Genomic DNA, 48,243 nt, shown 5'->3' with positions numbered 1-48,243 from the left:
CCGCGGGTAATGAAACGCCTTTTCTTTTACCTTTTTCAGCAAAACTCCACTCTCGCGGGTAATGAAACACCTTTTCTTTTACCTTTTTCAACAAATTTCCACTCCCGCGGGCAATGAAACGCCTTTTCTTTTACCTTTTTCAACAAATTTCCACTCTCGGGGGTAATGAAACGCCTTTTCTTTTACCTTTTTCAACAAAGTTCCACTACCGCGGGTAATGAAACGCTCTTTCTTTTACCTTTTTCAACAAAGTTCCACTCCCGCGGGTAATGAAACGCCTTTTCTTTTACCTTTTTCAGCAAAACTCCACTCCCGCGGGTAATGAAACGCCTTTTCTTTTACCTTTTTCAACAAAGTTCCACTCCCGCGGGTAATGAAACGCCTTTTCTTTTACCTTTTTCAGCAAAACTCCACTCTCGCGGGTAATGAAACACCTTTTCTTTTACCTTTTTCAACAAAGTTCCACTCCCGTGGGTAATGAAAGCCAAAAATCCCTTAAAAACGAACAAAAAAACACCTTCCAAGGACATCTTGGAAGGCATTTTTGACATCAATTATTTCGTTAATGAATGCTTAAACGCATAAATAACTGCTTGTGTGCGGTCTTGGACACGAAGCTTGCTTAAGATATTACTCACATGGGTTTTTACGGTTTTTAAGGCAATGAATAATTCATCGGCAATGTCCTGATTGGTTTTCCCCTCGGCCATTAATAGCAGGATCTCGAGTTCGCGGGTTGTAAGTTCTTCATGGGGTAAATGTTGATTTTTCTGGCGCATTTTTACCATCATTTTTCCGGTTACTTCCGGCTCAAGGACCGATTGTCCGTGATATGTAGCTCGAACAGCATCCGCAATTTCACTGGCTTTAGAGGTCTTCAGCATATAGCTGGTTGCCCCTGCCTCTAATGCAGGATAAACTTTTTCATCATCCAAAAAGCTTGTGACAATAATTACCTTCGCTTCGGGCCATTGTTCGATAATCTGTCTGGTTGCCTCAATTCCATCCATTTCCTTCATCACAAGATCCATTAAAATGATATCAGGCCGAAGTTCCAGAGCAAGCTCTACCCCTCTTTTTCCATTATCCGCTTCCCCGACCACATCAATATCAGGCTGGGCAGATAAATAAGCAGAAACACCGATCCTTACCATTTCATGGTCATCTACAAATAATACTCTAATCACTTGTACCATCCCCATTCTCCATCACTGGAACCTTCACTTCCAGACGTGTCCCTTTATGTTTCATACTAATCACCTTTAATGTCCCTCCCACTTCTAAGGCGCGTTCATGCATATTCTGCATCCCATAGGAGCCTGCCTTTGTTTCATCGTCTACCTCAAAACCAATCCCATCATCAACAACTCTCATAATAACGAGATCATCACGCTTAATCAGCAGTACCTCAAGTTTCCCTGCTTTTGCATGCCTGAGTGTATTGGATACAGACTCTTGTAAAATCCGAAATAGATGATCCTCTACCCCTTTATCAAGCGGAAAGGATTCAACCTTCCATTTAATATCCATCGTTACCTTCATAGATAATTCAAGCAGGAGTTCTTCGATTCCCTCTTGAAGCGATTTGTTCTTTAGGGCAACAGGCCGCAAATGAAGCAGCAGCGCCCGCATTTCTAACTGGGACTGATGAATCATTTCCTCGACCATTTTTAATTGCTTCGCTTCCCGGTAATCTTCAGAAAATTGTTTCGTTTCATTTATCGCAGACATCATCATTGAAGCAGCAAATAGCTGTTGACTAACGGAGTCATGCAATTCCCTTGCTAGACGATTTCGTTCCTGCTCGATAATCTCCTGAATCCTTGATTCCTGGTCCTCCACCTTTTCCGTCGCGAGCCGCTGCGAAAGCTTAGCCTGTTCCGACATTTGTTTGCCGATTTTCTCAATCCTGCTGGCAATCGTTTGTACTTCTGTAATCGAAGGCTTTACTTTTACCTCTGCCTGCCTTCCTTCTTCTAATTGATGCAGAGAGTGATCAACGGATAGAAGCTGCCTCCTCCAGAAAAATCCGGAAACGGCCCCAATCAGGACCCCTAAAGCAATACTAAAAACCGGTATAAAAATCACAATCGGAATATCCATAAAATGCCGGTCCCATAGCTCCGACCAATTAGACAACGGGAATACAGTAATAAACACAGCCGAAACAATGATCGCGGTCAAAAAAGAAAAGCCGACACTCCATACAATTTGACGCCCAGATGTACTCATATTCGGCTCACCTCTAAATTCCCGACCACTAGCGAAGTAAAGATCTTTACCTTTTGCTCGGCACTTTCATAACCAGGTGTTTTTAAATGAATCACTTGGTTAATCACTTTTGGTTCGTGATGTTCCAAAATGGTAGTTGAACCTGCCATACAGGAATGGTGAATACTTACTTCGATTTCATAAGGAACGAGGATTTGCATATTACCAATTATATTACGGATAAAAATGACGGTTTCTCCTTTTGGAAGCATCGTATAACTTAAATCGATAACGGTGTCCCCAATCCCGGACTGGATATTAATATCCTCCCATTCGTAAACACCTTGGGGGGTTTTTTGTTGTCCAAAAAAAATATTTTCAAAGAGCGGCTTACTCTTGTACATTGTCTCTTCCTGGTTAACCTGCTTAGGTTCGGCAATATCGACTGTAATTTTCTTTGGGTTCTTTTTCGAAGTGATAAATTGAATAAAAAAGTGCAGTAAAACAGCCATTAATAAAAATTTGAAGGTCATCATATTGATGACACTAATGACAAAGAAAACAATCCCTGCGAAGAATAGCAGCCTTCCGCTCTTTCTTCCGGCCCTTTTACGGCCTAAATACATCATTCCGCCTGATAAAAAAAGAGAGAAAATAAGCCCTCTGTTAAAAAATAAAATTTCCAGCCCCAGGACGAGGGCACCAATCATGACCAGCCAGCCAATATAATCGTTTTTCCTATTTTTAAACATTGGCTTATCCCTCCCCTTTGTTGTATGTTGCACCTCTTGTTAGATTCAAGATATGGTCAAAAGGCGTAGAGATTCTACGCCCTTTTAGAATACCATGATTTGGTTATAAAGTGGACTTGCTTTCTTCAACTTTCATTTCATTTTCCAATTGAGCAATTCTCGCATCGATGGTACTGCGGTAAAAGGATTGATTCACTTGATTTTCTAAACGATCTAAGTAATTTTCAATCTCTTTGAAACGAGAATAAGCTTTATCAGAGTTTGGATTTGAATCTAGGACTAAGTTCATCCGGTGGTTTGCCCGTGTCATATTTTCGCGCCCCATTAATTCCATCCGGCGGATTTGCATATCCTTTAGCTTGTGGTTCATCTCCTGATATTTTCTTTCTAATTCTTCAAGCTGCCCCTTGATTTGCTCAAGAGATTGGCTGAGTCGATTGGCACGTTCCGCATATTGTTGATGCTCGGCTGAAGCAAATTGATATAGCTCGTTTTCACCTGCCTGGGAAGCAATCTCCGCTTGGCGCTTTCTTTTTTCTGCCAGTTCCACGGCTTTCACATGTTCCTTCATAAATTCCTCTTTAAGGGCATATTGACGCTCGACTAACTTGCGGACCTTTTCTGTTTCCTGCTCACATTCACGTAAGTATTGATTCAGCAGGACAATCGGATTTTTCTTCTCCTTATGGTCTAGGGCCTCATGTAAATCAGCTGTAATCGTGTTTTTAATTCTTGTAAATAAGTTCGTCATTTTCCATCTCTCCTCATGGGTTTAATAATTTTTTAAATCGTTCCATTGTTTTTCAAAATTCACAAATGGGTCGTCTGAGTCCTTTTTCATTTTTGAATGTTTGTTCCCATTCCATTTTTTATAAACAAGATAGAGTACATAGGCTGCGCCGACACCGATAATCGCTGGTGCGTTATGAATCGATGCCATTAGGACAATGAAGCCGATAATCCCAAGGCCGATTTTGGCACCTATTGACTCGCTCTTTATAAACTGTTTAAAGATAAAATATAGAAGCACGAGGCTGACAAGTAAACCAATCATCGGACCAATCGTTGAAAGCAGTATAACAGCTGCAATCCCTCCCGCTACTAATAAACCGAATTTTTTCATTTCGTTTTCCTCCTTTCGTGATCTTGATATCATCTTACCTTTTTTCTTTTATTTCCATAATTGCGCTAGAGCTTGATTTTCATCTCGGCCCTAAGACGTAGAAAGGGTCAGCCCCTTATGGGAACTGACCCTTTGATTATCATTTCGAAATGAACATTTGCACCCAGTAATACCGTTGCGTTCCACCCTTTGCGTAGCCTACTCCAATGCGAGTGGTACTTGTGCTTAAAATATTGGCCCGATGCCCTGGACTGTTCATCCAGGCATTAACCACTTCCTGTGGTGTCGTTTGTCCTGCGGCGATATTCTCAGCTGCTGAGCGGTAGGAAATCCCAAAGTTCTTCATCATCGTAAATGGGTCCCCGTAGGTTGGACTTGTATGGGAGAAGTAATTCTTATCTCTCATATCCATTGCCTTATAGCGTGCAACCCTTGAAAGCTCCCAATCCGGTGTGAACGCTTTTAAACCGTATTTCGCCCTCTGTTGGTTCGTTAATTGAATGACCTGATTTTCGATACTTTTAGTAGCGCCTAAATCAGGTATCGTCACCTTTTGTCCAGGATAAATTAAGGCTGGATTTTTAAATTGCGGGTTCGCTGAAATAATTTCCGATAATCCAACCTGAAACCGGACAGCAATTTTCCAAAGCGAGTCCCCCGGCTGTATTGTATAGACCTGCTGGGCAAATGAAACGCTTGGAATACAAAATAAAGATAGGAAAAACAAAATACTAAACCAGAATGATTTTTTCAATTTTTTCGCCTCCTCCGAATATATATTTTTGATTTAAGGCTCAAAATATACAGGGACTGATAAATATTTCGTTTTATGTTGGAGGCTAAAAAGGTGAGAGACATTTCATGGATTACTTACATTATGTTAATTTTGGCAAGCTATCGTTTAACCCATTTAATTGTTTTCGATAAAATAACGGAATTTATTCGGAGGCCCTTTGTTAAAAAGGTGGAGGTCCAAACGGAAGATGGAACGAAATCGAAGGAAGTACCGACCTCTATGTTTGGGTATCTATTGAAATGTTATTGGTGTGCCGGGGTGTGGAGCGCAATCCTTCTTGGCGGTGCCTATTTACTTTTTCCAAAAGTAACGTTTGTGTTTATTTTCATTTTCTCCATTGCCGGCGGCCAGTCGATTATTGAAACCTTTGTGGGAGTAAATATCAAAAAGGTCAATTATTATGGAGGGCATGAGAAGAAAGAATAAGGCATTATCACTATAAATACTATGGAAAAAATGTTCCCCCCTTGGCATATAGTGTTAAAAAGGGGGGATTTTTCATGGCTTTATGGTGGGCTACAGCAATTGGCTTTATCATATGTCTTGGATTTATCTTAGGATCATTTATCCTTGCTATGCGAAAAGCACTGGACACGGAAGACTCAAGTCGGATTGACCCCATTCCATCAAAACCTGAAGATACGCATCAGTCTCCATCATAATGAATTAATAAAAAAATCACCCTGGACACGATTTCAGGGTGATTTTCACTATTACAGTGATTTCTCAATTGCCTGTTCGAATTGAGCGATAATATCTTCAGCATGTTCAATTCCGACTGAAATTCTCACGACCTCTTTTGTAATTCCTAAGGCTTCCGCAACCTCCTGCGGTAATTCTCGGTGGGAGGTCATTAAGGGGTGAGAAACGGTCGTTTCAACTCCGGCAAGTGTTGGAGCAATTTTGATCCAGCCCAAAGAACGGAAAAATTGCTGAATGTCTACCTTTTTGGAAAGCTGAATGGTAACCATTGCACCGTAACCTTTAGCATCTTTTTCAAATGGGTAATATACTTTTTCAATAAACTTGTTCTGGGACAAGGCTTCTGCTAATTTTCTCGCATTGGAAGATTGTGCTTTCATCCGCAATGCAAGAGTTTTTAATCCCCGGCAGGTCAGCCATGCTTCAAACGGGCTGACATTTGTCCCGAGATTGACCACCTTTGTTTTCGCCTGCGCAACTAAATCCTCTCTGCCAGTTAATACGCCGGAGATGACATCACTGTGTCCACCGATATATTTGGTCGCACTATGGACAACTAAATCAACGCCCATTAAATATGGACGGCAATGATAGGGTGTTGCGAACGTATTGTCCACCAAAGTAATCAACCCATGCTTCTTAGCAATCTGTACGACCCCTTCAATATCCTCTACGCGTAATAATGGATTCGAAATCGACTCCGTATATAAAAGCTTTGTGTTTTCTTTCATGGAGTTTTCCACAAGAGATTTGTCGGCAAAGGAAACAAAGCTTGTCTCAATCCCAAAGTCATTTAGTTCTTTTTCAAGCATATGATAGCTGCCGCCATATAGGTCATCAGCCGCCACGATATGGTCGCCATTTTTCACGACTGCCAGAATTCCTGCTAGGATAGCCGCTAATCCAGAAGATGCGGCCACACCGGCCGGTGCCCCTTCAAGTCTTGCGACTGCTTCCCCTAATTCATCTGTGTTTGGATTGCCTGTACGTGAATAAAGATAACTGCCATTACCTTGATAAAAACCTTCAAGTTCGTCCAGATCCTTAAACGTAAAGGCAGATGTTTGATAAATAGGTGTTACTTTACTCGAAATCTTTCTATCCTGTTTCTTTTCCTCATGTAAAATCTCTGTTTCAAAATGTGTTCCCAAACTCTTCACCCACTTTTAATATGTATTTTTCTTATTCATTTTTGGGGCGAAAACTGCTCAAGCATTCACTTTTAGCAGTTAAGGCGCCAGAATTTATTGAATATTCTTATATAAAAATATCAATCCAATAATCCCTCGTCAATCTAAACGTCTTAAAAAATTATGCAATAACATCAGATTATTTTTATCAGTTTAGGAAAAATTAAACATAAGCAAATTTTTGTAACTGGAGGATATAATATGAGCTCTTCTGAAAAAACCAATAAGTTTCCGAAAACATATTGGCGGGAAATAGAATTACCCACTTTTGAAGCATTAAAGGAAGATTTATCAGTTGATGTAGCGATTGTTGGTGCAGGGATTACCGGTATTACCGCAGCCTATTTGCTGTCTAAAGAAGGATTAAAGGTGGCACTGCTTGAGGCAGGCGGGGTCTTGAATGGAACGACCGGGCATACGACAGCAAAGGTTACCGCCCAGCATGGCATATTATATGATGAATTAATCAATCATTTTGGCGAGGAAAACGCAAAACTCTACTATAAATCCCATTCTGATGCGATTCAGTTTGTTGAAAAAATGGTAAACGAAAAAGGAATTGACTGCGATTTCAGTAAACAGGATGCCTTTATTTATGCCACAACGGAGCAATATAAACAGCAGCTTGAAACTGAAATGGCCGCCTACGAGCGATTAGGGATTGATGGTGCCCTTAAGGATACAATTCCATTTAAGATTCAAACGACCGGTGCACTAATGATGCGAAATCAGGCCCAATTTCATCCGCTTAAATTTTTAAAAGCGCTATTGGATGAGGCAGTAAGTGCCGGTTGTAAAGTGTTCGAGAACACAACCGCCATTGATTTGGAAGAGGAGGAAACCTCTCATCCAAAGGTGGTGACGAAGGAAGGCCATATCGTTACATGTAAAAAGGTAGTGATTGCTTCCCATTTTCCTTTTTATGATAAACCGGGTCTTTATTTTGCCAGAATGTACGCTTCACGATCGTATGCGATTGGAATTAGAATGGCGGAGGAATATCCGGGAGGCATGTATATCAATGCCGAGAACCCGCCTCGTTCGATTCGCTACACTCCTTTAAACGGAGAAAACTTGTTAATCATTGGCGGAGAAAATCACAAGACAGGTCAAGGAATTGACACACTTTCCCATTTCAAGGCACTTGAAGACTTTGCGAAGGAAGTATTCGGTATCTCTGAATATACATACCGTTGGTCCGCACAGGATTTAGTCACATTGGACCGAGTCCCTTATATTGGTCAGATTACTGAAAATAAGGAAAATGTTTTAGTGGCAACGGGTTATAAAAAATGGGGAATGACCACCGGGATTTTTGCCGGTCATTTACTGGCGGATTATGTTCTTGAACGGGACAACCCGTATAAGGAACTTTATTCCCCATCACGGTTCCAAGCGGATCCGGATTTAAAGCAAGTGATTTCTACCAATGCAGATGTGGCGAAGCATCTCTTAAAAGGTAAATTGGAGTTTGTGCCGAAAGATCCGGGAGATTTGCGGCCGGGTGAAGGGTCTATTGTGATGCATAAGGGAAAAAGAGCGGGAGCTTATAAAGATGAAAATGGCAAACTCTATATTGTTGATACCACATGCACCCATCTTGGCTGTGAAACGGAGTGGAATCATGCCGAAAAAAGCTGGGATTGTCCGTGCCACGGATCGCGATTCTCATATTCAGGTGATGTGATTGAGGGTCCCGCGTTGAAGCCGTTGAAAAATGTTGGGGATGAGTATTATTCATAGTGTGTTCTAAGGGTCTTGTGTCGGATATCGACACAAATTTGGGAGATATCAACACTTTTTAAACGGATATCAACACTCTTTCGAAGGATATTAACACAAATTCAGCGGATATCAACACTTTTTGAACGGATATCAACACTTTTTGAGCGGATATCAACACTTTTTGAACGGGTATCAACAATTTGCGTAGATATCTACAAATATCGCCCCCACAGCAAGAAGCGAAACCATACAAAAACGCCTCCTATCAACAAGGAGGCGTTCCTAATTATTTACTATTCGGACGGTTCCGTTTTAAATCTTCACCGGTTGTAAACTCAACAAGCTCTGAACTGGTTTTCATCGGTTTTTTGCGATTATTATTTCGTTGGGCATTCGCATTGCCAAGCTTCGTTCTTCCCACACTTACCATCTCCTTTTTCAAGAAAGTCAATGATAGTATGAGTAAAATGAGGCAAACTTATTCTAACACAGGCGGCCTGCGAACCAGCGTCAATTGTTCAAAACCATAGGCGGCTTCAATGAGAACAGGCTCACTATAAGCTGTTCCGGCAAAAGTAATTCCTACCGGTTCCCCGTCAGCGGTATAGCCCACCGGGACTGCAATCGTCGGATAACCGGCTTTCGCGCTAATATGCGATCCTTCCTCTCTCGGAAAAACAATTGAATCTAATTGATATGTTTTCAATGCATAATCGATTCCTTTTACAGTAGCATGGTAATGGTCAAATTCTAATGCTTTGAAATAGGCCTCTTCTGTTAAGGAACCGTTCGTCGCTTCTGACTCAAGCAAGACCGCCTGGCCGTATTTCAGCATTGATTCCTCATGGTTCTGATTAAACTTAATCAAATCTGCCAGTGTACGAATTGGAACGGATGAGTGAAGTCCATTCAAATAAGCGTTTAAATCCGGTTTAAATTCATAGATCAGGACATCGTACTTCCACTTAACTTTTGCGGATGGAATGACAATATTCTCCACCACCTCGGCACCGGAGGATTTTATTACATCTAAAGCAGCAAGAATCACCTTACGCTGATCCTCCCGAATCGAGTCAATAAAGCCTTCCCAAGCGATCCCAATTCTTTTTCCTTTAAGTCCTTCCCCTAAAAGATGCTTTGTAAAATCACAATGTTCAAATGGATTTGTTCCAGTAATCGGGTCTTCTTCATCTCTTCCGTTTAACACATTTAAAAGGGTTACTGCATCTTCTACAGTTCTTGCCATTGGTCCTGCGGTGTCCTGCGTATGGGCAATCGGAATAATTCCCCTGCGGCTAATCAGCCCCACAGTCGGTTTCATACCAACCAGCGAATTTAAGCAGGATGGATAAAGAATGGAACCGGATGTCTCGGTACCAACAGCTGCAGCAGCAAAATTGGCGGCAATCGCTGCACCAGAACCGGAACTAGAACCACCAACATCGAATTTACCTGGTCCATATGGATTTAATACCTGACCGCCGCGCGAGCTGTAACCATTTTTCATTCCAAGCGCCATGAAATTGGCCCATTCCGTCATATTGGTTTTACCGAGAATAACCGCTCCTGCCTTGCGTAACTGTTCCGCAACATAAGAATCCCTTAACGCAATCGAATCCTTTAATACTAAAGACCCCGCACTTGTGTGCATTTTGTCCTTTGTATCAATATTATCCTTTATTAAAATTGGAATTCCGTGCAGTGGGCTGCGGAGGCCCGTCTCTTCCCGTTCGGTATCAAGGGCAGCAGCAATCTGCAAAGCATCTGGATTGATTTCTAATACGGAATTAATCTCTTTATCATAGGTGGAAATTCTATGTAAATACAGCAGAACCAGTTCTTTTGAAGTCAGCTCACCACTGGACAATTTTTCTTGCATTTCTTGAATCGTTGCTTCCTCCAGCCATTCATCATGTAATTTTTTCAGCCTCGAATTTTCCATTTCGACCACCTCGTTAATACTATTCAAGAATAATCGTAGAAAATCCTTCCATGAAAAAAGACAGCGGAATTCCACTGTCTAGCGTCGTACTTTTTCTTCCGATTCAGCAATTTGCCCTTTATAAAAAATTCGTTTATGAAGCGGAACTTTTAACTCACGGCAAAAACGTTTCAGTTCCCTTTCTTCCCTTTCCGTAACCAGCGAGATAACGGTGCCGCTTGCACCCATGCGCCCTGTTCTTCCAGATCGATGTACATATTGATCAAGATCCCTTGGGAAATCAATATGGACAACATGAGTAACACCTTGGATGTCGAGACCTCTTGCCGCTATGTCTGTCGCAATTAGCATCGCCATTTTTCCATCGCGGAAAGCCTTTAGCGTGGACTGACGCTCTAACTTTTTCATATCACTATGTAAAATCCCGACTGATAGGTCTTTAAAATGTAATTTCTCTTTAAACACTTGAATCTCGCCAATATCATTGATGAATGCCAAAGCTTTAATTCCTTCTAACCGGGCGATTTTTTCAAGAAGTTTAATTTTATCACGCGGTTCAGCAAGAAAGTAAATATGCTCCACTTCTCCCGATGTTGCCGCCTCATCCTTCTTAATTCGTAAAACTTCTGGCTCTTTTGTTAAACCAGCTGCAAGCTTTTCTGTTTCGGCTTTCATCGTTGCCGAAAATAAAACCACTTGTCGGTCTGCCATCGTTGATTTGACGATATTTTGGACGGTCCCAAGATGTTCCGGAATCAGCAATTGATCTCCTTCATCCAAAACGACCATTTTTACTTCATGCATTTTTACTTTTTTTTGTTTAATGAGTTCATATAACCGGCCGGGTGTGGCAAAAATGACATGCGGGCGCTTCTTTAATTTTTCCAGCTGTCTTTTTACGTTTGCCCCGCCAATGATAGAGGCACCGCGAACTCCGCTGCCTTCCGACCATTTTTGAAACTCTTGGTAAACCTGCATTACGAGTTCCTGCGAAGATGCAAGCACTACGGTCTGCAACGACGGCAAACTTGAGTCAACTTTATTTAAAAGCGGCAGTAAGTAGGCAAGCGTCTTGCCTGTACCTGTTGGTGATTCTGCGATGAGATCTTTTCCTTCTAAGACGCGCGGGATGGCTTCTGTTTGGATGGCAGTCGGCACCAAGAAGCCTGATTTCTGCCATGCTTCCTGTAAGAAAGGCTTTAATGTGTTTAGCATAGGGTACTCCTTTTTCTATTACGTTCTTCTTATTATATTCGTCTTTGATACTATCTTATTCAAAAGGCGGTGTCTAGCTAATTAGCTGGCGATATTTAAATAATGGAGAATCCAAATAAGATGATAGGCAAGGACGGAAAAATAGAGTACGCCGGCGGCTGTGAGCAGTGTTCTAATTCTGCCTTTAAGCGGCTGGAGGTAAAACAAGCCAATTAAGATGAGGGGAAAAATAATTTTAATCATATAAAAATATACCCAGCCTATTTCAATCACCTGCTTCATAATTGGATTTCCTTCTTTGATCATTCCATTCGCAATTCCAAGATTCGTCAAGACCGCGTCTAATAAACCAGCTAAAAGCAGGAATACACAGATTTTCATCCTTTCCCCCTCAACAGAAACAAAATCGTTCTTAATAAAGAATGTTATAATAGTTCAATTCTTTCTATTAAGAGGAAATTCCTGCGAAGAAAAAGCACGATTATTGTCGAGGTTCCAGAAAGATGAAAAATAATAAAAAGGGCTGCTTGAAACAGCAGTCCTAAAACAATACGTAAAAGCCTAACAACCTCTTCTAATTCACGTAATGGCTTCTTTTTTCTTAGTATTTAACTGAGAGGAAATATTATTACTATACGTTTAGTCGAATATTCTTAATGCCAATTTATGAATCGTGCTCTGAATTTCATCTTGGTGAATGATGGTTTCATTATAAATGACCTGAATCGTTCCACTTCCCGGGACAACTGTCACTTTTTCAACCCCATGGTATTTTTTCATCTTTTTTTTGATCTTTCCAATACAACCTGTGCATGCCACATCATTTAATGCCAATTGGATAGTACTCATGTTCACGAAACACCCCTCATATGATTTTTTACAAAATACTCACCAAACTGAGTGCATTGTTCTATTTCTGAATCTGTTGGTGCCAGGTCGATTTTCAAACCATCTGCAACTACATCCGCACCCAATTCCAATAATTTATCGGATAAAATATCGACCGCTCTGCCCCTGTGTTCGTAAGTAGAGTCACATGATCCAAATGCCGCAGCGATTTTTCCGGTTAAATCCAATCCATCCATTTCTTCATAAAAATCGAGAAACTCATCAGCAAGGTCCCCGTCTCCCCATGTATAGGAGCCTAAAAGAATTCCATCATAGTTCTTCAGGTCTTTAACATCAGCTTCTAATATATCTTTTATTTCAACTGTTCCGCCCGCCTGGCAAATTCCCTTACCAATAGACTGGGCCAGCTCCTCTGTATTTCCTGTCATACTTGCATAAACAATTAAACAAGCTGCATTCATAAGAAATCACCTCTTGTTTTTCTTTCAGTTTATCTTAGGATGGGCAAGATAACCTTGATGTGCATCAAGAATTTGATTTATATCACACCAAAGAAAAAGGAGCCACAGTAAAATAAAAGGTAATATCTGCAGTTGGGAGTGATGTTGCATGTGCTGTGATCATTGCTGCTCTCATGAAGTTTCATGCGTACTGTCCGTTCCTGTTTTTCAAGGAATGAAGGTAGACGATCTCCACGTATTACAAAAGGTAACACGGAGCCGTAAATTTCAAAAAGGAGAGTTTATTTTTCAAGAAGGTGAGCGTTCCGAGACCCTGTTTGTGGTAAACGAAGGATTAATTAAGTTGACCAAAATGTCGGCGGAAGGAAAAGAACAAATTGTCCGCTTATTGTTTCCAAAGGATTTTTTCGGATTATATTCCCTGCTTAGAGATGAAAAACATTATGTAAATGCCCAAGCCGTTCAAGAAACGGTCATTTGTTATATCGATAAAAAGGATTTTCTAAAAACAATGGAGGGAAATGCTGGTCTGTCCTACCGGTTTTTAATCGCTGTGAACGACCGCCTTTATGAAGCGGATGAATCTGTAGGTCTTCTTGGTTTATTAGAGGTTGAGCAAAGACTGGCACGGGCACTCGTTCTTTTTTATCAAAAAATGAACCCGCAAAACGGAATTTTCACCTTACCCATCTCAAAGAAGGATTTGGCAAGCTATATTGGAACAACTCCAGAATCAGTTAGCAGGAAACTGTTAACCTTTATCTCCCAAAAGCTAATTAAAATGGACGGAAGGAGAAAGATTCAGATTCTAGAGTTGGACCAATTAAAAGAAATTGCCGGTCTGGATTAGCTGGTAAGAAAGTATAAGTGCAACTACTCCTCTGTCTTCGCCCTTAGGGGCTCGCCAATCGGAGAGTTTTCTTTAAAACTCATTCAATTTTACGGCCATGAGTCTAAAGTGCATCGGTTCAAGTTCATTAACGATGACATTCATGCCTAAACCCTGTAAATTTGCAATTAGCGGTTCCGCACGATGGGGTAAATGAATTTCAAAAATCGTTCCTACTGGTGATTCTTTCACAAAATTTAAGATTTCGCGGCGTGGATGTTCCCCCTTTAAAATTCTTTCTCGAACATCCATGACTGCTCTTTTATCTTTAATTTGAAATGGCATGATTCTCAGGACTCCCTTGGATTTTTATATCCAAAGTCTATCAGTAAACAGCAAAAAACAAATTGATTTATATCAAGTTGGGCTGCCTTCTTTTTGAAACCTTTGTGAACAATGCTGTCCAAACGATATTGCGAGCCATGAATGATGATAGAATGAATACAGCAGGAAAACCATATTTCGGAGTTGAAAATAATGTTTAAAAAAATCTCCCAAATTGCATTGCTGTTATTTTTTCTTCTAGGATTAAACGTATTTTCACAGTCACATATAGAGGCCTCAACACATAAAACATCTGAAAAAACCGAACAGGCATCCTTCTCGCAAAAAACAGAGTCCGAATTAAAATCATATATTGTCCCTGGTACAGTAGGTATCCTCATTGTCATAGGGATCGGAAGTTATTGGTTGCTTTATCGAAGAAAGCATGCCTGACCGTTTTTCAAACAGCGTGAATCCACTGTATTCACGCTGCTTTTTATTAATGAAACGACTTCCAAAAATCTCCGTTCTGATTAATGATTCCGCTTAATTCTTCAAATGGAAAAGTAAAGGTGGGCATACCAGCCGCATATGCGGCAATTTCATACTGGGCATAATAAATATTCAAGCCACCCTCGCTGATAAAAAACGACTGATTTGGTTGAATATCTTTATATTCATTGACATTTAAGTAGGAATAGTTTTTATTATTCTTAATCTGGTCCCTGATAAGTTCACTGATTATTTTTACATAGGCTGCTTCCGGCTTAAATAAGTCTTTCAGCTGATAAAAAGCTCCCGTTTTCAAATTGATATGAGCATATTTTTTAATCGATATCCCATGTGCCGATCCAAATGGATAATCATAACCGTTTATTTCAATAACTAAGAGATTTTTCTTGAAAAAACTCACTTCAAAATCTCCAATATAACTAGAATCGAGCTGCGTATGTGGGGGAATTTCCTTTACACCTGAGAGATCTTTCAGAGTTTGATTTACATGTTCCAATGCCCCACCTTGAATTTGCGGGAAATAAACTAAATAATCCTTATTTGGCTTGTATTTGTGTTCTATTACTGCATAATGCTTTTTTAAGGGAATCACAGTATTCTGCTCCCAAACCAGTTCACCTTTTTTATAAAAATAAAGAAGACGATAATCAACATCCGCCATAATTAAGGTTTTATCTTTTTCCAAAGTCCCTCTGCCCGAAACCTGAGGCATCCGATGCACCCGATTTCCGTTTCGATCAATAAAAAAAGTGGATTGATCATTCGTTACGGAAACAATCCCATCCTTATATTTCGTGATATCAGAATAAATAAAACCGGTTATAAGATGGCCCTCCACATCTGCAACTGCGTATTTCGTTCCAAGATAGGGCTGTTCCGGATTGATCGCCTTTCCAATCTGATATCTTTCTTCCCCTAAATAGAATATTTGATCATGCTCAGGTTTAATAAGAAACTGTCCTTTTCGATTCATGACACCATAATGGTTGGAGTAATCATCAGAAACATTGACAATCGCCCGTCCTTGGCTAAATGCCTCGGCTTCGGAAAATTGTGGCTTAATCACCACATTCCCTTGCTCATCCAAATAACCAAATTTCCCATCCTTGTTCTTTTTAAAGGCAAGCAAACCTTCCCCATAATTTCCGACAAACGCATACATATAGGAGTGAAGCACTTTCCCGGTAAGATCGATCAACGCATAGCTGCCGTTTTTTATTTTTACAATGGCTTTTCCCTCTGAAAAATCACTTGCATCTTCATAGGATGCGGGAATGATCTCTTTTCCCTTTCGATTGAGATAACCATGTAAATATTCTCCCTGCTGATTTTTATCCGCAAATCGTGCGCGACCTTCCTTAAACTCGCTAATTGAGTAGTGAGCCATAGCGGTAATTTCCTTTCCCCTTTCATCGATTACCTTGAAGCCCTGAAGATCATTGGCAATCGCCCGTCCATCTGAATAGGAAGTAATATCATCATATTTTGGCTGGACAATAAAATGACCATCGGTATCAATGATTCCTGCATGATCTGTCAATCGGACAATGGCCAGACCATTTTCCTGAAAATCTTCGGCCTGATCATAGATAGGTGGGAGGAGGAATTTTCCTTTTGAATTGATATACCCCCATTTGCTGCCGCCTATTTCTTTTATCGAGGCAGGAAAAAGTGGAATGGCTCTTGATTCAGTGAAATCGAAAGATCGTTGAGAAGCTTTTTTTTCAGCTTCTTCTAGATACGGATAATAAAATAAATAATCAGGATGTTCCTTAATTTTTTGTTGATAGTACTTTACTACTTTTTGAAAGTAATAGGGCTCAACATCTTTCGCGGAAACAAGCCGATCTTTTTCCCAACGGTAAACCCGTACACGGTAGGCTTCTCCCGTGTCATGAGACCACAGAGCAATTTCTGCCAGTCCGTCCTTGCCGTTTCGCCCCGGCATGTCTTCTATTTCTATTTTACTAAAGGAGAAGTCCCCTTTAAGATCCAGTTCTTTTAAGCCGTTATTTTGCCATTCGTAAATGGACAAGCTGGACCAAATCGACCCAACCTGCCAGCCGACCACCAAATTAAGACGATTACGGCTTGTTATATGGGCAGTTCCCAGATAGCTAACCTGGTACCCTTTCCCCTTGATTAAAGAGATCAGATGCCAGTGACCATGAAAGTTATTTAAGACAAAGAGGTACAGCTCTTGATTTAAGCGGTAAACTCCAATGACTTCCTTAAACTCATCCTGATCTAAATTTATAAATTGCAGATGTGCCTGCTTTGGTTGAGACTCTGCATGCAATAATTCTGCGCCATAAGGGAGAAATGGCAGCATCCAATGTTGACCTCCAGACATCGTAGTCCCCCAGTTTATTTTTTATTTATCAATATATGGAGGGGTTATCTTGATGTGTCTAATCTCTTATTCTAGTAAATTATCTAAATTTAATGCCCGATCGTATTCACTTCCGGAATCAACTGTTTCCATTCCTCATAAGAAATAATGGTATTCCAGTGACCTGTGATTTTTGCCATTCCAACGACCAAAATAAAGAGAACAAGGAAAGTAACAGGAACAAACCATTTGTTTACTTTTTTATTAACAACCGTCATATTTAACGTATCCTTAATTGGACATGCCTCAACACATTGCATACAGGCGGTACAATTTGGAGTCACAACAGCCTTTTTTGTATGAACCTTTATTCTTTGCGGACAAACCTTTGTACACATTTCACAATTGGTACACGTATCCTCATTTCGGCGAACCTTTGTAATTCGTAAAATCGAACCAAGTCCAATCATCGCGCCATACGGACAAAGGAAACGGCACCAAAAGTTTTTAATAAATAACGAAAGGACAAACATAACCAAAATAAATTTCAAAGTGAAGCCGCCGATATTTAAGAAAAACAGCAACATTTTCACATCAGAGACTTTGTTATAGGGATCCTCTAAAAAGCCTTTCGCCACGAATGTCGGCATATCAAAGATGATCATTTTTAAAAAGAATAAGAGCAATAAATATTTAAGAGGAGTTAATAGCCAAACAAGCGGCTGCGGAAGGTCAAAATTCTTTTTAAATAGTTTTTTCCCCAGCATCCCTGTCCATTCACTCACCGTTCCAACCGGGCAAAACCAGCTGCAAAAGGATTTCCGAAAAAGAATTCCCGAACCAACAAAAAAGCTAAATAGTACAAGTCCTGCTGGATGAATTTTGTCAAAATCACCGCTTGTTAGCCATACCTTCAATGCGACGAGGGCACTGATTGGCAGGAACCCTTCCACAGCAGATGGCCGTTCCGTAAATGGCTCTTTTCCCATCGTTGCAAAATGCAGATAAAATTGGTAAAAACAGAGACCTACATAGAGTAAGAATAATAGGAACAAGGCTTGAACAATATGTCTTGTTATTTGAACTGGCTTCCGTTTCAGCTTTTTCATATACCAGGCCTTTGATTTCATCACGATTTCCTCCAAAACTCTCGATACCCTTACTATAGGGAATGGATAAAACAGAGAGTGTGATAAAAATCAATCCAGTTATTGATTTCATAAAGAGTTCACAAAAGCATTCTAAACATTGAAACAAAAATCACTCGGAGGTTTTTTTACTCCTCGTTCATGTTCTCTTTCAAGATGAATTTCAATATTTTAGCACTTAATAATTATCATTGTTTGAACACCTTTTTGACGACTTTTGTCGAAATCCATCTATTTACATAGTATTAATTGCCCATTAAAATGAAAAATGTGCAAAAAAAGGAAAAAAAACAAAAATATGGGGAGAGAATTAAAATGTTTAAAAAACTAAGTGCCTTGGTAGTTACTCTAGTATTAGTGGGCAATGTTAGCTTGTTTTCCACAAAAGCATTTGCAGAAGAGAATGAAGTAACTCAAACTCAAGAAATGATTAGCACGCTCGATAAATACATATCAGCTGATGATAATCAATTTAATGTAAGTAACATTCCAGATAACGTTTATAATGAATTTGGAACTGAGAACGTTAACAATTTGTTAGACGGAGTCAAAGACTTAAATGAATTGGCTAAAGATGGAGAAGTCATCATAACTGATAATGAGACTGTTTATGATACGGACGATACTAGCTTCGATGTCCAAGGTGGAGTTAATAAGATCGTTTGGCGTTGGTATGGAAGACAAAGTTTTATGAGTACATCACGAGCTAATAGCTTCGCATATGATTGTAGACAAGTTTCATACGGTGCTATGGGAGTTGGTGCTGTGGCAGCTTATTTTAGTTTCGGAACAACAGCTCTTTTTGGTGGTTTAACGGGAATATATTTTACTAAATTGGCAGATGATGTTGCAATGCGAAATTCTGGTCATACTCGTGGTATAATCGTAAATATGACATGGTCAGCAGCTTATTGGACAGAACGACAATAGAGGTGGAATAATGAAAACCCCAGCTATATTAGTTTTAATTATCATTTCAATATTAATTTTTAAGGGAGTACAAAATGGGAGCATCCAATTCACTGCTAAAAAGTTTATATTGGGATTAATAATCACTGTCGTAATCATTAATGTGATATTAGTTTTTATTATGTAAAAAAATGAGCTAAAGCACATGATGTCATGTGCTTTTGCTTTTAGGTGGTTAAAATGAAAAAACTTATATTGGTATTATTTATGATAATATTGGTTTGTAGTGGCTGTAGTTCTTCCATAAATGATAAAGAATATTATTTTAAACAAATGAATTTAAAACATCTGTGGGAGTATTCGAAAGGCGAATCGCAGACTATTGCCTTTATCGATACTGGAATATCAAATGAAGTAAAAGAGCTTTATCAAAATAGAATAATTGATACATATAATAGTATTAAATATAATAATAATGTAGTAGATAAGCATGGTCACGGAACGCAGATGATTAGTATTGCAGCTGGAAGTGGTGAAAAAGATATTTGGGGGATTGCACCAAAATCTAAAATTATTGTTATTAAAGCAATTGGTGAAGAAGGTCAAGAAAATCCCGCTAGTATACTAAAAGCTATTGATTATGCGATATCTAAAAAAGTCGATATAATCAATATGAGTTTTGGTTCATTTGTATCTAATTCTGAGATAAAAAATAAAATCAAATTAGCTCTAACAAATAACATTACAGTAGTCGCTTCAACAGGGGACTATGGTAATAAAGACTCTCTTTTTCCAGCAAATATGGAAGGAGTAGTTTCAGTACAAGCTAAAGATGAAAACGGCTCTAAATGGCAGTATTCTAACACATCAAAAAATGATGTTGCTGCATTTCCTGGAGTAGAAATAAATAGTTTAACACTAGATAATAAAAAAGTTAAAATGGACGGGACTTCGGAAGCCACAGCAATTGCAAGTGGGTATATTGCTTTACTTAGGGATTACTATACAGAAAATAATATTAATTTTAATAACAATAAGATTATTAAAGATTTGAAATCATTACAATTAACTCAAAAGAAAAAAGTTAATTATATAAGACTTTTTAAGAAATAATTAGTTCTCATACTCTATTCCTAACTAAGTTGATAAAAATTGTACACTATAGATTAAGAAAAACCGGGCAAAAACCGTAACGGGTTCTGATACCTGTCACAAAATGTGAATATGTAAATGAAATAGGGCAATATGGTGCTAACAATGACCATATTTGTAGTGTAATTTGCTTATGAAAAAACATACTTACAGAGATTTCTGTAACCCTTCAAATTATTTTACATTTTTATATACAAAATATCATACAATTTTAGCTCCGTGCTTTGCCTTGAATGCTTCCCAATGTTGATGTGTATCAAAAAAAATCTTTCTAAGAATATTAATTTCCATAAAACGGAAATACCACAGCCCAAAAGACTGTGGTAGACCCATAATTTCTTTCTTATCTTTAAAAAAAGGCCGGGATATCCCCGACCTTCTGCTATTTTTCAACTTCAAAAATAATATGATTTTGTCTTCTCGCTTCTTCGGTTATCTCAAGGACCACCTTACTCCAATTCTTTAATTCTTCATATCGATCTTGATGATCGTTTTCAATGATATCTGCAATATTGATACATTCGTACACCATATCCTTTTCATACTGCTCCACACTCAGGATTTGGCTTTTCTTCGTGTGGCTGTCCAAAAATTGGATCTTTGAAATGGGTGCTGCATCCTCAAGAACAAAGGTTCCTTGCTCCCCATGGATTTCACATGGAATCTCGGAATGAGATATTTTAGAGCAAAGGATCGTACAAACAAAACCATCATAGGTTAATACCAGCGTACCGCTTCCGTCCACCCCGCTATGTAACACTACCGGATGATAGGCTACTTTTTCAGGTTTTCCGAATAATCCAACCGCTAAATAAAGAGAATATACGCCTAAATCGACAAGTGCCCCGCCGGAAAATTCTGCCGAGAATATATTTGGCACTTCTCCTTGTAAAAACGCATCATATCGGGAGGAATATTGAATATAAGGTAAAACAGTGCTTCTGATTTTTCCTGCTAAATGGAGATTTTCTTTTAAGATTGCAAAATTAGGAGTATGGATATTGCGGATTGCTTCGAATAAAAACACACCATTCTCTTCAGCTGTTCGATACGCCTCTTCTAATTGGGCTGTAGTAGAAAAAATAGGTTTTTCACAAATCACGTGTTTTTTATTTTTTAAAAATAAAAGAGCTTGTTCAAAATGGACGGAATTGGGTGATGCAATATAGACAGCATCAATCGCCATGCTGCCAGCCATTTCATTTAAATCTGTAAAAAAATGAGCGGCATTATATGTATCTGCCAGTACTTTTGCTTTTTCCTCCGTTCTTGAGTAAACGGCGGTTACTTTAAGTTTTCCACTATGTTTTGCCGCTTCAATAAAACTTGCGGTAATCCATCCTGTGCCTATTGTTCCAAGATTAAGCATAAACCTTCTCCTCTCATTTACCTATATATCCATTGATTGTAGCTTTTATTTAGTTACTTTTGCAATTTTAAAATTTATTTCCCTTCTGTTATGCTTATGAATGGACGGGAATAATGGAAAAATATCAGTATTTATGGTATTTATAGTAGTAGAGACAATGAAAGAGGTTGAAAATAATGGATCATAATTCCAATTTTATAAAAGATATCATGATAAAGGATTTAGAATCGGGAAAGCATTCAACGGTCGTAACTCGCTTTCCTCCTGAGCCAAACGGATATTTGCATATTGGTCACGCAAAATCGATTATTATCAACTTTGGCTTAGCGGATGACTTTAACGGAAAGACAAACTTACGATTTGACGACACAAATCCGTTAAAAGAGGATGTTGAATTCGTTAACTCCATTAAAGAAGACGTAAAGTGGCTTGGTTTTGAATGGGATGACTTATTTTTCGCCTCCAATTATTTTGAAGAAATGTACAGCCGTGCCGTTCTTTTAATTAAGAAAGGTTTAGCATATGTTGATGATCTCTCAGCAGAGGAGATTCGCGAATACCGCGGTACTCTGACAGAACCTGGGAAGGATAGTCCTTACCGAAACCGTTCAATTGAAGAAAACCTTGAATTATTTGAGAAGATGCGTGCAGGAGAATTCGGAAATGGTGAGAAGGTCCTTCGTGCAAAAATTGATATGTCATCACCAAACATTAACCTGCGTGACCCTGTAATCTATCGGATTGCCCATGCCACCCACCATAACACAGGTGATAAATGGTGCATTTATCCAATGTATGCTTTTGCCCACCCTCTTGAGGATGCGATTGAAGGCGTTACACACTCCATTTGTACGATTGAATTTGAGGATCAACGCCCACTCTATAACTGGGTTGTGGAGCAATGTGAAATGGAGAGCACACCGCAGCAAATTGAATTTGGTCGTTTAAATATTACCAATACTGTTATGAGTAAACGCAAGCTAAAGCAGCTTGTTGAGGAAGAATATGTCGATGGCTGGGACGACCCGCGGATGCCGACAATTTCTGGGATGAGAAGAAAAGGTTTCACCCCGGAATCCATTCGCAATTTTGTGCGTGAAACAGGAGTTTCCAAAGGTTCGGGTGCGGTAGACTCCCAAATGCTTGAGCACTTTGTCCGTGAAGATTTAAAATTAAAAGCCCCACGGACAATGGGTGTAATTAATCCGTTAAAAGTTGTGATTACGAACTATCCGGAAGGGCAAATTGAATTACTAGATGCCGAAATTAACCCAGAGAATCCTGAAATGGGAATGCGAAAAATTCCATTCTCTCGTGAAATTTATATCGAGCAGGACGATTTTATGGAGGATCCACCGAAAAAATATTTCCGGTTGTTCCCAGGTAATGAGGTTCGCTTAAAGCATGCTTATTTCATCAAATGTGAAGAAGTCATTAAGGATGAGAACGGCAAAGTGGTTGAGCTGCACTGTACTTATGATCCTGAGACGAAGAGCGGTACCGGTTTTACTGGTCGGAAGGTGAAGGGAACGATTCACTGGGTGGAAGCTGCCCATGCCGTCCCAGCAGAGTTCCGTTTATATGAGCCGTTAATTTTGGATGAAACGGAAAAAGATGATAATGGTGAAGAAAAAACATTTTTAGATAAGGTGAATCCAAATTCATTAGAGGTCTTCCAAGGTTTTGTTGAGCCAAATATGAAAGAAAGTATGCCGCACGACAAATTCCAATTTTTTAGACACGGGTATTTCAATGTAGATCCTAAGGATTCCATTGCAGAAAAGTTAGTGTTTAACCGCATTGTTTCGTTGAAGAGTTCGTTTAAGATTTAGGGATTTACGATAGAAGGCAAAACACACGATTTCGCATATGAAATCGTGTGTTTTTTATTGGGTTCCGATGGTTATACAAGAATGGATTTTTCCAATTTAAAATTTCACGTTAAAACTACTAGCTTACTTAAATCCAACAGGTATTAGTAGTGAAAAAGCAACTGTTCTTATTAAACAATCACCCTATTTCTACATAGTAGCTAAAATTTCTTGTATTTTATTTCTTACAAGAGGATAAAAACCATTTTTTGCATCGGTTGTGTTATTCCCCCCGAAAAATCCGGTACCTGGGCAAGTTTTAACAGCATGTCCTTTACTGTTATCTAAAACTCTTTCACCAGTATTCATATCCCACCAATGATGGTATTGGACGCTGTCTATAGAAGGGGTCAATCCAAATTTAATGCAACACAAAGCTGCAACCGTAATGATGGTTTCTCTTTGTTCCGGGGTCATTTGGTCGTTTCCGATATCAAAATTCCCAAGATTTTCAATTGCGACTGCATTTGCTTCAATTGCTGGCGTTACAGATTTATTTAGCAGCCCATACGAACCTTGTGGTGGTGTGTTAAACGGTCTTCCCACTACTACTTTTCCGTCAGGGAATGTCGTCAATTGTTGGCTTATATCTGACCACCCCATCTGTTTTACATGAAGATCCTTCATTTGATACATCAATGAGAAATGATCGGAATTGTTAAAATCCTTATACGATGGCCACCATGTGTGATGTTCCTGGAACCAGGTAATTTTCCTAGTTATTTTTTGATTAAATAACCAATCCCTAAATTGTCCCCTCGTCATTAATATAAACTGTCCATTCATTGTTAATTTTGTGGGAATAACCTTTAATTTTTGCCCCACGAATAAGATATCAGAGGTAAGTCCATTGGCCGATTTTATTAATGCAACTGACGAATTAAACGCTTGAGAGAGTTTCCACAGTGTATCCCCTGCTACAACTTAAACTAAAGCACTCTGTATTGAAATTTTCAAAAATTAAATGGAACAAAATAAAGCATCCAAAAGCCATGAGAACCGTCCCCATGGCCTTTAGAACCGTCCCCATGGCCTTTTTGACTAATTAGCTTCCTTAAGATATTCGCTATTGTTCTTCCCTTTGCCGCGGCTCTTAATTTTATAGGCTACCATTAGAATTCCCAGCCAAGCTGGCGCAAGGTAGAGGGATATGCGGAAATCAGGCAGGAACCACATTAATACGATCAGCATTCCCAGATAAGCCAATGTTACATAATTGGAAATCGGGTAGAGAGGCATTTTAAACTTTAACATCCCCGCTTCACTAGGACCAATGATTCTTCTAAACTTATTATGAGTGATTAAAATCATAATCCAGTTAATAATAATGGCGAGAACGGCAACGGACATGACAATCCCAAATACCTGCCCCGGCAAATATGCGTTTAGAATAACTGCTATACCGACAATACCTGATGAGAATAATACACAATAAGCAGGAACACCTGTTTTTCCGACCTTTTTCAAGAATTTCGGTGCGTTGCCTTGATTTGCAAGTCCGAAAAGCATGCGGGCATTACTGTACAAGCAGCTATTATAAGCAGAGAATGTTGCAGTAAGTACGATAATATTTAGAATGGATGCAGCAGCCGGAATTCCCAACTGGTCAAAAATCATGACGAAAGGACTTCCCTTTAAGCCTACTTTATCCCAAGGGAATAAAGTGACCAATACCAGCATCGAACCAACGTAGAAAATAAGGATTCGGTAAAGTACCTGATTGATGGCTTTCGGAATCGTTTTGTCAGGGTTTTCCGCTTCACCGGCGGTAATACCAATCAGCTCGACACCGCCAAACGCAAAGGTTACGACTACTAAGGACAACATTAATCCCTTAAATCCTTTTGGCAGGAATCCGCCGTGTTCCCATAGATTCGAAAACCCAATCGCTTCGCCGCCATGTCCAAAGCCGAAGAAAACGATCGCAAGACCGAATAGAATCATCATAATAACGGCTAAAACCTTAATAATGGCTCCCCAAAATTCGATTTCCCCAAATGCTTTTACCCCAATCAGGTTTATGCCGGTAATAATCAAGAACATGACAAGTCCGGACACCCACTGCGGAATATTAGGGAACCAATAGTTGACATAAATCCCCACCGCGGTTATTTCAGCCATCGATACAGCCACATAACAGAACCAATAGTTCCAGCCGGAAATAAATCCAGCCATGTCTCCCCAATACTTATAAGCAAACGTACTGAACGCACCCGAAACAGGTATATGTACAGTCATTTCCCCCATGCATCGCATAACAAGGAAAATAAAAAAACCACCGAGTGCGTATGATAACATGACTGCCGGTCCCACAAGCCCGATTGTGGATGCCGAACCATAAAACAAGCCTGTCCCGATTGCTCCTCCAAGAGCAATCAACTGGATATGCCTGTTTTTGAGGCCTCTATTCAATTCTTGGTTTTCCCCCATATTTCCCACTCTCCAATTTGTTTTGCATGGTTTCAAACAAATGATTCATAAAGCAAATTTGGATCTGAAATAAAAGAAAATCAGGTAAGACGGACTGAAAGAGGGTCCTAAAGATAGACTTCCCCAAAGGCGGATTGACAGAGGTGCAGGCTGGCTACCTATTTTTTTCAACCACTTTCATTTTTAAAAGACAAACTTTTCAAAAAATTAACCTTGCTATTTTACAGCGATTGCTTCTATTTCACACAATACCCCCTTAGGAAGCTCCCTTACAGCCACACAGCTGCGCGCAGGTTTTGACACAAAATACTTGGCATAGACTTCGTTAAAAGCTGCGAAATCATTCATATCAGCTAAAAAGCATGTCGTTTTTAAAACGCTTTCAAAATTAACCCCGGCTGCTTCTAAAATCGCACCGACGTTTTTGCAGGATTGTTCTGTTTGTGCACTAATGCCTTCGGGAATTTCCCCATTTTCAGGATTAACCGGGATCTGGCCTGAAGTATAAACCATTCTGTTAACCTCATAGCCTTGTGAGTATGGTCCAATTGCCCCAGGAGCATTGGCTGTTTCAATCTGTTTCATGTTTTTTATCCTCCTCTTAAAAGTATATATCGACATTTTTTTGCAATTTACTTAAAAACAAGGCAGTGGCTTTCCGTTTTGGAAAGCCACTGCCTGCCTTGTACGAAAATACGAGAGACCGGCATCATCCAGCACGAATGATGGATTGCTATTCTATTAGATGGAAACGAGTTCTTCATTTTTTTTAGCAGTTTCTTCAGCTGGTTTTGTGATGGGTTCTAAGCTCGCCTGGAAGTGGCGAAGAATTGGCGGCTCCCAAGTAATTTTATATCCACGCTTGATTTCATGTGCTCTTTCTTTAATGTTAATCAATGCATCTACTACAACATCTAGATGTGCTTGTGTATATACCCTTCTTGGAATAGCCAAGCGGGTAAATTCGAAGTCAGCCTTCAATTGCTCTTTCGTGTCAGGGTCATTTCCGAGCATATATGAGCCGATATCACAGGTACGAATCCCAGCTTCTTTATATAATTCAATCGCTAACACTTGTCCAGGATATTCATTGTAAGGAATGTGAGGGAACATAGCCTGCGCATCAACAAACACTCCATGTCCGCCAACAGGTGCCTGGTACTGGATTCCTGCTTCATCTAAACGGGCTGCGATATACTCGCTTTGGCCAATCCGGTAGGCAAGGTAAGATTCGTCAATACCTTCATACATACCGATTGCAAGTGCTTCCATGTCACGACCGGATAAACCGCCATAAGTATAGAAGCCTTCATAAGAAATACAGTTAGCTTTAATCTTCAGGATTAATGGAGAGTTGCCATCCTTAACCCCAATTAAACCGCCCATGTTAACGATGGTATCTTTCTTGGCAGACATGGTGAACATATCGCCATAGCTGAACATTTGCCGGATAATTTCCTTAATAGAGAGTTCCTTACATTCTTCTTCTCTTTGCTTCACAAAGTATGCATTCTCTGCATAACGGGCAGCATCAATATCAAGAGGAATATTATATTTTTTACAAATCTCGGATACTTCTCTCATATTTTTCATAGAAACCGGCTGGCCGCCTGCTGAGTTGTTGGTGATGGTCATAACCACAAGACCGATATTTTCCGGGCCGTATTCATTGATTAATATTTCTAGCTTTTCAACATCCATATTTCCTTTAAAAGGACTGCGAATGGATGGATCTTTTGCTTCTTCCACGACACAGTCAATGGCCCTTGCACCGGCAAGTTCTACGTGTGCGCGGGTAGTATCAAAGAACATATTGGAGATTGCATATTTTCCTTCCGTTAAAAAGGTCGGGAACAATACCTTCTCGGCCGCACGGCCTTGGTGAACAGGCTGTATGTACTCATAGCCGAAGATATCGATACCTGCATCGCGAAGCTTAAAGAAACTGGAAGCCCCTGCATATGCCTCGTCACCTTTCATAATGCCGGCCCACTGATCAATACTCATAGCATTCGTTCCGCTGTCTGTTAAAAGGTCAATATAAACATCTTCGCCTTTTAATCCAAACAAATTGAATTTTGCATCTTTAATTTTCTCTTCTCTTTCTTCCTGGGATAAAATTTTGATCGGTTCTACAGATTTAATTCTGAATGGTTCTGCAACATATTTAATAGCCATATTCAAATTCCTCCTGAAAGATAAATAGATTTATGTCACTAAATTGCTGAAATTAGCTTTACACTAATTATTAATGCAATTTCTATGCCAATATGAAAATGCTTTAACAGCCCCAATTTTCACAGAATTCTGAAGGAGTGATAAAAAAAAGTGACAATATTATTTGTCACTGATAAAAAAACTTGTCACTTATCTGTATTTGTAATACCCAGGACGTTCATTTTATTTAATATGGTCGTGTTGGATACACCTAAAACCTTCCCGGCTTTTCTCGACGAATTATGTTCTTTTAATACATGTAATAGAACTTGATATTCAACCTGAGCAACGATTTCCTTTAAGCGAGGAAATGGCTGATGGACGGGGACCCTTACGGTAAATTCTTCGCCGCCATGATTTTCAGACTTGGGAACTGATGTTGAAAGATCAGTCCAATCATAAAAATGCTGCGGCGTTATGGCCTGTCCCTCCATCATATTCATCACCCTTTCCAGTACATTTTCCAACTGCCGTACGTTTCCCGGCCACGCCTGCATTTTCAGAAGATGGATACTTTCCGTTGTTAACCAAACTTCTTTTTTTCCCAGCTTCTTTGCAATTTTTCTTAAAAGGTATTCCGCTATCGGTTGAATATCTTCAGCCCGTTCTCGCAAAGGAGGTATGGTTAACGGAATGACATTTAAGCGATAATAGAGATCCTCTCTAAAAAACTCCTTTTTGATCATTTCTTCCAAGTTACGATGCGTAGCAGTGATAATGCGGACATCTACCGGAATTTCCTTCATCCCTCCTACCCTCCGGATGGTTCCCTCTTGAAGCACCCTTAATAAACGTACTTGAACCGACGGGGATATTTCTCCAATCTCATCCAAAAAAATGGTCCCATCGCTGGCTTGTTCAAATATCCCCTTTTTTCCACCCTTTAAGGCACCCGTAAAGGCACCCTCTTCATAACCAAATAATTCACTTTCCAATAATGAATCGGGCAAAGCAGCACAGTTGATTGCAATAAAAGGGGCAATTGCCCGATTTCCTTCCATATGGATGGCTCTTGCAAATAGCTCCTTGCCGGTGCCGCTTTCCCCCCTAAGCATAATGGTTGAATTCCCGCGTGCTACCGTTTTAGCCATCTCAATTAAGTATTTCATTTTTGAACCTTGATAAATAATATCGTCGAAAGTGGTTAAACCATTCTTTAAATCTACCTTTGAAATAATTTCCTCCACATCTTTAAAATCTTTTATGGTTGCCACAGCACCAATCACATTTCCTTTTGAGTCAAGAATGGGGTCGCTGCTAGTCAGAATCCGAATGAACTTTTGATTTCTTCTTATTTTCCTCTCGATCAATCGAAAAGAACGTCCGGTTCGGAGTGTTTCGAGAATCGGCGGATTTTTACCAAATAGCTCGTCGGCACCTCGGCCTAATGCATCGTCACTTGCACATTCAAAAATTTTACAGGCTAGCTTATTTATATGTTTGATTTCCCCGTTTTCGCTTACAGCAACGACCCCCTCACTAATCGCATTAAGAATCGTGTTTAATTGATGTTCACGAGATTCATAGGGCATATAATTTCGAAATGAAATATCATTTACACCCTTTATTTCCCTTAAATCCTGCAGAAATATTGATTTATTTTCCTCAAGAGCCCGCATTTTGATAAACATTCCCTGATCAGGAATGACCTCCATGCTGATTTTATCAATCCCATTTTTCTCACAAACTTCGAATATCTCATATCCTAATCCTGTTCTGTCCTCAAAATCGATATTGATAATGATTTCATCTAGATTCATATGACTCTCCCGTTTACGTTTAATTTGATACTTTAATTATACAAAGAACACCGTAAACGTAAAATAGTCCCCGCCTTCCTAAAGGAGATGCACATGAAGTATTATTTATAGATAGGAAAAAGGCTGACAATAACGATTGTCAGCCTTGCTATTTTGGTTGTTCAACAAGTTTTTCACGGTCAACGGCATGCGGCGGTTCCTCCAGCCAGCCGTTAAGCCGCAGGACCGTCCCCCATTGTCTTTAAGCCGCAAGAACCGTCCCCATGGTCTACATGGTCTACACTTCAAAGATAATTTTGGTTCCTTTACCTGGGTTTGAAAGAATCGATAGGTCGCCGTTAACAGCCCTGGATCGCTCGTCCATGCTGAAAAGACCCACACCACGCTGCGCCGTTTCTACATTAAATCCGCTGCCTTTATCTTCAATCATCACCCTGATGGCCCCATCCATTTCCCTGATGGTAACAGTAGCTTCAGAAACATGGGCATATTTGCGGATATTGGTTAATGCCTCTTGAATAATCCGATAGATCGTTAATTCAATACTGATCGGCAGCCTTTTGTTCAAGCCACATTCAAAAAAGACATCGATATTATAATGGTCCGAATATCGGGAAAGAAATGAACGAATCGCCGGCACCAAACCAAGATCATCCAATACAGATGGGCGAAGCTCCCAGGAGATTTCACGAATCTCCTCAATTAACTGTGTTGCCTCCTGCTGCATTTGCTGAAGCAAAGGGTGGTCATGCTCGTTAAGCAAACGATTAATCGTAATCAAATGACTGTACAGATTTTGACCAATCCCATCATGTAAATTTCTCGATAAGCGCTTCCGTTCTTCCTCTTGGACATCAATAATCGTTGTCATCATTTTTTGCAGTTCCTGCTCAACCCGCTTTCGTTCCGTGATTTCATGGCGGATCGCAACATATTGATATGGCCTGCCCTTTTCATTTAAAAACGGAACAATCGTTGTATCCATCCAGTAATAGGCTCCGTCCTTTGCCTTGTTTTGAAATTCCCCTTTCCAGACCTCACCGGAGCCAATGGTTCTCCACATATTTTTAAAAAATTCCTGTGAATGATATCCGGAGTTAATAATCCGATGGTCCTGACCCAACAATTCTTCCCTCGTGTATTTTGATATTAGACAGAATTGATCATTCACATATGTAATGATTCCGCGAGAATCCGTTATCGCCACAATTGACGATGCATCAAGAGCAAATTTATAATCTAAAAGTTCATTTTTAATCTGCTGAATTTCTCTATCCATTTCTGATCCCCCCGCTTAAAGTAATGTATGCCCTTTTAAAATCTGCTCCAGAGCTTCAGCAGCATCCTTTACCGATTCTTGATCCTGTTCAGTAAAAAGATGTGCTGCCCTATTGCCAATCAGCAATACCCCTTTAGGGACAGAATGGAAAAATAGCGGAACCGCATAAGCGGATACAAGTTTTTCAGCCAGCATAATCGGATAATCTGTTACCTTCCCGATGATATCCTTTGGAAATTCCCGAAGCATCATCGCACTTCCACTCGAAATAATTTTGCCGGCGATTCCCTTTCCAAAACGAACAGTAATTCTTTCATATTTATCATTCAAATTGCCTGAAACATAATGCCAACGAACATCCGGACCATGCTCATTTTGAAAGGCAAGCCCCACAAACTCACAATTTACTGCAGCTTTCAATTGATTACAAACGTCAACGACTGCCTGTAATTCTCTTAATTTTGTCATCTGTGGCGCTTCTCCTTAAAAACCATACCCTAATAACCCCTTTTTAACCGCATATTCTACCAGCTCCGGCCGGGTTTTCATTTGCAGCTTTTCCATCAGGTTCCCCTTATGCGTCTCAACCGTTTTTACACTAATCACCAGCTGCTCGGCAATTTCTTTGTTTGAGTACCCTTTTGCAATGAGGGTGAGGACTTCCTTTTCGCGTTCGGATAAAAGATTATAGATATCTGAGCTGTCATGTTTCATTCCTGTTAAATATTCTTCCATCAACCGTTTTGTAGCTGCCGGGTGAAGATAGGCATCTCCTGCAGCAACTGATTCGATTGCAGACATTAATTCATCATGGGGAGCACTTTTTAGAATACACCCGGATGCCCCCGCCTGAATCGCCCGAAATAGGTATTCCTCATCATCGTGCATCGTTAAAATCAAAATATTAATCGCAGGCATTTGCTTCTTGAGCTCGGTGGTGGCGGTAAGCCCATCTTTGCCATGGGGCATGCTTAAGTCCATCACCACCACATCCGGCTTTAGCTTCAAAGCTTTTTTAATCCCTTCGTCGCCTTCCGAAGCTTCCCCGATTACTTCCATCATCGGATTGGTATTCAGGAGCATCTTCAAACCCATTCTTACAACAGCATGATCATCAACCAATAGGATTTTAATCAACCTTAACTCCCCTTTAATCCCCTTTTGATTAGAAAAGCGTAAGCGCCTTGGTCAGCCTCAGGCATAGCATAAGACGAGCCGGCAGGAAGGTTGCTTTTTAACCTTCATGACGGATTGGCTGTAGACCATCGAGGGGCTAGGCGCTGGAGCTGGACAATTCTCGAAGTCAGAATTTATACTTTCTTATCATATAAAGGAAGTGATATTTCAATCGAAGTTCCTTCTCCTATTTTAGAGGAAATCGAACACTGTCCGCCAGTGAGAAGCATTCTTTCTTTCATCGCTGCGAGCCCGGATAATGGACTCGTTATTTCATGTTCCTCCGGTTGAAATCCCTTACCGAAATCGTGAATCGAAATAGTTAATTCCGTTTCACTCCAAATAAAATTCATCTTCACATTGGAAGTATCGGCATATTTCGCAATATTCGCGAGAGCTTCCTGGCAAACCCGGAAAACGGCGATATTTTGCCGTTCGGGAATTTGTTTTTCTTCTCCTGTTGATTCCAAATCAACAAGAATGCCAAATGTCGAAGTATATAACTTAATATAGCTCTTAATAGCGGGAAGTAAACCAAGGGTTGTTAAGGTAGGAGGGTGCAATTCGACCGAAAGCAGTCTGATTTCTTGAATGGTTTTTTCGATTAACTGGGACATTTCTCGAAGATAATGTTTCATGGCCGGCTGCTCTGTGCCGGATTCAATAAACTGTATACCTGTTAAAATACTATATAGATTTTGGCCGACACCCTCATGAAGCTCTAACGCAATTCGTTTAATTTCCTCCTCCTGGGAGTGAATAATGTAGGAGCTAATCCCCTCTTTTGACGGTAAAATTGTCATTCATCAACCCTCCTAAACCCCTTTTTAATTAGTAAAAAAGCCAGACACTTTACAGAGTCTGAACTTTTTTTACTATATAATGAAGTCCGCTTTCCGGATCAAAGGCAGACCATTCTGTTTCTGTTTCAATTACATCGCTCGCAAGTGGTACGGCCAAAAAATAATAATCATCAAAATAAAAGCGGATATGTGTGCCATCAGGGCATAGCTGCACTTTTTTAATCGTTTTGTTAACAGTTGGTGCCTGGTCGCCGCCCTCCGCATCACGGATCGCAATTTCAACCGACCCGCCGGTAAATCGGTTAAGCTCCGCCAAACTAATGGACTCCACAGCTATTACATCCTCTCTTTACCGGATAGATGAACATCTTATAGCCTTGCAGATACTCCCAAAATTTCTCCCCGGCATTCTCCTCCAGAAACTCAATCGTTTCTTCTTCAGAGCTCCAATCACTCATGCCTTTTATTTCAGCGACAACCATCTCTGCACCTTCGATTGTTTTTTCCTCAAGGAACCAATTTAAGCGTTTGCCTGTAAAGGTTTCTTCTAACAACTGATCAATTTCGTTAGAGAAACTGCCTGATTGCTGCCGCATAAAACAAAAATCAATATAAGTTTCACTAGTCATTAACCTTCACACCTTTTTTATAAATAATGAGGGCTATTGGAAATAAAATAATATTGATAACCGCAGCAATGATAGTATTAGTGTATTTTTCATAAAAATATTGATGGACCATGTATTGAGTAAAGATAATGTTTAACATTAATATAGCTAGAAGGAGTACAACCGGTACGTAACTACGCTTCATAACGTTTCACCCCCACGGCATAGACAGCGCCGTTCTCCACTTTCACATGAATTTCAGGAAGCGGGCGTCTCGGTGGTCCAGCAATTGGCTCACCTGTTTTTACATCAAATTTCCCATGGTGGCAAGGGCAAATCATTTCTCCCTCATCCTTTTTCCAAAAAACAGGGCAGCGTAAATGCGTACAGGCATTTTGGTAGGCTACAAATTTATTTTCTGAAAGCCTGATTAAGATCGCGCTATCGTGCTCGCCCGGGAAGGCAAAGTCTACTGCATCCCCTACCTGTAATTTCTGTAAATCAGCAATTTTATGCTTTGGATATTTTTTGTCACTTAATCCGGTTAATTCCTTCGCTGCTAAGGCACCCCATGGAAGGGAGGAAACAGCGAATACCCCTGCTGCCCCTGCCAGCATTTTCATGAAACCCCTTCGGTCAAGTTTTCTCTCATTATTACGATTAATATTATGAGTATAATTATCTTCATTAAACGGGATTTTATTATTTTTATTATTCACGTTAATCCCTCCTAAAACAGTTTTGTGACACCCTGCAGGATACCAGGGAGGTTCACTCTTACATTTGTTTCGCCTTCTAAATAAGGCATGCTTGTTACCCATTTACCGTTATCTAAGTTGAATTGCTTTTGTTTTGCTTCAATTTCTTCATCTGTCAGCCATTGTAATGTATTCGATGGGCAGACACTTGCACACATTGGCGGAATTCCATCCTTCGTCCGGTCGATACATAGATCGCATTTATACATTAAGTTCTGCTCTGTATCGAACTTTGGTATTCCATACGGGCAAGCAATGGTACAGTTCTGGCAGCCTATACATTTTTCCACAAGTGCCGAAAGCACGGCACCTGTTTCATGAATTTGTATCGCCTGTGCCGGACAGCTTCTTGCACATGCCGGATTTACACAGTGAAGGCACATAAGAGGCATTGTTTGTCGGTTGACCAGCGGGTTTACATCATACACATAGTTTCGGTTGCGCTGTTCATGCCCGCCGCACTGTGTACAAGCCGCCAAACAAGAGCGGCAGCCGATACAGTTTTCAAGTTCTAAATATAACCTCTTTTTCATTTACTGCACCTTCTTTATTTCTAGTTTTTCAATCTGTGCTGCACATGCTTTAAATTCCGGCATGCGGGAAATCGGATCGAGAGCATCAATGGTCAATAGATTAATAGATTTATCGTGTCCGAAATGGTAAGGAACAAACACCGTATCTTTTCGAATGGCTTCCGTAATTTTCACTTTGTATTCCGCTTCGCCTCTTCTGGTAAATAGGCGGACATATTCTTCATGCTCAATGTTATACTTTGCTGCTGTTTCAGGGTGTACTTCTACAAATGGTTCAGGACACATATCGCGTAAAAATTGAATTCTTCTTGTTTGATTTCCTGATAGGTAATGGAAAACGACACGCCCTGTTGTTAAGCGTAACGGATATGTTTCATCTGGCTCTTCAGCAGGTGGACGGTATGGAAGGGCACAAATTTTCGCCTTTCCATCAGGATGATAAAACTTTTTATCTAAGAACATATGTGGCATACCAGGATCGTTTTCATCTCGGCAAGGCCAAAAAACACCGTCTTGTTTGTCGATTTTATCCCATGTTGCTCCGTAATAATCAGCATAGCCGCCTTTGGACGCTAAACGGAATTCATCTGCGACATCTCTTGCCGTTTTTAAATGGGAGAAATACTTTCCTCTACCCAGTTTTTCAGCAAGCTCGACTTGCATTTGCCAGTCCGGCTTCGATTCGCCGAGCGGCTCTTGCGCTTTATTAATTTTGATAATCCGTCCTTCAAGGTTGGTTACCGTTCCTTCATCTTCTGACCATGTGACGGAAGGAAGAACGACATCCGCATATTCTGCAGATTCAGATAAGTAGAAATCAGCACAAACCATGAAATCCAAGCTCATTAACGCTCTGCGAATAAAGTTTTGATTTGGAGCAGAAACGGCAGGGTTCGAACAAAGCAAATATAAAGCACGAATTTCTTTTTGCTCCATTAATTGAAACATTTCGACTGCAGAAACCCCAGGCTTCGGCATTTCCTCAGGAGTAATGCCCCAAACCTGACATACCTCTTCCACATGCTTCGGATTAGTTAACTTACGATAACCTGGTAAAAGGTCTGATTTTTGACCATGTTCACGTCCGCCTTGGCCATTCCCTTGACCTGTGAATGTTGCAACACCGGATTTCGGACGGCCAATTTTCCCTGTTACTAGTGCCATATTGGTGTAGCCTGAAACATTGTCGACTCCCTTATGCTGCTGTTCGATTCCACGGGCAAACAGGACGATGGCATTTGGTGCCTTACCATAAATTTCAGCTGCACGGATAATTTTTTCTTTTGCAACGCCAGTAATTTGACTTGTATATTCAGGTGTAAACTCTTTTACTAATTCTTTTGTTTCTTCAAAGCCATTGGTATGGTTGTTAACAAATTCCTCATCGGCATAGCCATTTTGAATGAGTAGATTTAAAATTCCGTTTGCCAGTGCTAAGTCTGTTCCCGGACGTAAATCTAAGTGAACATCTGCTCTTCTGGCAATTGGTGTTTCCCGAGGGTCCGCAACGATTAAGTATCCGCCTCTTTCCTGTACATGCCAGACACGGAACATCGAAGTTGGGTGGCATTCTGCGGTATTACTGCCGGCAATGAACAAGCAGTCTGTCTCATGGATATCTGTCCATGGCAAGGTAGAGCCACGGTCAACACCAAAGGAACGTAGGAAACCACCGGCTGCACTCGACATACAGAAACGTCCGTTATAATCGATATATCTTGTTTGCATGGCAACCCTTGCAAATTTTCCAGTTAAATAACATTTTTCATTTGTCATCGATACACCGCTAAATACGGATAAGGTATCTTTTCCATACTTTCCTTGCAGTTCATTAAATTTCTTTGCAATCAAATCGTACGCTTCTTCCCAAGTCGCTTCACGGAAGCCTTCTTGTGTACCTTTTAAGGAAGCATCATCACGGATTAACGGTTTTAAGATTCGGTCCGGGTGATTGGTTTGTTGATATGCCGTTACTCCCTTTGGACACATTTTACCGACATTTACCGGCCAGTCATAACGAGGCTCAACGCCAATGATTTTATTGGTTTTTGTATTTACACGTAAATTCATTCCACATTGCATTCCACAATAGGCACAATGAGTTTTTACAAGCGTTTCATTTGGATGCCGTACATTTTCAATTTCTTTAAAAAACTTATCCCTTTGCATTCTGGTTTGCCTCCTTGACCTTCACTTGGTGGGTTGGGAATCCTGAGAATCTTGCAATCCGGTATTTTCTGCGGCATGGCAGGCACAATTCAGCAAGATTAAAGCCGTCTTTCATATTAAATTCCATCTCATTCACACCTAAAACTTGAATGACATCGTTTGATTGTTCAACTGAAACAAAATGATCTCCACACACTTTACATTCTTTCATATGCTCTTCTCCGTAATGTTCTCGATAATTTCTTGCAAAAACACTCATTGGACGGAATGGAATATGGGCAAGCTTTCCGAATGGCAAATAGATTAATGTGACAATCACTGAAAATTGGTGGATTAATGACATTTGCGGCTGCATCCAACCATGAAGTACCACGTTTTGGAATGTTAATAACAGACCTGTGATCGAAATAAATAACAGCATGTAGAGCGGAAGAAAATCATACATGAATTTTTGCTCAGCTCTTGCCTGCATATTTTTCAAGCGGCGGGAAAGCGCCATGCAAACACCTGCTGTTACCATGATTGCGGCAATATTTAGTGCGTTATAAGAGAAAAAGGCGATAATTCCTTCTGCAGGAACCTTCATAACATTCATTCCAAATAGGACAATTGTATAGTAGCCATTGTCTTCCATCGTAAAGTACATCCAGCTGAATACGAGCGGGAAGGTCACTAAACACGCAAGTACACAACCCCAACCAATTAAAATATGCTGGACCCATCGGTAAAATCCCCGATTACGGATAAAATCGTAAATCGCTAAATGACTGACAGCTGTTTTTGCAGTACTTTTTCTAAAAAGAAGTTTTAAACCTTTTTTAATGATAATTTTGGTTGGCGGTCTTTCGCCCCAAGCAATAAATCGGTAAAAGAAGCCGCCAACAAAGACAAGGGTTCCGACCATATATCCATATAGATTTAAATCGATGTGAGTAAACATCCTCGTTCCGATAAGGGTTAAAATCGCAAGTCCGACGACAGTTAAAAAGACTGATTTCGCATAATGGGATGCAAACGCATCATTGATCGAGCGTTCCTGTTTTTTACTCGCTACTAGTTTCGCTTCCATTTCAAGCTCCTCCTAAAAAAAAATAACACTAACGTTTCTTCTTACTTTATTGTAAGAAAATCGTTAGTGTTTCAAATATAGGGGAACTCCCCCATCATCGGGGGGAAAAACCCTTAGAAATTAGGATTTTGACAAAAGTCTGTCACAATTGTTATTTTTGAAGGTATTTTTTCCTCCAAGAATTTAACAGAAACATAAGGACAATTAATATTTGTAATGAGAAAAGAGCCGCATCCCAAAAAAGTAGCGATGTCGGTGCTTTTTCAAACCCAGGAAGAACTTTTTTCAATGCATAAAACAGCTGTGGGATATAAAAAATTACAAAAAGCGAAACCGACAAAAATACACCAATAAAATAGAAAATGGAATATAAAAAGACCACCTTTTTTTCACTTTCAAAAATCACTTCATCTTTTTGTGAAAATTTAAAGGGAAGCTGTTTTTTTATTAGTTGTTGAGCACTTTCCATTAAATTATAACACCCCGTGATATTTTCAATCAGATAATATAAATCCGTCTTCATATATACACAGCATTGATAAACTATACGAATAAATGTATCTAAAACAATTACCTTCATAACACCAAGGAAAACTCCACTATCGTTATTAAAGATAAGCTGACTAGATAGAGCGATCGAAAGGATTACTGTATCGAAACAAATACCTGCTAAATATAAAATATTTCGATTCTTTGAAGGAAGTTTCCACACAGAGTCCATTTCCGTTTCGAAAACAACCAGAAATAGCCTGTGTCCTACCCCCAATTTGGTAGGTAAATTGTTCGCTCTCATCGCAAGAATGTGACCAAATTCATGAATTAATACTAAAATAATGGTTAAACCCACCCAAGCAGGGATATTAAGCACCATAAAATTAAATATAAATAAATCCTTGAAATGAGGAAATAGAGTTGGATGGCTACTAAGAAGAATTACATTTACCACCAATAATAAGGCATAAACAAAATAAGCAACCTCATTAAAAAAGAATTTTCCTATCCTTGGCGAAATCCATAAAAATCCTAATTTTTCTTTTTTGTTAGAGTTTGTTTCAATTTTAACACCGTTAATTTCTCTGATTAGGTTTAATTCTAGAAGTTGTTCGGCAAAATCAAGTATGTTTACCTCTTCATCAGAATATTTCTCTTTAAGTTGTCTTTCTATTTCGCCTAACAGGAAACCCTGTTGAATCAAATAAATTGCATCTATACAAACTTCATTCATTTCGTAGAATTCACGAGAAGAAGTATCTTCTACAATATAATGTTTCCTATCTTTGTGAATTTCGAGCGGAATTAACGAAAGAATTGAACGTATCATTATGTTCATTAGAACACCCTTTAACCTTTAATCAATTATAAAGAAGGATGCTAAAATTTCATTAGCATCCCTGATCATTAAATATTACAACCAACCGCACCACCAACAAGAAAAAACAGTTGCTTTTATTTTTTTTAATTTACGGATTTTCAAGGTAACACCTCCTTAAATCAAATAGAAGCTTTATCAATACTTAAATTTCGAATATTAAGATTATTTCCAAAATCTTTATGAATTTTTTTCCACAATGGGAATACATTAATAAATTCTTCTACCAATTCAGGATCGAATTGTGTACCCTTCCCTTCTAAAATACGATTAAAAGCTTCATCCAACGATAATGCTGCCCGATAAGATCTTGTTGATGTCATTGCATCAAACGCATCTGCAATTGCTGCTACCCTTGCGAGATATGATATTTCTTTACCTTTTAACGCATCAGGATATCCCTTCCCATCCCATCTTTCATGATGGGAGCGAATAACCTCAATATTATTACTCAATCCCACTATCTTTGAGACTGCTTCTGCACCAACTATCGTATGGGATTTAATAATTTCATATTCTTCCATTGTTAGTTTAGTTGGCTTCATCAAAATTTCATCTGGTATATGGATTTTTCCAATATCATGAAGTAAACAAGCAAAGTTAAATGATTTTAATTCTTCGTTATTAAGCCGCCCGCTATATTTTGCCAGCTCTAATGCATAACTGGCAACTCTTTCACTATGCCCTCTTGTATAAGGATCCTTAAGTTCTAATGTAGCGATTACAGCTTTGACAGTCCCTATAAGTTGGTGGTCATAAGAAGTTTTTATCGCCTTGACATATGACTGGAACCGATTTAAAAGGATAAATGAAAACACGGAAAGAATAGCTAATAATAGAATGCTAATTAGTACATTGGGAGTTTGAATGATCAGCCCAACAGCAATATATTTCATCAATAAACCAATCGTAACAACTTTTAAGAATGAAGAACTAACAAATATTGGCGATAATAATAGCCAAAAGATTTCTACTGCATTTCCACTTTTATACAATTCGGGTTTCCCATAATATGAAATAATTTCATTTAAGCACATAAGCGTTGTATAACATATAAAATAGACATATTTAATCATGTTGTATTTTTCTTTTTTATACAAGAATACTGCAAAAGGGATTAAACCAAACATGATCACATAAATCCAAACTCCTAAAACATCTTGTGCTTCTATTTTTAATTTGGGAGTAAATTTTGCAATCAGAGAATAGAATACATCAAATCCTATATAGATAAAATAAAATAAAACTACAAACCATTTAACCGTCTGTCCCTCTTCATTTCTTATGTTTGGGTCAATTATTTGCTTTTTCATGTATATACCTCACGTATGGAATATAACCCATGTACTATTTCAAAAGAATTAGTTACTTAAACCAAAAGGCCCATTTTTTTCTGACACTTTCCTTCATTATAAAACATTTATAATCATTTAAGTACAAAATTCTAAAAGGAATTATGTAGAAAAATAGAAATATTCTTTTCCTCACTACTAATCTCCAAATAATCCCATTATATTCCGAGGAATTAATCCAAATTTTATTAAAACAAAGGTAACACGACTTCAACCATTGTACCTTTTTGTTGGTTATTACGGATTTTAAGAGTACCTTTATGGTCCTTGATTATTTGATTTGAAACCATTAAACCCAGGCCTGTTCCATCTTTTTTAGTTGTATAAAAAGGTTCACCTAAATTAAGAATATCTTCTTCCGCAATCCCACAGCCTTCATCTTGGATCGAGATGTACATTTCTTGACCTTTTAATAATTTTACATTTACTTTTATTTTTCCTCCTTCCATCATTGCTTCAATTGCATTTTTAAATAAGTTAATAAATACTTGTTTTAATTGTTTTGCATCGCATTTGATAGACGGCAATGGTCCTTCAATAAGAGTTTCGAAAACAACTAATTGTCTTTCAGCTTGTTGTTGAGTAATCGATAATGTATAGGCAATAATTTCTTCTATGTTTGAATTTTTAAATTCGATTACCTTTGGTTTACCTAAATACATTAAATCGTTGACAATTGAATTAATTCGATCAATTTCTTGTATCATAATTGGATAATAATCATTTGTATTTGGGTACCGTTCCTTTTGTAATTGTGTAAAACCTTTTAAAGAGGACAATGGATTACGAATTTCATGCCCAATTGCGGCAGCCATTTGACCAATAACGGCTAACTTTTCTTTTTGTCGAAGTTCATCATATACAGTTGTTAAAGCATCTATATATGAATTAAACCGAATCAATATAATTGAAGCTATTGACGATAAAATCGTAAAAATAATAACTGGGAAAAGGACATTTATATCTTGCAATATAACTCCTAACAATAAATCCTTTCCTATCAATCCTAATGTGACTGTCCAAAAAAATTTTTTATTCACAAATATAGGTGAAAAAAGGATAAATAAAACCTCAACAATATTTCCACTTGCATAGGGCTTGTCTGTTCCCAGATAAGTTAAAAGACCATCAATTATATCTATTAAAATATACCAATAAATATAGATGTACTTAACAACATAGGGATTTCCCTTCTTAATTAAATAAATAGCCAACGGTAGTGCTAAAAGAATTAGAATATAATACCAATATCCAAGACCTTCTTTTAAAATATCAGTGATATTACTTTTGGAAAATTTAGGATAAACAAAGTGGTAAAAAATGTCATAAGAAAAAAAGGTAATGTAAAACAACCACAAAAATAATTTTATCGCTTTTTTCTCCTCATATATTAGCTTTTGATTTCCGTAGCCCTCTTTCATATATGTAAATCCCCCAATGAATTAAGAAACACGAAACATTTTGTTTAACTTTCCTACTATTCTACCATTTATTATAATATTAATTGACAGGAATTTTACTAAAACGTTGATTTTCGACACATTTTCTATTTATTTAGCGTACAGGAAAAAAGGACTTCATTTTTTTGAGGTCCTTTTTCCCTTCATTATAGGTTTAACTAACTTTCTTTATTTCCTTTTCACTACTATTCAGTGTAGAATGCTTGCGGCCATAACCGAAGTACACTGCTAATCCGATCACAAGCCACACTCCAAAGCTAATCCACGATGCTGCCGGAAGTTGAAGAGCTAAGTATCCACAGAATAAGAAAGCTAAGATTGGTACGTATGGTACAAATGGAACTCGGAAACCCTTTAAAGCACCTTGATTGTTTTTACGAAGATATAAAATCCCAATGGAAACAGTCATAAATGCTAATAATGTTCCGATGTTAACAAGTTCTGCTAATTTGCCAAGCGGCACTAATCCAGCAAAAACCGATACAAGCAAGCAGGTAATCCATGAGTTCACCATTGGAGTTTGTGTTTTCTTATTTACCTTTGAGAAAACTTTTGGTAATAAGCCGTCACGGCTGATTGCATAGAATAAACGAGTTTGTCCATAAATCATAACAAGCAATACGGTGGTAATTCCGGCAATGGCACCTAATGAAATAATTCCTGCAACCCAATCTTGATGGATAAAGTTAAGCGCGAATGCAACCGGGTTTTTCACATCAAGCAGTTGATATGGAACAATACCTGTCAAAATGGCTGATACGGCAATGTATAACACAGTACAAACAATTAATGAAGAGATAATGCCAATCGGCAAATTACGCTGCGGATTTTTTACTTCTTCCGCCGCCGTTGCGACGGCATCAAAGCCGATATAAGCAAAGAAAACGGTCGCGGCCCCCGTTGCAACCCCTGAGAAACCAAATGGCATAAAAGGTGTCCAGTTTGAAGGCTTAACATACCATACACCAATACCGATAAATAATAAAACGACAGCTAACTTGATAATAACCATAATGGCGTTGAAACGAGCTGACTTTTTTACACCTTGTGTTAATAAGAAAGTGATAATGAAAACAATGATAATAGCAGGTACATCGATAAACGTTCCATTTGCGGGATCATAGGCACTTGTGATGGCCTTCGGAAAATGGATACCAAAACCGGCGAGAAGCCCCTGAAAGTAGCCTGACCAGCCACTGGCAACTGCAGATGAGGCAAGTCCATATTCAAGGATTAAATCCCACCCTAAAATCCAGGCAATAATTTCACCAAATGTCGCATAGCTATACGTATAAGCACTTCCTGACACCGGCACAGTTGAAGCAAATTCCGCATAACAAAGGGCTGCGAATACACAAGCTAAACCAGATAATATAAAAGAAATGACTAGTGCAGGTCCTGCATGTTCTGCAGCAGCCACTCCTGTTAATACAAATATTCCTGTTCCGATGATGGCTCCAATTCCCAGCATCGATAAATCAAAGGCACCTAACTCTTTTTTTAAGTTTACATCTTTTTGTCCAACCTCTTTGATTAGGGCCTGAATTGATTTCTTTCTAAATAAATCCATTGTGTTTACCTCCTCGACGAATGTCGAAATGTTCCGAAAAAATAATTCGTAAAAATTCTATATCAAAATAATATAATTTATTATTCAAAAAGGCAATATATTTTGAAAAATAAAATAATTTGTAGATTATTCCAACACATATTTTCCCTGCTATAAATATTTTTTACAGGGAATGATTGCATTTTCATCTATTTTAATAACATAATCATTAATGTTATTAAAATAATTTTAGTAACCGAAATAATTATATATTTTCTAATTTCCCCATGAAAAAACTGGTCCATCTGATGAAAGACCAGTCCCACGATTCATATACTTCCTTTTAACGATTTTTCCCAGTAAAATTCCCATAATAAACATAGCATTTTCGGTCTTCATCAATTTCCCTTGAATCCAGTGAAAATTCCAGGTATCTTCCATCCTTATGGATGTAGATGAAATCCGAATGCAGGATGGTCATCACTTCTTCATGACCCCATAATTCTTTACTTTCTATAAGCTTTGTCCCTGAGGGGCAAAGTTCTCTTAGCTCAAAACCAATATGGGAATACCTCCGCTCTATTTCTTCGTTTAGGTAATTTTCCTTTTTAACATAAAGAACTGCCATGCCATCGGGATCCATGGCTGTAGCTGTTACTGCATAGGTCTGACCATCTTTGACAAAAAAGTCACACGTCATTCTTGCTACTGCTTCCGCTTCCGGAATGTCCTGGTAACTCCATAATGCGGGATAGTTCAAATCTTGATCATCAAGACGATATTCCAGCCGCATCTTCATCCCTCTTTCTTTTTGGTTTCAATTTTACCATTGTTTTCCTCATCATTGCCTCTATAATAAAAATATATTGTAAAAGGGGTGAGACAGTGAAAAAAACACAATGGTTAATAACGGGGGTGCTTACCTCTTTAGTGGCAGGGACCGTATCTGGGTGTTCACAGGACCTGCCGCCTAAACCGGATGATAATCGTTGTGCCGATTGGGAATGGGATGACGACCAAGGTGTATGGCAATGTGATGATACCCATTCAAGCTATTATCATCATTATTACCACGGAGGTAGTTTCTACCGGAACAAGTCAGCTCTTCATCATTCATCCGCCTATAAATCATATAAATCCTCTTCCAGTTTTAAAGGCGGGTTTGGGAGTGGTTCAAGAGGCGGATTTGGAGGATAATATGTCCATTTATAAAGAAAAAAGAAAGAAATTTTATTCAAAATTCCCTTCCTTTTGGTCAGACCTGTATGGGGAAGAATATAGTCTCTACCATGTATTCGAAATCACAGAACAAACCCGCATGCTTCTTGGTGAAGCAACAGAAAGGTTGGGGAAAGTTTTTTTCAAAACAGCTAAACTTCTTCGATCTCTTCCCGACCATCAGCTTCTTGAACTTGGTTTCCCGCCTTCCTGTCTACCATTCATTCGGATGAAGACTCTTTATCCTGAAACGGTGATCGGCAGGTTTGATTTTGCTTTAACAGAAAATGGATTCAAAATGCTTGAGTTCAATAGTGATACTCCGACTTTTATTGCAGAGTGTTTTCACATCAATGGAAAAGTTTGTTCTGAGTTTGGTTATTTTGATCCCAATTTCAGACAAGTTGGTCTTCTTTCCTCTGGAATTACGAGGGCGGTCCTTGATGCTACAAGTGGAAATCCAACAGCCAATGTAGTCTTTACAGCTCATGACGACCATATAGAGGATTGGAATACAACTCAATATTTAAGTGAGCTCTGCCAAGTTAAAAATAAGATTTTACCAATGTCTGAGCTTAGTATAACGGAGGATGCCTTACTCGATTCTAACGGTGTTCCGATTGATGTATTATATCGGCAAACCTATCCCCTTGAACACTTGGTAGAGGACCGTGATCCAAGAACAGGCGATTATGTCGGAATTGAATTATTGCAACTTACTAAAGAAGGAAAGCTTGCTATTTTAAACCCGATTTCGGCTTTTCTGCTTCAGCCTAAATCCATCCAAAGCTTAATATGGGGACTTGCCGAGAGTAGAGCGTTTTATACAGAAGAGGAACAATACTGGATTAAGGAATATATGCTGCCTACCTATTTAGAGCCTGATGCTTTTATCAGAAAACAGGAATTTGTTCAAAAACCATCATTTGGGAGAGAAGGGGACACCGTGACAATTTGGGATAAGAATTCTGCGGTTAAAGTACAAAATACTTTCCAAACCTATGCGGATGAGCTGCCCATCTATCAAGCGTATGTACCGCTTCCAACCGTTACGCTTGAAACCGAAAAAGGCATGGAGGAACTTTCTTTTGTGTTTGGGTCCTTCTTGATTGGCGGTAAACGAAGCAGCATTGGGATTCGTGCCGGCGGAAAAATCACTGGGAATGAATCGTATTACTTACCAGTAGGTATTAAAAATTAGGGGGATTGATTATGGTAAGTTTTTTAAGTTATTTAGCCGTTTCACTTGTTCTTTTGCTAGTGGGGCTATTCTTAATGGAAATTACAACAAAGGTTAAGGAATTCTCCTTAATGGCAAAGGGAAATAAAGCAGCTAGTTATGTGCTCGGGGGAAGACTCCTAGGTCTCGCGATTGTTCTATACTCAACGGTTGCAAATTCTATTTCCCTTTCGGATATGGCTTTGTGGGGTGCGGTTGGAATTTTGGCTCAAATTATTGTTTTTTATTTAGCAGAATGGCTTACGCCGCGTTTCAATGTGACGCAAAGTATTGAAGAAGACAATCAAGCAGTTGGACTTTTTCTCATGTTTTTATCGGTTTCAATTGGGCTAGTGATCGCTGGCTGCTTAACTTACTAAAAAAACAAACGCATCTAGCCTAAGATGCGTTTGTTTTTTAAAGCCTCTGAAATGTTGTTTTATCACAAATAACAAATAACTGGGCATCTTTTGGAATCGGCTCATTCCATTTTTTTAGAATGTTTAAATCCTTTCGATCAGCAATAAGCTGTGCCCCCTTTTCCTTAAGGGATTCATATGCCTCACCGTATGTTCTCCAGTCCGGTTTGACGCCGATCTCCCAAAGATCACTGCCTTCATCCCCATCCTGGCGGCTCAACAATTGCGTAAACAGATGGCTTGCCCCCTTATTCTGAGCAGACTTCGCCATCAAATTGGAGACCGATTCATGAGATAAAATAAACTCATCAATTTTAACATGCTTAAAATTACCCACATGTTTTTCATTTAAGATCTCTGCAATGGTATAAATATTTTTTTCCGTGCTCTCGTCATAGCGTTCAATGGAAGAGGCAACAAGCAATGTTTTCCCGTCTACCAAATCCGGATTCGTAATCCCATCCGGAGCAAATAACAAAACCGCTTTCGATTTTTCAAGCTTTGCTTTTCTTAATGTCTCTTCATCTGTCGGACTTCCCTGAATATAATGAAATCGTTCATGTTCATATGGCGTCTTTTCTAATTCATCAATCAGAACAATCTCTGTTTTAGGTCCGCCTAGAAAAAGTTCGTGGATGGTATTCTTACTTTTTGTTGTCCAGCCGATGATGACAAAATGGTCCTCTCCTCTGAATGCCATTCTTCCTTCCTCCTTCATTTTTTTGATTTGAGAGAGACTGTCGACAATCATCCCGATTACAGTTCCGAAGAGACCAATTCCTGCTGTATAGACAATTACCATTGCCCAGATTCGCCCTAATTGTGTGGTCGGATAAACATCTCCATATCCGACAGTCGTCATGGTGGTTAAGATCCACCAGATGGCATGCAAGGTGTTTTCAAAGGTTTTTGGCTCGATAACTCTCATAACTTCGGCATTAATAAAAATATAAAAGGCGGTAAAAATAAGGACAGTCCGGTAGCGATACCGGGATGCAGTTAGAAACAGCCTTCGAAAAAATAGCATTTTGGCACACCCCTTTTCCTCTGCAAAAAAGAAGGCATTTCTACCTTCTTCCAAGGATTTCTATAACAATCATATCTTCCTTATTTTTCTAGAGATATTATACCATTGGAAAATCCTGTACAGTTTTTTATTTAGAAAGAATGAGGATTTTTTTAGCTCCTCTAAGTCGTATAGGAGGAACAGTCTCGGGTGGTATTTTTCATGCCACACAAAGAATGGGTGTTTTGATCAGCCTGGGGTTGATCGGGATCATATTACTTAGCTACTGGGTGATTTTTATAATGAGATTCATTTCGCATAAAAAGGCCGAATCGTAAACTAATGAACTGCACCCTGTCAAGTAGACAGTATAAAAAAATAAAATTAGGCAATGGCCTTAGCTCGATATTCTATCGGGCTAAGGCCATTAAATTTG

General features: G+C 39.1%; 51 protein-coding genes. 11 read left to right on the top strand and 40 right to left on the bottom strand.

The genetic code is table 11. The annotated features are described in order from the left end of the window. Positions 1-554: 554 nt before the first annotated feature. From J2Y67_RS24390 to safA, 6 genes are all read right to left on the bottom strand, one after another. Complete coding sequence (locus J2Y67_RS24390) at positions 555-1,187, bottom strand: response regulator transcription factor (protein ID WP_310178200.1); 633 nt, start codon at positions 1,185-1,187, stop codon at positions 555-557. After that, complete coding sequence (locus J2Y67_RS24385) at positions 1,180-2,232, bottom strand: sensor histidine kinase (protein WP_310178192.1); 1,053 nt, start codon at positions 2,230-2,232, stop codon at positions 1,180-1,182. Before J2Y67_RS24385 ends, J2Y67_RS24390 begins: the two co-directional genes overlap by 8 nt. Then, on the bottom strand, positions 2,229-2,963 hold the full coding sequence (liaF, locus tag J2Y67_RS24380; RefSeq protein WP_310178189.1) for a cell wall-active antibiotics response protein LiaF: 735 nt from the start codon (positions 2,961-2,963) through the stop codon (positions 2,229-2,231). Before liaF ends, J2Y67_RS24385 begins: the two co-directional genes overlap by 4 nt. Positions 2,964-3,066: 103 nt before the next feature. Then, positions 3,067-3,714: a PspA/IM30 family protein gene (locus J2Y67_RS24375; RefSeq protein ID WP_310178186.1), complete on the bottom strand. Its 648-nt coding sequence runs from the start codon at positions 3,712-3,714 to the stop codon at positions 3,067-3,069. 21 nt (positions 3,715-3,735) lie between these two features. Beyond that, positions 3,736-4,086 carry a lmo0954 family membrane protein gene (locus J2Y67_RS24370; protein WP_310178184.1) on the bottom strand — a complete coding sequence of 117 codons (351 nt, stop codon included), beginning with the start codon at positions 4,084-4,086 and terminating at the stop codon, positions 3,736-3,738. 139 nt (positions 4,087-4,225) lie between these two features. Beyond that, on the bottom strand, positions 4,226-4,840 hold the full coding sequence (gene safA / locus J2Y67_RS24365; RefSeq protein WP_396954137.1) for a SafA/ExsA family spore coat assembly protein: 615 nt from the start codon (positions 4,838-4,840) through the stop codon (positions 4,226-4,228). Positions 4,841-4,933: 93 nt separating this feature from the next. Between safA and J2Y67_RS24360 the strand changes: the two genes are divergently transcribed. Together J2Y67_RS24360 and J2Y67_RS24355 are read left to right on the top strand one after the other, a co-directional pair. Further along, a complete protein-coding gene (locus tag J2Y67_RS24360) occupies positions 4,934-5,308 on the top strand; it encodes a DUF1360 domain-containing protein (protein ID WP_310178182.1) in 375 nt (124 codons plus the stop codon). Positions 5,309-5,382: 74 nt separating this feature from the next. Then, on the top strand, positions 5,383-5,544 hold the full coding sequence (locus tag J2Y67_RS24355; RefSeq protein ID WP_310178181.1) for a hypothetical protein: 162 nt from the start codon (positions 5,383-5,385) through the stop codon (positions 5,542-5,544). A 51-nt stretch (positions 5,545-5,595) separates the two neighbouring features. Here the strand turns inward: J2Y67_RS24355 and J2Y67_RS24350 are convergent, their stop codons facing one another. Then, positions 5,596-6,735: a trans-sulfuration enzyme family protein gene (locus J2Y67_RS24350; RefSeq protein ID WP_310178179.1), complete on the bottom strand. Its 1,140-nt coding sequence runs from the start codon at positions 6,733-6,735 to the stop codon at positions 5,596-5,598. A gap of 240 nt (positions 6,736-6,975) precedes the next feature. Here J2Y67_RS24350 and J2Y67_RS24345 point away from each other — a divergent pair, with 240 nt between their 5' ends. Continuing rightward, the gene (locus tag J2Y67_RS24345; RefSeq protein ID WP_310178177.1) at positions 6,976-8,517 is read left to right on the top strand and encodes an FAD-dependent oxidoreductase; all 1,542 of its coding nucleotides are present in this window, start codon (positions 6,976-6,978) and stop codon (positions 8,515-8,517) included. 268 nt (positions 8,518-8,785) lie between these two features. Here J2Y67_RS24345 and J2Y67_RS24340 read toward each other — a convergent pair whose 3' ends face one another. The 6 genes from J2Y67_RS24340 to J2Y67_RS24315 form a co-directional block, all read right to left on the bottom strand. Continuing rightward, the gene (locus J2Y67_RS24340; protein ID WP_269320920.1) at positions 8,786-8,920 is read right to left on the bottom strand and encodes a hypothetical protein; all 135 of its coding nucleotides are present in this window, start codon (positions 8,918-8,920) and stop codon (positions 8,786-8,788) included. Between the two features lie 57 nt (positions 8,921-8,977). Next, on the bottom strand, positions 8,978-10,441 hold the full coding sequence (locus tag J2Y67_RS24335; RefSeq protein ID WP_310178176.1) for an amidase family protein: 1,464 nt from the start codon (positions 10,439-10,441) through the stop codon (positions 8,978-8,980). Between the two features lie 78 nt (positions 10,442-10,519). After that, positions 10,520-11,656 carry a DEAD/DEAH box helicase gene (locus J2Y67_RS24330; RefSeq protein WP_310178174.1) on the bottom strand — a complete coding sequence of 379 codons (1,137 nt, stop codon included), beginning with the start codon at positions 11,654-11,656 and terminating at the stop codon, positions 10,520-10,522. Positions 11,657-11,737: 81 nt separating this feature from the next. Continuing rightward, on the bottom strand, positions 11,738-12,037 hold the full coding sequence (locus tag J2Y67_RS24325) for a DUF5658 family protein (RefSeq protein WP_310178171.1): 300 nt from the start codon (positions 12,035-12,037) through the stop codon (positions 11,738-11,740). 258 nt (positions 12,038-12,295) lie between these two features. Then, on the bottom strand, positions 12,296-12,505 hold the full coding sequence (locus tag J2Y67_RS24320; RefSeq protein ID WP_310178169.1) for a cation transporter: 210 nt from the start codon (positions 12,503-12,505) through the stop codon (positions 12,296-12,298). 2 nt (positions 12,506-12,507) lie between these two features. Beyond that, positions 12,508-12,966: a flavodoxin gene (locus J2Y67_RS24315; RefSeq protein ID WP_310178166.1), complete on the bottom strand. Its 459-nt coding sequence runs from the start codon at positions 12,964-12,966 to the stop codon at positions 12,508-12,510. 214 nt (positions 12,967-13,180) lie between these two features. On the opposite strand from J2Y67_RS24315, the gene J2Y67_RS24310 reads away from it, so the two are divergent. After that, a complete protein-coding gene (locus J2Y67_RS24310) occupies positions 13,181-13,816 on the top strand; it encodes a Crp/Fnr family transcriptional regulator (protein ID WP_310178164.1) in 636 nt (211 codons plus the stop codon). Positions 13,817-13,888: 72 nt separating this feature from the next. Here J2Y67_RS24310 and J2Y67_RS24305 read toward each other — a convergent pair whose 3' ends face one another. Further along, positions 13,889-14,140: an amino acid decarboxylase gene (locus J2Y67_RS24305; protein ID WP_310178161.1), complete on the bottom strand. Its 252-nt coding sequence runs from the start codon at positions 14,138-14,140 to the stop codon at positions 13,889-13,891. Positions 14,141-14,332: 192 nt separating this feature from the next. Here J2Y67_RS24305 and J2Y67_RS24300 point away from each other — a divergent pair, with 192 nt between their 5' ends. Beyond that, entirely contained in the window at positions 14,333-14,572 is a 240-nt protein-coding gene (locus J2Y67_RS24300) for a hypothetical protein (protein ID WP_310178158.1), read from the top strand. A gap of 46 nt (positions 14,573-14,618) precedes the next feature. Here J2Y67_RS24300 and J2Y67_RS24295 read toward each other — a convergent pair whose 3' ends face one another. Together J2Y67_RS24295 and J2Y67_RS24290 are read right to left on the bottom strand one after the other, a co-directional pair. Further along, a complete protein-coding gene (locus tag J2Y67_RS24295) occupies positions 14,619-16,985 on the bottom strand; it encodes a WG repeat-containing protein (RefSeq protein WP_310178156.1) in 2,367 nt (788 codons plus the stop codon). Between the two features lie 89 nt (positions 16,986-17,074). Further along, positions 17,075-18,094: a 4Fe-4S binding protein gene (locus tag J2Y67_RS24290; protein WP_310178154.1), complete on the bottom strand. Its 1,020-nt coding sequence runs from the start codon at positions 18,092-18,094 to the stop codon at positions 17,075-17,077. 279 nt (positions 18,095-18,373) lie between these two features. On the opposite strand from J2Y67_RS24290, the gene J2Y67_RS24285 reads away from it, so the two are divergent. Both J2Y67_RS24285 and J2Y67_RS24280 read left to right on the top strand, forming a co-directional pair. Then, a complete protein-coding gene (locus tag J2Y67_RS24285; protein ID WP_310178153.1) occupies positions 18,374-19,042 on the top strand; it encodes a hypothetical protein in 669 nt (222 codons plus the stop codon). A 219-nt stretch (positions 19,043-19,261) separates the two neighbouring features. After that, positions 19,262-20,134, top strand: a complete 873-nt coding sequence (locus J2Y67_RS24280) for a S8 family peptidase (protein WP_310178152.1) — start codon at positions 19,262-19,264, stop codon at positions 20,132-20,134. Positions 20,135-20,555: 421 nt separating this feature from the next. Here the strand turns inward: J2Y67_RS24280 and J2Y67_RS24275 are convergent, their stop codons facing one another. Next, on the bottom strand, positions 20,556-21,542 hold the full coding sequence (locus tag J2Y67_RS24275; protein ID WP_310178150.1) for a Gfo/Idh/MocA family protein: 987 nt from the start codon (positions 21,540-21,542) through the stop codon (positions 20,556-20,558). A gap of 176 nt (positions 21,543-21,718) precedes the next feature. Here J2Y67_RS24275 and J2Y67_RS24270 point away from each other — a divergent pair, with 176 nt between their 5' ends. Then, positions 21,719-23,374, top strand: a complete 1,656-nt coding sequence (locus J2Y67_RS24270; RefSeq protein WP_310178148.1) for a glutamine--tRNA ligase/YqeY domain fusion protein — start codon at positions 21,719-21,721, stop codon at positions 23,372-23,374. 189 nt (positions 23,375-23,563) lie between these two features. On the opposite strand, the gene J2Y67_RS24265 is transcribed toward J2Y67_RS24270, so the two are convergent. The 22 genes from J2Y67_RS24265 to J2Y67_RS24155 all read right to left on the bottom strand — a co-directional run bounded on the left by J2Y67_RS24265 (position 23,564) and on the right by J2Y67_RS24155 (position 44,738). Then, on the bottom strand, positions 23,564-24,238 hold the full coding sequence (locus J2Y67_RS24265; protein ID WP_463675873.1) for a peptidoglycan recognition protein family protein: 675 nt from the start codon (positions 24,236-24,238) through the stop codon (positions 23,564-23,566). Between the two features lie 216 nt (positions 24,239-24,454). Continuing rightward, positions 24,455-25,843 carry an amino acid permease gene (locus J2Y67_RS24255; protein WP_310178146.1) on the bottom strand — a complete coding sequence of 463 codons (1,389 nt, stop codon included), beginning with the start codon at positions 25,841-25,843 and terminating at the stop codon, positions 24,455-24,457. A 216-nt stretch (positions 25,844-26,059) separates the two neighbouring features. Further along, complete coding sequence (locus tag J2Y67_RS24250) at positions 26,060-26,428, bottom strand: RidA family protein (RefSeq protein ID WP_310178145.1); 369 nt, start codon at positions 26,426-26,428, stop codon at positions 26,060-26,062. A 156-nt stretch (positions 26,429-26,584) separates the two neighbouring features. After that, the gene (locus tag J2Y67_RS24245; protein ID WP_310178143.1) at positions 26,585-28,021 is read right to left on the bottom strand and encodes a tryptophanase; all 1,437 of its coding nucleotides are present in this window, start codon (positions 28,019-28,021) and stop codon (positions 26,585-26,587) included. A gap of 185 nt (positions 28,022-28,206) precedes the next feature. After that, entirely contained in the window at positions 28,207-29,820 is a 1,614-nt protein-coding gene (locus J2Y67_RS24240) for a sigma 54-interacting transcriptional regulator (protein WP_310178141.1), read from the bottom strand. Between the two features lie 105 nt (positions 29,821-29,925). Beyond that, positions 29,926-30,072: a hypothetical protein gene (locus J2Y67_RS24235; RefSeq protein ID WP_310178137.1), complete on the bottom strand. Its 147-nt coding sequence runs from the start codon at positions 30,070-30,072 to the stop codon at positions 29,926-29,928. A 25-nt stretch (positions 30,073-30,097) separates the two neighbouring features. Next, positions 30,098-31,099 (bottom strand): PAS domain-containing sensor histidine kinase, encoded by a 1,002-nt coding sequence (locus J2Y67_RS24230; protein ID WP_310178134.1) that lies wholly within the window; start codon positions 31,097-31,099, stop codon positions 30,098-30,100. A gap of 15 nt (positions 31,100-31,114) precedes the next feature. Then, positions 31,115-31,567, bottom strand: a complete 453-nt coding sequence (locus tag J2Y67_RS24225; RefSeq protein WP_310178132.1) for a GAF domain-containing protein — start codon at positions 31,565-31,567, stop codon at positions 31,115-31,117. A 15-nt stretch (positions 31,568-31,582) separates the two neighbouring features. Beyond that, positions 31,583-32,236 carry a response regulator transcription factor gene (locus tag J2Y67_RS24220; protein WP_310178129.1) on the bottom strand — a complete coding sequence of 218 codons (654 nt, stop codon included), beginning with the start codon at positions 32,234-32,236 and terminating at the stop codon, positions 31,583-31,585. Between the two features lie 173 nt (positions 32,237-32,409). After that, positions 32,410-33,078 (bottom strand): sensor histidine kinase, encoded by a 669-nt coding sequence (locus tag J2Y67_RS24215; protein WP_310178126.1) that lies wholly within the window; start codon positions 33,076-33,078, stop codon positions 32,410-32,412. Between the two features lie 49 nt (positions 33,079-33,127). Beyond that, on the bottom strand, positions 33,128-33,409 hold the full coding sequence (locus J2Y67_RS24210) for a hypothetical protein (protein ID WP_310178124.1): 282 nt from the start codon (positions 33,407-33,409) through the stop codon (positions 33,128-33,130). Continuing rightward, entirely contained in the window at positions 33,396-33,707 is a 312-nt protein-coding gene (locus J2Y67_RS24205) for a hypothetical protein (RefSeq protein WP_310178121.1), read from the bottom strand. Before J2Y67_RS24205 ends, J2Y67_RS24210 begins: the two co-directional genes overlap by 14 nt. Beyond that, complete coding sequence (locus tag J2Y67_RS24200; protein WP_310178118.1) at positions 33,700-33,891, bottom strand: hypothetical protein; 192 nt, start codon at positions 33,889-33,891, stop codon at positions 33,700-33,702. The genes J2Y67_RS24205 and J2Y67_RS24200 overlap by 8 nt, the downstream gene beginning before the upstream one ends. Beyond that, positions 33,881-34,405, bottom strand: coding sequence for a Rieske (2Fe-2S) protein (locus tag J2Y67_RS24195; protein ID WP_310178116.1), 525 nt, complete (start codon positions 34,403-34,405; stop codon positions 33,881-33,883). Before J2Y67_RS24195 ends, J2Y67_RS24200 begins: the two co-directional genes overlap by 11 nt. 11 nt (positions 34,406-34,416) lie before the next feature. Continuing rightward, the gene (locus tag J2Y67_RS24190) at positions 34,417-34,977 is read right to left on the bottom strand and encodes a 4Fe-4S dicluster domain-containing protein (protein ID WP_071354772.1); all 561 of its coding nucleotides are present in this window, start codon (positions 34,975-34,977) and stop codon (positions 34,417-34,419) included. After that, positions 34,978-37,146: a molybdopterin oxidoreductase family protein gene (locus J2Y67_RS24185; protein WP_310178111.1), complete on the bottom strand. Its 2,169-nt coding sequence runs from the start codon at positions 37,144-37,146 to the stop codon at positions 34,978-34,980. It abuts the gene before it with no gap. Next, positions 37,133-38,215, bottom strand: coding sequence for a hypothetical protein (locus tag J2Y67_RS24180; protein ID WP_310178108.1), 1,083 nt, complete (start codon positions 38,213-38,215; stop codon positions 37,133-37,135). Before J2Y67_RS24180 ends, J2Y67_RS24185 begins: the two co-directional genes overlap by 14 nt. Before the next feature lie 151 nt (positions 38,216-38,366). Then, positions 38,367-39,545 carry a hypothetical protein gene (locus J2Y67_RS24175; protein ID WP_310178107.1) on the bottom strand — a complete coding sequence of 393 codons (1,179 nt, stop codon included), beginning with the start codon at positions 39,543-39,545 and terminating at the stop codon, positions 38,367-38,369. Positions 39,546-39,706: 161 nt separating this feature from the next. Then, positions 39,707-40,897, bottom strand: coding sequence for an HD-GYP domain-containing protein (locus tag J2Y67_RS24170; protein ID WP_310178105.1), 1,191 nt, complete (start codon positions 40,895-40,897; stop codon positions 39,707-39,709). Between the two features lie 227 nt (positions 40,898-41,124). Continuing rightward, positions 41,125-42,357: an ATP-binding protein gene (locus J2Y67_RS24165; RefSeq protein WP_310178102.1), complete on the bottom strand. Its 1,233-nt coding sequence runs from the start codon at positions 42,355-42,357 to the stop codon at positions 41,125-41,127. 193 nt (positions 42,358-42,550) lie between these two features. Further along, the gene (locus tag J2Y67_RS24160; protein WP_310178099.1) at positions 42,551-43,966 is read right to left on the bottom strand and encodes an amino acid permease; all 1,416 of its coding nucleotides are present in this window, start codon (positions 43,964-43,966) and stop codon (positions 42,551-42,553) included. A gap of 322 nt (positions 43,967-44,288) precedes the next feature. Beyond that, complete coding sequence (locus J2Y67_RS24155) at positions 44,289-44,738, bottom strand: hypothetical protein (protein WP_310178097.1); 450 nt, start codon at positions 44,736-44,738, stop codon at positions 44,289-44,291. A gap of 92 nt (positions 44,739-44,830) precedes the next feature. On the opposite strand from J2Y67_RS24155, the gene J2Y67_RS24150 reads away from it, so the two are divergent. Genes J2Y67_RS24150 through J2Y67_RS24140 form a run of 3 tightly spaced genes read left to right on the top strand, consistent with a single transcriptional unit; the run spans position 44,831 to position 46,762 of the window. After that, positions 44,831-45,142 (top strand): hypothetical protein, encoded by a 312-nt coding sequence (locus J2Y67_RS24150; protein WP_310178094.1) that lies wholly within the window; start codon positions 44,831-44,833, stop codon positions 45,140-45,142. A gap of 1 nt (position 45,143) precedes the next feature. Then, a complete protein-coding gene (locus J2Y67_RS24145) occupies positions 45,144-46,364 on the top strand; it encodes a glutathionylspermidine synthase family protein (RefSeq protein ID WP_310178193.1) in 1,221 nt (406 codons plus the stop codon). Between the two features lie 11 nt (positions 46,365-46,375). Next, positions 46,376-46,762, top strand: a complete 387-nt coding sequence (locus J2Y67_RS24140) for a DUF350 domain-containing protein (protein ID WP_310178092.1) — start codon at positions 46,376-46,378, stop codon at positions 46,760-46,762. Between the two features lie 37 nt (positions 46,763-46,799). Here the strand turns inward: J2Y67_RS24140 and J2Y67_RS24135 are convergent, their stop codons facing one another. Next, on the bottom strand, positions 46,800-47,828 hold the full coding sequence (locus tag J2Y67_RS24135; protein WP_310178089.1) for an ion channel: 1,029 nt from the start codon (positions 47,826-47,828) through the stop codon (positions 46,800-46,802). Positions 47,829-48,243 lie beyond the last annotated feature (415 nt).

The sequence above is a fragment of the Neobacillus niacini genome, from assembly GCF_031456445.1.
GTDB classification, from domain to species: domain Bacteria; phylum Bacillota; class Bacilli; order Bacillales; family Cytobacillaceae; genus Neobacillus; species Neobacillus niacini_I.
Note: the sequence above shows the minus strand (reverse complement) of the source record. Positions and strands in the feature narration are given on the sequence as shown.

Excerpts from the sequence above, each read along its gene's own strand:
- J2Y67_RS24165 (WP_310178102.1), bottom strand. The coding sequence starts at position 42,357 with ATGAAAGAGGGCTACGGAAATCAAAAGCTAATATATGAGGAGAAAAAA.
- J2Y67_RS24385 (WP_310178192.1), bottom strand. The coding sequence starts at position 2,232 with ATGAGTACATCTGGGCGTCAAATTGTATGGAGTGTCGGCTTTTCTTTT.
- J2Y67_RS24320 (WP_310178169.1), bottom strand. The coding sequence starts at position 12,505 with ATGAGTACTATCCAATTGGCATTAAATGATGTGGCATGCACAGGTTGT.
- J2Y67_RS24315 (WP_310178166.1), bottom strand. The coding sequence starts at position 12,966 with ATGAATGCAGCTTGTTTAATTGTTTATGCAAGTATGACAGGAAATACA.
- J2Y67_RS24205 (WP_310178121.1), bottom strand. The coding sequence starts at position 33,707 with ATGACTAGTGAAACTTATATTGATTTTTGTTTTATGCGGCAGCAATCA.
- J2Y67_RS24230 (WP_310178134.1), bottom strand. The coding sequence starts at position 31,099 with ATGGATAGAGAAATTCAGCAGATTAAAAATGAACTTTTAGATTATAAA.
- J2Y67_RS24280 (WP_310178152.1), top strand. The coding sequence starts at position 19,262 with ATGAAAAAACTTATATTGGTATTATTTATGATAATATTGGTTTGTAGT.
- J2Y67_RS24310 (WP_310178164.1), top strand. The coding sequence starts at position 13,181 with ATGAAGGTAGACGATCTCCACGTATTACAAAAGGTAACACGGAGCCGT.
- J2Y67_RS24250 (WP_310178145.1), bottom strand. The coding sequence starts at position 26,428 with ATGAAACAGATTGAAACAGCCAATGCTCCTGGGGCAATTGGACCATAC.
- J2Y67_RS24305 (WP_310178161.1), bottom strand. The coding sequence starts at position 14,140 with ATGCCATTTCAAATTAAAGATAAAAGAGCAGTCATGGATGTTCGAGAA.
- J2Y67_RS24335 (WP_310178176.1), bottom strand. The coding sequence starts at position 10,441 with ATGGAAAATTCGAGGCTGAAAAAATTACATGATGAATGGCTGGAGGAA.
- J2Y67_RS24175 (WP_310178107.1), bottom strand. The coding sequence starts at position 39,545 with ATGAACATAATGATACGTTCAATTCTTTCGTTAATTCCGCTCGAAATT.
- J2Y67_RS24170 (WP_310178105.1), bottom strand. The coding sequence starts at position 40,897 with ATGAAAAAGCAAATAATTGACCCAAACATAAGAAATGAAGAGGGACAG.
- J2Y67_RS24135 (WP_310178089.1), bottom strand. The coding sequence starts at position 47,828 with ATGCTATTTTTTCGAAGGCTGTTTCTAACTGCATCCCGGTATCGCTAC.
- J2Y67_RS24270 (WP_310178148.1), top strand. The coding sequence starts at position 21,719 with ATGGATCATAATTCCAATTTTATAAAAGATATCATGATAAAGGATTTA.
- J2Y67_RS24300 (WP_310178158.1), top strand. The coding sequence starts at position 14,333 with ATGTTTAAAAAAATCTCCCAAATTGCATTGCTGTTATTTTTTCTTCTA.
- J2Y67_RS24160 (WP_310178099.1), bottom strand. The coding sequence starts at position 43,966 with ATGGATTTATTTAGAAAGAAATCAATTCAGGCCCTAATCAAAGAGGTT.
- J2Y67_RS24375 (WP_310178186.1), bottom strand. The coding sequence starts at position 3,714 with ATGACGAACTTATTTACAAGAATTAAAAACACGATTACAGCTGATTTA.
- J2Y67_RS24140 (WP_310178092.1), top strand. The coding sequence starts at position 46,376 with ATGGTAAGTTTTTTAAGTTATTTAGCCGTTTCACTTGTTCTTTTGCTA.
- J2Y67_RS24325 (WP_310178171.1), bottom strand. The coding sequence starts at position 12,037 with ATGAAAATCTGTGTATTCCTGCTTTTAGCTGGTTTATTAGACGCGGTC.
- J2Y67_RS24180 (WP_310178108.1), bottom strand. The coding sequence starts at position 38,215 with ATGGAAGCGAAACTAGTAGCGAGTAAAAAACAGGAACGCTCGATCAAT.
- J2Y67_RS24145 (WP_310178193.1), top strand. The coding sequence starts at position 45,144 with ATGTCCATTTATAAAGAAAAAAGAAAGAAATTTTATTCAAAATTCCCT.
- J2Y67_RS24285 (WP_310178153.1), top strand. The coding sequence starts at position 18,374 with ATGAAAAATGTGCAAAAAAAGGAAAAAAAACAAAAATATGGGGAGAGA.
- J2Y67_RS24225 (WP_310178132.1), bottom strand. The coding sequence starts at position 31,567 with ATGACAAAATTAAGAGAATTACAGGCAGTCGTTGACGTTTGTAATCAA.
- J2Y67_RS24215 (WP_310178126.1), bottom strand. The coding sequence starts at position 33,078 with ATGACAATTTTACCGTCAAAAGAGGGGATTAGCTCCTACATTATTCAC.
- J2Y67_RS24275 (WP_310178150.1), bottom strand. The coding sequence starts at position 21,542 with ATGCTTAATCTTGGAACAATAGGCACAGGATGGATTACCGCAAGTTTT.
- J2Y67_RS24330 (WP_310178174.1), bottom strand. The coding sequence starts at position 11,656 with ATGCTAAACACATTAAAGCCTTTCTTACAGGAAGCATGGCAGAAATCA.
- J2Y67_RS24255 (WP_310178146.1), bottom strand. The coding sequence starts at position 25,843 with ATGGGGGAAAACCAAGAATTGAATAGAGGCCTCAAAAACAGGCATATC.
- J2Y67_RS24190 (WP_071354772.1), bottom strand. The coding sequence starts at position 34,977 with ATGAAAAAGAGGTTATATTTAGAACTTGAAAACTGTATCGGCTGCCGC.
- J2Y67_RS24245 (WP_310178143.1), bottom strand. The coding sequence starts at position 28,021 with ATGGCTATTAAATATGTTGCAGAACCATTCAGAATTAAATCTGTAGAA.
- J2Y67_RS24295 (WP_310178156.1), bottom strand. The coding sequence starts at position 16,985 with ATGTCTGGAGGTCAACATTGGATGCTGCCATTTCTCCCTTATGGCGCA.
- J2Y67_RS24155 (WP_310178097.1), bottom strand. The coding sequence starts at position 44,738 with ATGCGGCTGGAATATCGTCTTGATGATCAAGATTTGAACTATCCCGCA.
- liaF (WP_310178189.1), bottom strand. The coding sequence starts at position 2,963 with ATGTTTAAAAATAGGAAAAACGATTATATTGGCTGGCTGGTCATGATT.
- J2Y67_RS24345 (WP_310178177.1), top strand. The coding sequence starts at position 6,976 with ATGAGCTCTTCTGAAAAAACCAATAAGTTTCCGAAAACATATTGGCGG.
- J2Y67_RS24200 (WP_310178118.1), bottom strand. The coding sequence starts at position 33,891 with ATGAAGCGTAGTTACGTACCGGTTGTACTCCTTCTAGCTATATTAATG.
- J2Y67_RS24185 (WP_310178111.1), bottom strand. The coding sequence starts at position 37,146 with ATGCAAAGGGATAAGTTTTTTAAAGAAATTGAAAATGTACGGCATCCA.
- J2Y67_RS24370 (WP_310178184.1), bottom strand. The coding sequence starts at position 4,086 with ATGAAAAAATTCGGTTTATTAGTAGCGGGAGGGATTGCAGCTGTTATA.
- J2Y67_RS24355 (WP_310178181.1), top strand. The coding sequence starts at position 5,383 with ATGGCTTTATGGTGGGCTACAGCAATTGGCTTTATCATATGTCTTGGA.
- J2Y67_RS24290 (WP_310178154.1), bottom strand. The coding sequence starts at position 18,094 with ATGAAATCAAAGGCCTGGTATATGAAAAAGCTGAAACGGAAGCCAGTT.
- J2Y67_RS24240 (WP_310178141.1), bottom strand. The coding sequence starts at position 29,820 with ATGAATCTAGATGAAATCATTATCAATATCGATTTTGAGGACAGAACA.